The sequence below is a fragment of the Streptomyces sp. NPDC101234 genome (assembly GCF_044767525.1).
GTDB lineage: Bacteria > Actinomycetota > Actinomycetes > Streptomycetales > Streptomycetaceae > Streptomyces > Streptomyces sasae.
This window is the reverse complement of record NZ_JBIWOA010000008.1, coordinates 137656-193708: the sequence shown is the minus strand read 5'-3', so window position 1 is coordinate 193708 and position 56053 is coordinate 137656. Positions and strand designations below refer to the sequence as shown.

The window sequence follows — 56053 nt, the reverse complement described above, 5'->3', positions numbered from 1 at the left end:
CCCGCCCTCGCGGAACCGGGCGGGTTCGATGCCCGTCATGTCCGCTTCCGACGTCATCGGTGGCTGCCCAGGAAACGCAGCAGCATGTCGGTCGTCTCTTTCGGGTGCTCCTCGTAGATCCAGTGACCGGAGTCGGGGATGACGGCCGGGGTGACGTGGGTGGCGTAGTGGCGCGCCTGCTTCGCGACCGACGAACCGAGGCTGCCGTCGGCGCCGATCGCGAGGACCGGCATGGTCAGGGGCTTCTTCTGGAACCGCGCGTTGTCGGCGATGTCCTGCGGGAACGCCCGGAACCAGGCGAAGCTCGCTTCCAGGTGTGCTTGATCGCGCAGGTAGGAGGCGAAGACCTGGAGGTCCTCGGTGGTCAGGGCGTCCTTGTGCACCGCGATGCCCCGCATGAAGCCGGTCGTCCAGGTCAGCTCGGGGCCCCGGATCAGGCTCTCCGGGAGGCCGGTCTGCAGGGCGAAGAAGCCGAAGTGCCACGCCCCCGGGCCCTGGGCCGTCAGCGACGGGAACTTGTAGATGCCCGGGTCGGGGATCGGGGCTTCGCTGAGCACGAGCCTCCTGACGCTGTGCGGGTACTGGGCGGCGTAGGAGTAGGCCACCATCGTGCCGATGTCATGGCCGACGACGTTCACGTCGTGGTCCTTGCCGAGCGACACCAGGAGCGCGTGCAGCGTGCCGGCCATGGTCTTCTTGTCGTATCCGGACGCCGGGGCGTCACTCCGGCCCGCGCCGGGCAGGTCCGGCGCGATGACGGTGTAGTGCCGGGCGAGCGCGGGCATGATGCCGTGCCACTCGTACCAGGTCTGGGGGTAGCCGTGGATCAGGACAAGGGTCGGGCCGTGACCGCCGATCACGTAGTCGATGCCGGTCCCGGCGACCCGGGTCTTGTGTTCGCTGAAGCCGGCAGGTATTCGCTCGCCGGCCGGCGCTGTCGGCTTGGCGGAGGCCGAGGCCGTGAGGGTGGTCGAGCCGAGGCCGACGGCCAGGGCGAAGGCCGCGGCCACCAGACGGCGGGATCCGGGCAGGCGGAATCTCACTGATCTCTCCGGAGGATGCGAGGGGATACGAGGGCATGCGAGGGGGAAGCGCGTCGATGACGGGCGAGGGAGGGTCAGATCTGGCGCAGAGCGCCGCCGTCGACGGCCCACTCGGCGCCGGTGATCTGGCGTGCGAGGGGGGAGAGCAGATAGGCGATGACCCGTGCGACGTCGTCGGGGCTGCCGAGCCGGGCGGTGGGCAGGCGTCGTACGTCGCGTACGAAGTGGTCGATCGCCGCCTCCGGTTCCAGGTGGAACTGAGCGGCGAGCTGCTCGGCGAAGCCGCCGGGGGCATCCCACAGCCGGGTCCGGGTCGGTCCCGGTGCGACGATGTTGGAACGCACCCCGCGCGGGCCGAACTCGGCCGCCAGTGTCTTGGACAGCGACAGCAGCGCGGTTTTGGCGGCCGCGTAGTCCACCATCGACACGTCCGGCATCCTGGCCGCCTCGCTGGTGAGATGGACCAGGGAGCCGCCACGCACGAGCAGGGCGGGCAGCGCGGCCCGGGTCATCCGTACTGCGCAGTGGAAGTTGAGCTCGAACGTGGCCTGCCACTGCTCGTCACTCACGTCCAGGAATCCGGTGCGGGAGTCCAGTCCGCCGACGTTGTTGACGAGCCCGTCCAGACGCCCGTGCCGGGCGAGCACCTCCGTCACCACACGCCGGGCCGCGCCGGGCTCGGTGAGGTCCGCCGCCAGGCCGCTGACCCGTCGGCCGAGGGCTTCGACGCCCTTGGGACGGCGGGCCACGGCGACGACGGTGGCCCCCTCGGCCGCCAGCACGTCTACCGTGGCCTCGCCGATCCCGGCGGACGCTCCGGTCACCACCACGACTGCGTCATCGAGTCGAAGATCCACCAGTTGGTCTCCTTTCGGGCGAGCCGGCCGCCGCCGTCGACGTGCGGCACGGGCCCGGTGACGTACGGGTTGTCGATGGCTGCCGGGCCCGCGTCGGCACCGGGCGCTCCGGCGGTCCAGAACGCACGGCAGGTCGACGCCGGGTCCCGGCCACGGGAAGCGGGACGGTCATGGCCCCAGTGGTTCGGGGGCGTCAGGGGTGGACGCCGAACGGCCCGAGGACGCCCGTGTCGATCCGCAGGGACTCCAGCAGCGTCCATGCGTTGTCCCGCGTGAAGACGTCGGCGGCGGCGAGGACTCCGGTGTACTTCGCGGCCACGGGAGCGGCCGCGGTGTCCGCGACCGCGTCGAGGAAGGTCTTGAAGATCGCCCACGAGTTCCCCTGCGCCCCGTACTTGTCGAAGAACGGGGTCGGGTCGACGGAGGCGATCGCGGACCGGGTACTGGAGTCCAGATCGTCCATGTACTGGATCTGCAGGGCGCCGTCCGCGCGGACTCCGAGCCGCCCGAGATGGCCGCCGACGAACGTCTGCCACGGGTAGTCCATCGCGATGCTCTGGGCCTTGATCCAGTCGGGGATGTCCTGGGAGACCGCGAGGTTCTTGAACGGCACCCAGCCCGGGTACAGGACGTCGACCAGCATCAGGGTGGCGTATTCGGGCGCGTAGACGAAGATGTTGTCGGGGGAGTGGTTGGGACCGTGGTACGCCAGGCGAAGGGTTTCTCCGCCGACCTTGAGCTGGTACTTGTCGTGGAACGTGACCGTCGGCAGCGGACGGTTGGGGTCCGCCGCGCGGGCCAGCAGGCCGGCCGTCGCGGCGTGCGAGATCCGCACCACGTCGGTTCCGAACAGGCCGGCGGCGCCGATGTGGTCGGCGTGCGAGTGCGAGTAGACCAGGTGCGTGACCTTGCCCGGCCGGCCGTTGGCCCGGGTGACGTCGTCGATCGCGCGGAGCAGGTTGTGCCCGATGGTCGGCGGGGCGTCGACGAGGACGACGCCCCGCGGGGTCGTCAGGAACATGGCCTGGTAGTAGGAGTCCGTGACCCAGTAGAGGTTTCCGGCGATCCGGCCGACGTAGTAGCCGTCCGCGTTCGGTCTGGGGCCGACCGAGGCGGCCGGGATCGGCGCGAAGTCGGGCAGGCCGGTGTCGTCGGCGAGGGCGGGCCCGGCCGGCACGCCGACGAGGGCGGCGGCGGCCGGGACGGTGAGCGCGGTGGCAGCGCCCTTGAGGAATCCACGGCGGCCGGTCGGAGGCCGGAGTTCGGAAGGCCGGAGTTCGGAAGGCATGGGAACTGATCGCCTTTCGGGTCGGGGACGGAATCGGGGGCGGAAGCGGTCAGCTGAAACAGGGGTCGAAGGTGTCGAGCGGCCGGTGACCGTCGGTGGCCCGGCCGGTCCGCTGCCGCCACCGGAGGTGTTCGGCGGATTCGGCGGCGGCGTCCCGGACGCCCTCGGCCTGGCGCAGCCCGGAACGATCGCCACCGCGCCCCTGATAGCCGCCGAAGTGCGCGATCGGACTCCAGTCCGGCTGGACGGGGGGCGCGGCCGGCGCCAGGCCTTCGAGGAAGCCGGCGGCGTGGACGACCCGGCCGCCCACGACCGTCAGCAGCGCCTCGATCTCGGGGATCCGCTCTTCGGGGATCTCGAAGAAATCGTCGCTCAGTACCGCGAAGTCCGCGTAGCAGCCAGGGCTGAGGACGCCCTTGACGTCCTGCTCGCCCGTGAGCCGGGCACCGGCGACGGTGTACGAGGCGAGGGCTTCGGCCCGGTCCATGCGGTGCTGCCCCGAACGCAGCGGCACACCGGCGACGTTGCACCCCGACACCAGCCAGTACAGGGCGACCCAGGGGTTGTACGTCGAGACCCGGGTGGCGTCCGTTCCCGCCGCGACGTTCAGACCACGGCTGCGCATCGCGCCCAGCGGCGGCGCGACCGCCGCGGCCTCGAAGCCGTAGCGATCACGGAAGGTGGTGCCCTGGTACGCCAGGCGGTGCTGGACGCCGATCGCCCCGCCGAGCGCCGCGATCCGGTCCAGGCTCTCCTCCGACACCAGCTCGACATGGTCGAACAGCCAGCGGTTCCCGCCGGGGAAGAGCCCTTCGGCAGCCAGCTTCTCGAAGACGGCGAGGTCGCGACGGACGGTCTCGTCGTATGTGGCGTGCAGCCGGAATCCCCAGCCGCTCTCCATCAGGAGCCGGACGGCGTTCTCGAACTCCGCCTCGTACGGCCCCAGTTCCGGACGAGGCTGGGCGAAGTTCTCGAAGTCCGCCGCGGCCCACGTCAGGTTCTCCCCCGCGCCGTTGAGGCGCAGCCACTCGTCGCCTTCGTCGGGCCTGACCATGCCGATCCAGCGGCGCAGGTCGTCGACTTCCTGGCCGAGGGTCTGCGGGAACAGGTGGTAGGCGATCCTGACGGTCAGCTCGCCGGCCGCGTGGAGGTCGGTGACCGCGCGGTACCCCGACGGGAAGTCCTGGAATCCGCCGGCCGCGTCGATCAGCGACGTCAACCCGAACCGGTTCAGCTCCAGGAGGAACTGCCGCGTGGAGCCCTTCTGGCCTTCGGGGTCCAGGACCGGGGCCTTGGCCAGGGTCGAGTACAGCAGCAGGGCGCCCGGCGCGGCGATGAGCATTCCGGTGGGTTCGCCGTCATGGCCGCGGACGATCTGGCCGCCCGCGGGGTCGGGGGTGTCACGGGTGATCCCGGCGGCGTGCAGCGCGGCGCGATTCAGGATCGCGGCCTGATAGAGGTGGGTGACGACGACCGGGGTGTCGGGCGCGGCGGCGTTGAGTTCCGCAGGCGTCGGCATCCGGTGCTCCGCCACCGATTCGACGCTCCAGCCGCCCGCGATCCTGAGCCATTGGCCGGGCGGAGTCCGCGCGGCCTGCTCCCGCACCATCGCCAGCCCCTGCCGCAGGGTCCGCACGCCGTCCCACCTGAGTTCGAGGACGAAGTGCAGGCCGCCTCGGACGACGTGGTTGTGCGAGTCGTTCAGGCCCGGTACGACGCGGTGCCCCAGGGCGTCGATCACCCGAGTCCGCGGACCTGCCGGCGGAGCGACCTCCCGGTCCCCGCCGACGACGGTCACCGAGCCGTCGCGCACGGCGAGCGCGGTGGCGGCCGGCCGCTTCGGGTCGCCGGTGAAGATCTTCGCATTGCGCAGGACAAGATCCGCGGGCCGCGCCGGGTCACCTGCGCGTAAGCCGGCCACCGGCATGGATGTCATGGTCCCTCCCTGGGGATGGCTGCCGGCGGCCCCAGCGCCTTCTGGCCGCGCAAGCGTGATCGCCGACCACGTCAGGACAGCACCGCAGGAGCGGCGTTCGCACTGGGGCCGCACCCCAGAAGGAAAGGCCGGCCGAGGTGCGGCGTGGCGGCGGTCGTGGGCTCGCGGTGATCCGTGGCCGCGCGGTCGACGCATCGGCGATGTGGCGCACGGGCTCGCCTTGTTGGGGTGGCGTAAAGATCCGTTCATGGTTCTCGGGCGACCAGAGACAGTAACCGTCGTGATCTGATAAGAAATGCGCACACTTCGGTTAAGAGGGATAGCTCCTGCACGCCTAGTGACGTGGATGCACCTGTCGGCCCGAGTGACGCTTCGACCGCCGTCACGGCCACAGATGTGACGGCGTGTCAGTTCCTAGGAGATTTCTGCATGGCCAAGAAGGCCCACGCCGCGTCGGGACGTCCCGGGCGCGCGGCAGCCAAGACCGGCAGACGGGCCAGGGCGATCGCCGCGGCCTCCACCGTCGCCGTCGCCCTCGTCGCCGCCACCGGGACCGCCATCGGAGCGGTCGAGGGGGGAGCGGCCGGATCGGGCGCACCCGAGCGAATAGGGGCCGCCCCGCATGTCCCGGCGGGCGCCAAGATGACCGGCGCGACCGCGTCGGGGACCGAGCTGCACCTCAGCGTGAACCTGGCTCCGCGCGACCCGCAGTCGCTGGCGGACTTCGTCGCCGCGGTGTCCACACCGGGGAACGCCCAGTACCACCATTACCTGGCCAAGGGGCAGTTCGCCTCGGTCTTCGGTCCTACGCGGGCCACCATCGCCGGAGTCTCACGGGCGTTGAAGGCAGCCGGTCTCTCTCCCGGCAAGGTCAGCCCGGACGGCCTGTCCATCCCGGTCACCGCCACCGCCGCGCAGGCGTCGCACGCCTTCGGCACCGGTTTCCGCAACGTCCGGCTCAAGGACGGCACGACCGACTACCTCAACACCTCGGCCCCGTCGTTGCCCGCGAACGTGGCGTCCTCGGTGACCGGGATCGTCGGCCTTAGCAGTGTGAACACCGTCAGCGGTCACCACTCTGCGGTGCGTCGCGCAAGCAGGCACGGCTCTGGCACCGCCGCCGTCTCCGGACGCGGTTCGCGTACGGTGACCGCCCACACGTACACCCCGGCACTCTGCGCCGACTTCACCGGCTCGGGTCTGACCGACGGCACCGACTACTACAGCCCCGGCAAGCTGGCCGGCGTCTACGGGATGAGCAGCTCCGCCACCGCCGGTGCGGGGCAGACCGTGGCCGTGTTCGAGTTGGAGAACGTCGACGCCGGCAGCATCGCCGCGTACCAGTCCTGCGTCGGCACCAGCACCTCGGTGTCCAACGTGTACGTCGACACGACGGCAGGGGCCGGCGCGCCGGCCACCGACGGATCGGTCGGCGTGGAGTCGGCGCTCGACATCGAGGACCTGATAGGTCTGGTGCCCGGCGCCGCCATCATCGACTACCAGGGGCCGGACGCCGCGTCCGCGACCGACCAGAACGTGCTCGACGTCTACCAGCGGATGGTCACCGACGACCAGGCGCAGGTCATCTCCACCAGCTGGGGTGAATGCGAGGCGGTCGAGAGCAGCGCGACCGCGAGTGCCGAGAACACCGTCTTCGCGGAGGCCGCCGCCCAGGGCCAGAGCGTCGTCGCCGCCTCGGGCGACGACGGCTCCAGCGACTGCTACCGCGCGACCGGCTCCACGGCCAAGGCCGTCGACGACCCCGCGAGCCAGCCCTACGTCACCGGTGTCGGTGGCACCACCATGACCACCTCGGGCAGCACCACGACCCAGACGACATGGGGCAACGCCGACGGTGGTACCGGTGGCGGTGTCTCCTCACGATGGGCTCCTGTCGTCTACCAGGGCGGTGTCGCCACCACCACCAAGCGTGCCGTTCCGGATGTCTCCGCTCTGGCGGACCCGGCCGACGGTTATCCGGTCTACTTCCAGGACAACAGCCAGTCCGCCACCCCCGTCCCCGGCCTCGTCGGCGGCACCAGCGGTGCGGCTCCGACCTGGGCCGCCGCGATCGTCCAGGCCAACGCCGGCGCGGCCTGCCAGGCCAACGGCCGGGTCGGCTTCCTCAACAACGCCCTCTACAAGGCCGCACGGAGCAGCTACCCGACGAACTTCTGGGACGTCACCAGCGGCAACAACTCCGTATACGCCACCGGCTACACGGCGGCGGCCGGCTACGACGAGGTGACCGGCCTGGGTTCGCCCAAGGAGGCCGGTCTGACCACCGCACTGTGCGCGGCCACGGGCACAGCCGCCACGGGCGCCTCCACCTTCCACCCGCTCAGCAGCCCCAAGCGGCTGTTGGACACCCGCAACGGCACCGGCTGGGGCCTCAGTTCCATCCCGACCAAGAAGCCTCTGGTCGCGGGCGGCACCGCCCCGGTCAAGATCGAGGGAGCCGGGGGGATCCCCAGCAGCGGCGTGACCGCTGTCGTGCTCAACCTCACGGTCACCGGCACCACCGGCGCGGGTTCGTTGATCGCCTGGGCCGACGGCACCGGCAAGCCGTCGACCAGCAACCTGAACTGGACCGGCGCGAGCCAGACCATCGCCGCCTCGGCGACCGTCAAGGTGGCGGGCGACGGCGTGGTGGACCTCTACACGAGCAGCACCACCCACCTGATCGCCGATGTCCAGGGCTACTACACCAGCGCCACCACCGGCTCGAAGTACACGGCGCTGGCCCCGGCCCGCCTGCTGGACACCCGCTCCAAGGTCGGCATCTCCACCACCAGCAAGATCTCCAACGCGGTGATCAGCCTCAAGGTCCGCGGCCATGGGGGCGTGCCCACCGCCGCCACCTCGGTGGTGCTCAACCTGACGGCCACCCAGACCGTCGGCGGGGGCTACCTGGAGGCCTACCCCGAAGGCGCCACCCGCCCGACCGCGTCCAACGTCAACTGGTCGGCCACCGGGACCACCATCCCCAACCTGGTGGTCGTGCCGATCGGCAGCGACGGCAACGTCAGCATCTACGTCCACGGCACCAGCCATGTCATCGCCGACGTCTCCGGCTACTTCTCCACCAGCGGCTCGGCCTTCGACACGGTCACTCCGCTGCGCCTGCTGGACACCCGGCAGACGACGGCGCTGGGCGCCGGCAAGACGCTGGCCGTGCAGATCTCGGGGCGCGACGCCATCCCGTCCACCGGCGTCAAGGCCGTCGTGCTGACCGTCACCGTCACCGGCACCACGGGCAGCGGATACCTCTCCGCCTGGGCCGACGGCGGCAGCCGTCCGACGGCCTCCAACCTGAACTGGGCGCAGGGCAAGACGATCGCCAACCAGGTCATCGTGCCCGTCGGCTCCGACGGCAAGGTGGACTTCTACGCGAGCAGCACCACCCACGTGATCGCGGACGTCGCCGGCTACATCGGCTGACGCCCACCGACGACACGACCACGATGCCCCGCCGACCACGCCGGCCGACGGGGCATCGTCGCGTTCAGGGATGCGTGTGCCGCGCTCTTCGAGCAGTACCGGGACGACGACTGCGGTCGACCACAGCGCCCACGGAGGCGTCGGGCAGGGACGGCGGATCGCGCACGCCGTGCACCTGGTGAGCACATGCGGGTTCACGCCGGCGGTCTCGGTGCGCTGTGCCGCACTCGGCTTCGCACTCGGCGGCCCGTCGGACTCGACCACAAGGAGAGGTGCAGGCGCGGGCTGTCGGCTGTCGCTCCATCCTGGACGGCGCGAATCGCGGGTGGATGGGCCGTGGTTCGGCCGTGGCCAAACGACAGATAGGCCCCTGGTCTGCGTTTCCGCAGACCAGGGGCCTATCTCGTAGGGTGAGTGACGGGACTCGAACCCGCGACATCCTGGACCACAACCAGGTGCTCTACCAGCTGAGCTACACCCACCACGACCGGTGGTGACTTTGTGGTCTTTCCGACCGGCCGAGAAAAAGTGTACAGGGTCCGAAGGGGTGCTCGCGCACAGCTTTCCCGAGCCCCTCCGGAGACCTCCTGAACGCCTACTCCGCAGGCAGGACGTGCTTGGCCGCGATCGTCCTCGCGGTGTCCGAGTCAGGGCCGGGCTGAGGTACGAAGATGGCCTCGCGGTAGTAGCGAAGCTCGGCGATCGACTCGCGGATGTCGGCGAGGGCGCGGTGGTTGCCGTTCTTCTCCGGGCTGTTGAAGTACGCCCGCGGGTACCAGCGCCGGGCGAGCTCCTTGACGCTGGAGACGTCGACGATCCGGTAGTGGAGGTATCCCTCCAGGGCGGCCATGTCCCGGGCCAGGAAGCCGCGGTCGGTGCCGACGGAGTTCCCGCACAGCGGGGCCTTGCCGGGCTCCTTCACGTGTTCCCGTACATAGGCCAGGACCTGCTCCTCGGCTTCGGCGAGCGTCGTGCCGCCGGCGAGTTCGTCGAGCAGGCCGGACGTGGTGTGCATCTGCCGCACCACCTCCGGCATCGTCTCCAGTGCCTTGGCCGGCGGACGGATGACGATGTCCACGCCCTCGCCGAGCACGTTCAGCTCGGAGTCGGTGACCAGTGCGGCCACCTCGATGAGCGCGTCGTCGGACAGCGAGAGGCCGGTCATCTCGCAGTCGATCCACACCATGCGATCGTTCATGCGACCACCCTAAAGCTGACGTCCGCGTTTGGGTGCCCCCGGGGCAGCGCCGACATCTGCGGGGGCTGCCGCCCCCGCACCCCCGCATCATCGGCCTGCGGCCTCGTCCTCAAACGCCGGACGGGCTGGAATGTGGCTGAGCGCCGTCGTCCTCAAGTGCCGGACGGGCTGGAATGCGGCCGAGTCCCGGTGTCCGCGCACGCCGGCTGGGGCGGGTGTGGAGCGGCCTTCGGTCGCGGGCCTCGGGGTGGTCGGGGTGTGTGGCCGGGGGGCGTCGTCGTCGCTTTCTGCCTTGGCTCTCGGCCTGCCGGGTCGGGTGGTGGGTGGGCGAAGGCGTGAGGCCTCGCCCCACCCGAGTCGGTCGGGTGGGGCGAGGCCTCATGTCAGCTGCCCGTGCGGGGCCCCGGCAGGCTTGCCGACAGGCCTACCGCTGCTGACCTGCGGGTCTGCATCGGCAGTACGCCCTCGGGGTACTGGACCGGCAGGGGGCCCGTGGGGGACAGCGACGGCGGCTCCGGGGCCTCGGGGCGCTCGGACTGCGGCCGGCGTGCCCGGTAGGCCGCCCGGTACGCCGCCGGGGACGAACCCAGCTGGCGCCGGAAGTGCCCGCGCAGGGCGACGGGGGAGCGGAAGCCGCAGCGGCCCGCCACCTCGTCCACCGAGTAGTCCGACGTCTCCAGCAGGCGCTGCGCCTGCAGTACCCGCTGGGTGATCAGCCACTGCAGGGGCGCGCTGCCCGTCAGTGAGCGGAAGCGGCGGTCGAACGTGCGGCGGCTCATGTACGCGCGTGCCGCCAGCGTCTCCACGTCGAACTGCTCGTGGAGGTGTTCCAGCGCCCAGGCGACGACCTCGGCGAGCGGGTCGGCGCCGATCTCCTCTGGTAAAGAACGATCGAGGTAGCGCTCCTGACCGCCCGAGCGGCGCGGCGGGACCACCAGGCGGCGGGCGAGCGCACCGGCCGCCTCGTTGCCGTGGTCCGTCCGCACGATGTGGAGGCAGAGGTCGATCCCGGCCGCCGTACCGGCGGACGTGAGGACGTCGCCGTCGTCGACGAACAGTTCTCGCGGATCGACGTGCACCGACGGGTAGCGCTTGGCCAGCGTCGGCGCGTACATCCAGTGGGTGGTGGCCGGGCGGCCGTCCAGCAGCCCGGCGGCGGCCAGCACGAACGCACCCGTGCACAGCCCGACTATGCGGGCCCCTTCCTCATGGGCGCGGCGCAGCGCGTCCAGTGCCTCTTCGGGCGGCGGCGCGGTGATCGAGCGCCAGGCCGGTACGACGACCGTGCCGGCGCGTGAGATCGCCTCCAGGCCATGTGGCGCGGTGAGTTCCAGGCCCCCCGTGGTCCGCAGCGGGCCTTCTTCGCCGCCGCACACCAGCAGTCGGTAGCGCGGCACGCCGGCGTCCTGGCGGTCTATCCCGAACACCGACAGCGGTATGGAACTCTCGAAGATGGGGCCGCCGCTGAACAGCAGCACCGCGACGATCTCCTTGCGGCGTCGCCCGGAAAGTTTCCGGGCCGCGGCTTCCGGCGCGGCAGTGGAGTCGTGGCTCATCCTGCTAAGCCCCCCTCGGTGGTCGCGGCTCCTCGGTTGTGTCGCTCCTGCACGTTTCCCCTCGGTCCTGCACGAGTCCCCCGCCGTAAGACGTCAAGATCGAATCTACTGGTTCCTGCGGTGTCGCGTTGACCAGTTCGACACGCCGTCGATTGTCGACATGACAACTTGGCGTGAAGCATTCGATCACGAAGCGTTGCACTCACGGGCCGTGCAGGGAAGTGCGCCTCGTCGCAGTGGCCAAAGCACGTAGGGTGCGGAGGGTGTCCTGGCCCCTTTTCCCGCAGGTGGAACGGGGGTTGGGGGGTAGTGGGGACCCCTCTTGCACAGGGTCGGGAAGTTGGCTGAAAAGAGTCGTTCGAGGGTGTCGAAACCGGTCAGTCGACCGGTGTAGTGCCCTTGGTGTGACGTCCGCCTCCTCGGGGCGGCCGGCGCTCGGAGCGGCGCAGCAGGAACCGGCATGCGGCGGTGACCGCGGCGAGGCCGAGGGCGGTGCCGGCCGCACCGGCCAGGGAGGTGCCGAACCAGACGAGCACCACGGGGACGAGGACGCAGGAGAACACGGCCCAGCGGACCACGTCGCCCGCGGCGTCCGTGGTGTTCGCGGCGCCCGGGGCGGGGTGCGGTTCGCGGGTGGTGGGGCGAGGTCCGGACATGGTCGTACTCCCTGTCGTACTCCGGCGTACTCCTTTGTGGTGCACTCGTCCCGTGATCAACGCGTGTTCGAGCGGTCGGTCACCGTGCGTGGGGCCTCGTACCTGTCCGAATTCTATGCAAACCGCCTGTACGGGGCAGCAACCATTGCGTTACGGGCGCGGCTCGTGCATGCTCCGGGGAACCCCTAACCGACTCCGGGGAAGGTCCCCTACGGAGAGTGCGCGGGATCTGGGCTGAGGAGGCGTGCCGCCGTACCCTTGGGGGTATGGGGTTGGGAAGATGTTTCCCGGGCACAGCTCCGCCGCACACTGTCGGCCCTCCCATATATAAGGATCACAACGCCGAGACAGCCATGGCCGGTCACGAATTCTTCGATCCAGCGGACCGCAAGCGGCCGGTCGCCGACCCCACGGCGGCCGATGCGCTGGCGGCGGAAGAGGCACGCCCTTCCTGCGATCCCGCCTTCAAGCACGGGGTGGTCGTCGGCTTCGACGGTTCCACCTCCAGTGAGCGAGCCCTCGCCTATGCGATCGGGATGGCCCACCGTTCCCGCGCGGGGCTGATCATCGTCCACGTCGCCAACCGACTGCCGACCACCGTGTGGGCCGGCTGCGAGCCACCCGTCTTCGTCGACGTGCCCGACCACCGCACCGAGGTGCTCGGTCTCGAACTCGCCTGTGCCGAGTACCTGGCGGAAGTGCCCTGGATCCTGGTGGAGCGCGGCGGCGACATCTGCCATGAACTCGAAGAGGTGGGGCGGGAGTACGAGGCCGACGCGATCGTCGTGGGGTCGACCCACGGGATCGTCGGCCGGATCTTCGGCTCCGTCGCCGGGCGGCTCGCCAAGCGGGCCAGGCGGCCCGTCGTTGTCATTCCGTAACTCCACGTTCCCCCAGGTGAGAGTGGAGTGGGAACGGTCCGGCTCTCTTTGTGCCGTGCGTAAATCTACTCGTGCGTAGAGGTGTTTGTGCCCTTGTGAAGGGCATATATCGGTCACCGCGCACAACTGCACAAAGCATGAAGGGAGCCCGCCGTGGACAACGACGTCTCTGCGGGAAGCGGAACCACTACCGTGGCCGGCCGACTCGCCCTGGGGATCACCCTGTTGGCGTTCGGCCTCGGCACCACCGGCGTGATCGACAACGTCACCACGTCCGACGCCGTGTCAGTCGCCCATTACGTGGGCGGAGTCGCCCTCTTCCTCGTCGGCCTGCTGGCCTTCCGTGACCGTGACACCGCGAACGGCACGGGCTATGTGGCCCTCGGAGCCCTCTGGTTCACCTGGGCCGTCTCGGCCGACGGCCACGCCACGGCCAACGGGGCCGGGCTCTTCCTGCTCCTCTTCGCCCTGGTGGCCCTGTCGTTGACCCTCGCGGGCGGCGACCAGCTCGGACAGGCCATGCACGGGCTGCTGTTCCTGGCGATGCTCGTTCTCGCCGTCGCCCAGTTCGCCGACAGCTCGTCACTGACCAAGGTCGGAGGCTGGGTTGCGGTGGCCGCGGGGGCGGTGGCCTGGTACGCGGCGACCGCGGCGCTCGCGCACTGGCCGACGGTGCTGCCCAGGCGGGCTGCCGGCCGTGGGGTGACGGCCCACGGCTGAAACGGCAGCCGACGCCGGGGAGTTGGGCGGCCCCGGCGATCCAATGAGCGGACCCCTCCGTGGCTTTGTGGCACACGTGAGGGGTCCGTTCGGTTGTCCGGCCCGTGCGGGCCGGTGGGGGCCGGTCGCGCAGTTCCCCGCGCCCTTTGGGGCGCGTTGATGCTGACGCCGATTCAGAGCCCCGTCAGGGGCGCGGGGAACTGCGCGAGCAACCCCCACGCACCCGCACAGTCAATGCGACCGGATGCCCCTACTCCACCGTCACCGACTTCGCCAGATTCCGAGGCTTGTCGATGTCGCGCCCGAGGGCCTTCGCCGTGTGGTAGGCGAGGAGCTGGAGGGGGATGCCCATCAGGATGGCGTCGAGTTCGTCCTCGTTCTTCGGGACGACGATCGTGTGGTCCGCCTTCTCCTGGTGCTGGTGGGCCACCGCCAGGATCCTGCCGCTGCGGGCCTTGATCTCCTCCAGGGCCGCGCGGTTCTTCTCCAGGAGGTCGTCGTCGGGGACGATCGCCACCGTGGGCAGGGCGGGCTCGATGAGGGCCAGCGGGCCGTGCTTGAGCTCGGACGCCGGGTAGGCCTCCGCGTGGATGTAGGAGACCTCCTTCAGCTTCAGGGAGGCCTCACGGGCCACCGGGTAGCCCCGGACGCGGCCGATGAACAGCATCGAGCGGGCCTCGGCGAACTCCGCCGCCAGCTTCTCGATCTCCGCCTCCTGCGCGAGGATCTCCGAGATCTGGGCGGGCAGCTTGCGCAGGCCCTCGATGATCCGCTTGCCGTCGCGGACCGAGAGGTCGCGGATCCGGCCCAGGTGCAGCGCGAGGAGCGCGAAGGCGACCGTGGTGTTGGTGAAGCACTTCGTGGAGACCACGCAGACCTCGGGGCCCGCGTGGACGTACGTCCCGCCGTCCGCCTCCCGCGCGATCGCCGAACCCACCACGTTCACCACGCCCAGCACCCGCGCGCCCTTGCGCTTCAGCTCCTGGACGGCGGCGAGGACGTCGTACGTCTCACCGGACTGGGAGACCGCGATGTACAGGGTGTCGGGGTCGACGACCGGGTTGCGGTAGCGGAACTCGGAGGCCGGCTCGGCGTCCGCGGGGATACGGGCCAGCTCCTCGATCAGCTGGGCGCCGATCATGCCCGCGTGGTACGACGTGCCGCAGCCGAGGATCTTCACCCGGCGCACGGCACGCGCGTCACGGGCGTCCAGGTTGAGGCCGCCGAGGTGCACGGTGGAGAAGCGGTCGTCGATCCGGCCGCGCAGCACGCGGTCGACCGCGTCGGGCTGCTCGAAGATCTCCTTGTGCATGTAGGTGTCGTGGCCGCCCATGTCGTACGACTCGGCCTCCCACTCCACGGTGGTCGGCTCGGCCGTCGTCCGGGTGCCCTCGGTGGTGTAGGTCCGGAAGTCGTCGGCCTTGAGGGTGGCCATCTCGCCGTCGTCGAGGGTCACTATCTGGCGGGTGTGGGTGACCAGGGCCGCGATGTCCGAGGCGACGAACATCTCCTTGTCGCCGATGCCGAGGACCACCGGGGAGCCGTTGCGGGCGACCACGATGCGCTCGGGGAAGTCCGCGTGCATGACCGCGATGCCGTACGTGCCCTCGATCAGGCGCAGCGCCTGGCGGACCCGCTCCTCCAGGGTCTCCGCCGAGGCGCGGGCGATGAGGTGGGTGAGGACCTCGGTGTCGGTCTCGGAGAGGAACTCGACGCCGTCCGCCTCCAGCTTGCGGCGCAGCTCCGAGGCGTTGTCGATGATGCCGTTGTGGACGACGGCGACCTTCTGGTCGGCCGACATGTGCGGGTGGGCGTTCACATCGGACGGAGCACCGTGGGTGGCCCAGCGGGTGTGGGCGATACCGGTCGTGCCCTTGAAGCGCGCCGGGACCTTCGCCTCCAGGTCCCGGACCCGGCCCTTGGCCTTCACCATCTTCAGGCCGCCGGCCTTCGGCGTGGTGACGACGATGCCCGCCGAGTCGTAACCGCGGTATTCCAGCCGCTGGAGACCTTCGAGGAGAAGGGGGGCGACATCGCGCTTACCGATGTATCCGACAATTCCGCACATATATAGGTGTTCCGTATTCCTCAGCCGTAGACGATGCGGCGCAACTGCCGGAGGGTGAGCTCCGGCGGTGCGACCGCCCTGTACTGCAGATCCGCCGCGATCCGGTCGAAGATCTCCGCGTTCACCAGGCCTTCCGCCTGCAGCTCGCGGTGGCGGCGCCGGACGTAGTTCCCGGCCGTCTCGTCGAAGTAGGCGAGCACGTCCTGGATCACCCGCAGCGCTTCGCCCCGGCTCAGGGGCGTGGACCGCGTCAGATGGTCAACGAGTTCGTCGTGCACCCGGTAGATCCTGAAGTACCGGCGTCGGTTTCGCAAGAATCCTGCCCGATTCCGGGCAACGGTCTGTTGAATCTCTTATGGGGCTCTGTTCGCAGCCTGTCCATCCTGTGTCTTGCGCCACGTTGCTTGTGGAGACGATTTTCAGACGCCATGGACATTCCTCGTATGGGCGTACCCGACAAGCTCGCCGACCGCATGAGCATGGCCGAGCAGCACGAGTACCTCCGCGCCAAGTTCTCCCGGCGCTCCATGATCAGAGGCGGCGCCGTCACCCTCGGCGCCGTCACGGGCGGCTCCTTCGTCATGGGCGGCACCGCCCAGGCCGCCGTCCCCACGCAGTCCACCGCCCCCGCCACCGAGCAGGTCGACGGCGCCCTCGTCGCCCCGTTCGGCCGCCACCTCGCCTTCGGCAACGACCCGAGCTCGGAGATGACGATCTCCTGGCAGGTCCCCGTCGCCGTCAAGAAGCCCTTCGTGCGCATAGGCGCCCACCCCTGGGACCTCTCGCGCAAGATCGAGGCCGAGGTCCGCAGCCTCTACACGCCGGCCGGTGTCGGTGTCAGCGCCGACCACACGCAGTACTACCTGCACGCGCAGCTGGCCAATCTGCGCCCCGGCAGGACCTACTACTACGGCGTCGGCCACGAGGGCTTCGACCCGGCCGAGTCCCACCTCCTCGGCACCCTGGGCACCTTCACCACCGCGCCCGACTGCAAGACGCCGTTCACCTTCACGGCCTTCGGCGACCAGGGCGTCAGCTACCACGCCCTCGCCAACGACAGCCTGATCCTCGGGCAGAACCCCAGCTTCCACCTGCACGCCGGTGACATCGCCTACGGTGACCCGGCCGGCCAGGGCAAGTCCACCGACACGGGCTTCGACTCGCGCACCTGGGACCAGTTCCTCTACCAGACCGAGTCCGTCGCCAAGTCCGTGCCGTGGATGGTGTCGTACGGCAACCACGACATGGAGGCCTGGTACTCGCCCAACGGCTACGGCGGCGAGGAGGCCCGCTTCACCCTGCCCGACAACGGACCGGACAAGGCGAACCTGCCCGGCGTCTACTCCTTCGTCTACGGCAACACGGCGATCATCTCGCTCGACCCGAACGACGTCTCCTTCGAGATCCCGGCCAACCTCGGCATCTCGGGCGGCACGCAGACCACGTGGTTCGAGGGGCAGCTGAAGAAGTTCCGCGCCTCGAAGGACATCGACTTCATCATCGTGTTCTTCCACCACTGCGCCTACTGCACCTCCACGGCGCACGCCTCGGAGGGGGGCGTGCGACAGGAGTGGGTGCCGCTGTTCGACAAGTACACGGTGGACCTGGTCATCAACGGCCACAACCACCAGTACGAGCGCACCGACGTCATCAAGGGCAACACCGTCGTCAAGAAGCTCCCGATCGGCGAGACGGCCTACTCCGACACCGAGGGCGTCGTCTACGTCACCGCGGGCGCGGCCGGCCGCAGCCTCTACGCGTTCACCGCCCCCGACTCCTACGAGGGCCACCTCAACGAGGTCGACTCCGTCGCCTCCTTCGTCAACACCAAGGACGGCAAGGTCAACGAGACCGTCGCCTGGTCCCGGGTGCGCTACCTCAACTACTCCTTCCTCCGCGTCGACGTGGAGCCCGCCTCGCGCGGCCGCTACGCCAAGCTGAAGGTGTCGGGCATCGCCGAGACCGGCGACCGCATCGACCACTTCACGGTGGCCCGCAAGGCCAAGTAAGCAGTCACCGGCAGGGCGGTACCGGCTGTACCGGCAGGCGGTCCTCACATCCTTTTGAGGACCGCCTGTTTGGCCCTCGTGAACTCCTCGTCCGTGAGCACTCCCTCGCGACGCAGCTCCCCGAGTTGCCGCAGGCGGCGCAGCAGTGCGTCGTGATCGGCCTCGGGTGTCTCCGGCTGCTGCGGTACGTCCGCTACGACGGCCGCCGACGGATGCGGCAGCCGCACCTGCACCGCCGTCGCGACCAGCGCCATCAGCGGATCCCTCTTGAACCCCCACAGCTCCACCGCGTTCGGGTCGTACTTGGCCCGCGTCTTGACCGGGGCGCCGCGCACCAGGAACCGCAGATGGCCGTTCTCCAGCCCGGCCGACGGCTGCCACTCCACGCCCAGGATGTCCGCGAGAGCCAGCGTCCGCGGACCGGCGGCGGCCTTCGCGTCCTCCGTCTTCCAGTTCCACTCCAGCCGCACCTGCTCCCCGTCGAACGACGCGGTGCCGTCCCCGGCGGAGACCGTCAGCGGCAGCGGCGGCCCCGGCAGCAGGTACTCGCTCACGGGTGTGCCCGGCACCTGCGCGAGGAGCAGCGCGTCCCGCACCTCGTCCGTGAAGTACTCGGCCACCCCGTACCGGTCCGCCTCCACGGTCAGCTGATAGGGGTCGTGGGGCTCGGTCAGCCGCCCGCCGGTGGCGTGCAGCAGCGGATCGGCGCCGTCCCGCAGCCGCAGCCTCAGCCGCCCGGACCTCCGGCCCTGCTCGAACGAGACCCCCGCCAACGCGCCCAGCGGGACGACCAGTTCACCCAGTGTCCGGCGCAGCACACCGACGTTCTTGTCCCGCCCGGGGGTCAGCCGCAGGGCGTCTCCGTCGAAAACCCAGATGCCGTCCTTCTGGATGATTTCCGCCATGGAGGGATTGTTCCACCGGATCTGCGGGAGAGTGGTCTCGACCAATCCCGGTCAGTCCTGACCACCACCGACGGGAGCGCATGTGAGACCGCACCACAGAACGACTCCCCGCACCCCCCGTACTCCCCGCATGGCCCGCGTCCTCGGGTCCCTGCTGCTCGTCGCGGCGGCCGGCGCCTTCACGGTCGGCGCGACCCCGGCGGCACCACGGCCGGCCCCGACCCCGCTCGGCCGGGTCGTCCCGGCGCCCGCCTCGGTCGCCCCGGGCGGATCGCCGTACCGCATCACCCGCTCCACCGCCATCGGCGTCGACGGCTCACGGGAGGCCCGTGGAGTCGCCGAGTACCTCGCGGACCTCCTCCGCCCGTCGACCGGCTACCGGCTGCCCGTCACCACCCAGCGCCACGAGGGGATCCGACTCCGCCTCGCCGACGGCCCGTTCGGCGCCGAGGGCTACCGCCTCGACAGCGGCCGCGACGGCGTCACCATCACCGCCGCCGCACCCGCCGGCCTCTTCCACGGCGTCCAGACCCTGCGCCAGCTCCTCCCGGCGGCCGTCGAGAAGGAATCCGTACAGCCCGGCCCCTGGCTGGTCGCCGGCGGCACCATCACCGACCGCCCGCGCTACGCCTACCGCGGCGCGATGCTCGACGTCTCCCGCCACTTCTTCACCGTGGCCCAGGTCAAGCGCTACATCGACCAGCTGGCCCTCTACAAGATCAACGAACTGCACCTCCACCTCAGCGACGACCAGGGCTGGCGCATCGCCGTCGACTCCTGGCCGCGGCTCGCGACCTACGGCGGTTCCACCGAGGTCGGCGGCGGCATGGGCGGCCACTACACCAAGGCCGACTACCGGGAGATCGTCCGTTATGCCGCCTCCCGCTACCTGGAGGTCGTCCCCGAGATCGACATGCCCGGCCACACCAACGCGGCCCTCGCCTCCTACGCCGGCCTCAACTGCGACGGCACCGCACCCCCGCTCTACACCGGGACGGACGTCGGCTTCAGCTCGCTGTGCGTGTCGAAGCAGGTGACGTACGACTTCGTGGACGACGTCATCCGCGAACTGGCCGCCCTCACCCCCGGCCGCTACCTCCACATCGGCGGCGACGAGGCGCACTCCACCAGCCACGCGGACTACGTGACGTTCATGGACCGGGTGCAGCCCCTCGTCGCGAAGTACGGCAAGACGGTGATCGGCTGGCACCAGCTGACCGGCGCCCACCCGGTGAAGGGGGCGCTGGCCCAGTACTGGGGTCTGGACGACACCAGTGCCGACGAGAAGGCCCAGGTGGTCAAGGCCGCCCAGAACGGCACCGGTCTGGTCCTCTCGCCCGCCGACCGGGTCTACCTCGACATGAAGTACACGGAGGACACCCCGCTGGGCCAGGACTGGGCGGGACTGGTGGAGGTGAAGCGGTCGTACGACTGGGACCCGGGCAACTACCTCGCCGGAGCCCCGAGTTCCTCGATCAGGGGCGTGGAGGCGCCGCTGTGGACCGAGACCATCGTGACGAACGCCGACATCGACTACATGGCCTTCCCGCGGCTGCCGGGAGTGGCGGAGCTGGGCTGGTCACCGGCCGCCACCCACGACTGGAACGCCTACAAGCTCCGGCTCGCGGCCCAGGCCCCACGCTGGGACGCCCTCGGGATCGACTACTACCGCTCTCCGCAGGTGCCGTGGCCTGCGAAGTAGGCTGATACCGACCGACGGGCTCCCCCGAGGACCGTACTCGGGGGAGCCCGTCTGCCTTGGTCAGAACCCCGCGACGGGATTTTCCAGGGTTCCGACCAGCTGGAGGGCGCCCGACGGGTCCGCCAGGTCCACCATCTGCCTGTTGTTGCGCAGCTGGAGCCGGTTGAGGCAGGACAGCGCGAACTCGGGCGCGAACATGTCGTACCGTGCGAACTTCTCGGCGAGTTCGGGCGCCGACTCCTGGTACTCACGGGTGACCTCGGCGACCGTCCGCCAGAAGTCGTCCTCCTCCAGGACCCCCTCGGCCGCGAGGTTCGCGGCGAGGAAGCGGAAGAAGCAGTCGAAGACGTCCGTGAAGACGGACAGGAGCTTCATGTCCTCCGGGACCTCCACGGCGATCCGCCGGACCTCCGGCGGCAGCACCGCGTCCGGGTCCATGACGGCGATCTCCTCGGCGATGTCCTTGTAGACCGCCCGCCGTACCACCCCGTCCTCCAGCACCAGGATGACGTTCTCGCCGTGCGGCATGAAGACCAGGTCGTAGGCGTAGAAGCTGTGCAGGAGGGGGGTGAAGTAGGCGCGGAGGTACGACCGCAGCCAGGCCGTGGCCGGCAGCCCGCTCCGCTCGATCAGCGCCGCCGCGAAGGATGCCCCCTCGTGGTCGACGTGGAGGAGGGAGGCCATGGTCGCGAGCGACTCGCCCTCCCGGAGGGACGGCACCGGGCTCTCCCGCCACAGCGCGGCCAGCATCTTCCGGTACGGCGAGTAGCGGTCGGTCGCCTGCTCGTACTCCAGGTGCCGGTAGCCCACGGCCGCCCGCTCCCGGATGATCGACAGACCGGTGGACTTGAGCACCGGGTCGTTGTCGATGAGCTGGGCCAGCCAGTCGTTGATCGCCGGGGTGGCCTCCATGTAGGCGGCCGAAAGCCCGCGCATGAAGCCCATGTTGAGGACCGAGAGAGCCGTTTTGACGTAGTGCTTCTCGGGGTGGGAGCGGTTGAAGAAGGTCCGGATGGACTGCTGGGCCAGGTACTCGTCGTCGCCCTCGCCCAGGCAGACCAGATACCCGCGGGCCACCTCGGCGGCGAAGGTGACGGTGAGCTTGTTCCACCACTGCCAGGGGTGGACCGGGATGAGGAGGTAGTCGGCGGGGTCCAGGCCCCGGTCGGTGAGCTGCCGTGCGAAGCGCTCGACGGTCTCCTCGCCCAACTCGTCCCGCACGAAGGACTCGTACTCGATCCCGACGCCCGCCGTGAACGCGGCGCGCGACCTGTGCGCCGCCAGCCACACCAGCCGGACCGGGCTCGCGGTCTCGGGGGCGTACGACAGGTACTCGTGGATGCCGAAGCCGAGCCGGCCGTTGTTGGCGACGAAGCAGGGGTGGCCCTCGGTCATCCCGGTCTCGATGGCCTGGAAGCCGGAGCGCACCAGCTCGGCCACCGGGATCCGGGGCTTGGTGAGCTTGTAGCAGGTGCCGGAGAGGGTGGAGGAGATCTCCTCCAGGTAGACCGGCAGGATCTCGTCGCTCAGCCCCAGGGACTCCTTGAGTTCGATGAAGAAGTCCAGCGCGGCGAGGGGGAGTTCGGCGCCGTCGCGGGTACGGGTGATGGACTCCGGTGCCACCTGCCAGTGGTCCAGGGCACGGCGGACGGCGGTGAAGCGGTAGCGGGTGAGCCCGTCGTCGCTGCGGACGACATACGACTCCCCCTCCTCCTCCGGGGTGATCAGGCGCTCGTGGGCGAACTCGGCGAGCGCCTTGCGTATGAGCAGCCGGTTGGCCTTCTCCCAGAGCTCGGGGGTCAGATGGGCGACCGCGTCGGCGAGTGTCATACGGCGGCCACCGCCCTCTCGAACCGCTCCCGTGTGCAGAAGCTCAGCAACGCCGTCTTCTCCGGCTTCTCTATCTCCCGTGCGGGCACGAACCCGACGGCCTCGTTCAGCGCGTGCACGGCCTTGTTGCGCACGTCCGGCTCGACGACGATCCGGCGGGCCGCCGGGTCCTCGAAGAGACGGGCGACGACGGCCGTGATGACGGCCCTGGTGAAGCCGTGCACGGGTGTGTCGGTGGCGGGGGTCAGGAAGTGCATCCCGACGTCCCCCGGTTCGGGCTCGTACAGCCCGACCAGCTCCCGGTGGGCGGGGTCGTACCGCTCCATGAGGAAGGCGGGCTCACCGTCCTCGCCGAGCCCCAGCAGCGCGTGGTGGTGCTCGTCGGACGCGATGTCCAGGTACGCCCGCTCGACGTCCTCCAGCCTGGCGTCCTGCATCATCCAGAAGGCCGCCTTGGGGTGCGTGACCCAGGAGTGGAGCAGCTCGGCGTCCTTCAGCGGGTCCAAGGGACGGAAGGTGAAGGTCATACGGCGAACTCCTGGAAAGCGATCGTCTTCTCGACCGGGTAGTACTCGGTGCCCAGCAGCTCGCGGATGATGTACGCGTTCCGGTACGGGCCCATGCCCAGGTCGGGGCTGGTGATGCTGTGGGTGTGGACGCCGGCGTTCTGCAGGAAGACGCCCCGGCCGGTGACGTCGATCGCGTAGTTGCGGGCGACGTCGAAGTTGCCGTGCGAGTCGTAGCGCAGCCGGTCCTTGACCGGGCTCAGGAACTCGGGCTCGGTGTACTTGTAGCCGGTGGCCAGGACCAGGCCCTGGGTCTCCAGCTCGTAGTCCTTCTCCTGCTCCTCCTGGCGGAGGCTGAGGGTGTAGCTGCCGTTGTCGTAACCGGCCGCTACGAGCGCGGAGTTGGTGAGCAGACGGGTGGGGACCGGGCCGCCGAGGTTCTTCTGGTAGAGCAGGTCGAAGATCTCGTTGATCAGGTCGCCGTCGATGCCCTTGAAGAGGCCCTTCTGCCCGGCCGTGAGCCGGTAGCGGGTCGCCTCCGGGAGGGCGTGGTAGTAGTCGATGTACTCCGGGCTCGTCATCTCCAGCGTGAGCTTGGTGTATTCGAGCGGGAAGAAGCGGGGCGAGCGGGTCACCCAGTTCAGGCGGTAGCCGTGGACGTCGATCTCGCTGAGCAGGTCGTAGTAGATCTCGGCGGCGGACTGGCCGCTGCCGACCAGCGTGATCGACTCCTTCGACTGCAGCGCCTCCTTGTGCCGGAGGTACTGGGAGTTGTGGATGACGTCGCCGCCCAGGCCCCGGCAGGCCTCGGGGATGTGGGGCGGGGTGCCGGTGCCGAGGACGAGGTGACGGGCGCGGTACGACTCGCCGGCGGCCGTCGTCACGACGTACCCGTCGTCCTCGTACCGGACGTCCGTGACCGTCGTGTCGAAGCGGAGGCTGGTGAGTTTGCCGGCCGCCCAGCGGCAGTAGTCGTCGTACTCCAGCCGCAGCGGATAGAAGTTCTCCCGGATGTAGAACGAGTACAGCCGGCCCTTCTCCTTCAGGTAGTTGAGGAAGGAGTACGGCGAGGTGGGGTCGGCGAGGGTGACCAGGTCCGACATGAACGGGGTCTGGAGGTGGGCGCCGTCCAGGAACATGCCGGCGTGCCACTCGAAGTCCGGCTTGGAGTCCAGGAAGACGCCGTCCAGTTCGGCGATCGGCTCGGTGAGGCAGGCGAGGCCGAGGTTGAAGGGGCCGAGTCCGATCCCGACGAAGTCGTAGGTCTTGTCAGGGGACTCAGGGGCTTCAGGACGCGCGGTCAAGGGACTCTCCCAGGTACTGCTCGGCGTGGCCGGCGATCAGATCGAGGACGGCGGAGATGTCGGCCGTCGTGGTCTCGGGGTTGAGCAGGGTGAACTTGAGGTAGTGGCGGCCGCCGACCTTGGTGCCCGCCACCACCGCGTCGCCGGAGGCGAACAGGGCCTTGCGGGCGTACAGGTTGGCGCGGTCGATCTCGGCCGGGTCGGTGACGGCGGAGGGGAGGTAGCGGAAGACGAGGGTGGACAGGGACGGCTCCACGACGACGTCGTAGCGCGGGTCGGCGGCGAGGAGCTGCCAGCCCTCCTGCGCCAGCTCGCAGACCTCGTCGAAGAGTTCGCCGATGCCGTCGGCGCCCATGGTGCGCAGGGTCATCCACAGCTTGAGGGCGTCGAAGCGGCGGGTGGTCTGCAGGGACTTGTCGACCTGGTTGGGGATGCGTTCGGTGACCATGCGGCGCGGGTTGAGGTACTCCGCGTGGTAGGTCGCGTGCCGCAGGGTCGAGGCGTCCCGGACCAGTACGGCGGACGAACTCACCGGCTGGAAGAAGGACTTGTGGTAGTCCACGGTGACCGAGTCGGCGCGCTCGATGCCGTCGATGCGGTCCCGGTACTTCAGGGAGGCGAGCAGCCCGCAGCCGTAGGCCGCGTCCACGTGCATCCAGGTGTCGTACTGCTCGCACAGCTCGGCGATCTCCGGCAGCGGGTCGATGGACCCGAAGTCGGTGGTGCCGGCGGTGGCGACGACGGCCATGGGGATCAGGCCGTCGCGACGGCAGCGCTCCAGCTCGTGGGCGAGGGCGACGGTCTGCATCCGCTTGTCGTGGTCGACGGGGATCGCGACCACGGCGTCCTGGCCGAGGCCGAGCAGTTTCGCCGACTTCTTCACGCTGAAGTGGCTGACCTCGGAGGCGAAGATGCGGAGTCCGGCGAGGCTGGCAGCTTCTTCCCACCCGCCCGGCCCTGGCTTGGCCTCCTCCCTCGCCAGCAGCAGTGCCTGGAGGTTGGACTGGGTGCCGCCCGAGGTGAACACGCCGTCGGCGGCCTCGCCGAGGCCGATGCGGGCGGTCGTCCAGTCGATCAGTTTCCGCTCGATGAGGGTGCCGCCGGCCGACTGGTCCCAGGTGTCCAGGGAGGAGTTGACGGCGGAGAGCACCGCCTCGCCGAGCACCGCCGGGATGACCACCGGGCAGTTGAGGTGGGCGAGGTAGCGGGGGTGGTGGAAGTAGATCGCGTCCCGGAGGTAGACGTCCTCCAGTTCGTCCAGGACCGCGGTGGTGTCGTGCAGCGGCTGGTCGAGATCGATGGTGTCGATGCGAGGGGAGAGGGCGTCGACGGTGACACCCGTGAACGGCCGGTCGGTGGTGGCGAGTTTGGCCGCCACCCGCTCTACTCCTTCGGTCACGGAGCGGCGGTAGTGCTCCGCGGTGAGGTCATTGAGCAGGTGCGAGCGCATGTGGGGGTCCTCCGGGGACGATCCGTGCGGGGGAACGAACTTAGGTTAGCCTAACCTAAGTTAATTGAAGGGAAACCTGCTGCTCCCGTGACCGCGGTCACTTCGGCCGGGTCCGGTCAGTCGCCCGCCACCCGCAGCTGCTCCTCCGTCAGCCCCTGTCGCCAGTACCCGACGAAGGTGACCCGGCGCCGGTCGATGCCGCGCTCCCCGACGAAGTGCCGGCGCAGCTCCTTCACCCGCCCAGACTCGCCCGCGATCCACGCGTACGGGCGCTCGGCGGAGGGGAGCCGGGCCCCGCGGACGGCTTCGGTGGCCGTGTCGCCCACCACCCACTCGATCTCCGCGTCGGCGAGGGTCGCCACGTCCTGGATGTCCCCGGCGTGCGGCACCTCCAGCCAGGCGCGGACGCGTGTGGTGGCGGGGAGGGACTCGAGGATGGCGGTGGCGGCGGGTACGGCGGTCTGGTCGCCCCAGATCAGCACCAGATCCGCGTCCTGCGGGGGCCGGAAGCGGATCGCCCGGTTGTCGGCGAGGGCGGGCCCGAGCAGGATCACCCGGTCCCCGGCGCCGGCTCGCGAGGCCCAGCGGGAGGCGGGTCCGGCCGCGCAGGACGCACCCGGCCCGACACCGTGCAGCGCGAAGTCGATGTCGATCTCATCGGGGTTCCGGCGCAGTGCCCGCAGTGTGTACGACCGCATCACGGCCCGTACGTCGTCCGGGAGTTCGCGCCAGGCCTGCCACCAGCTGTCGCCCAGCTCGATGGGCACGGCGGGCTCGGTGCGGCCCTCGGCCGGGATGAACAGGGAGAGGGACTGGTCGCGCCCGTGGGAGTGGAAGTGCGCCAGGTCGTCACCGGCGAAGGTGACCCGGACCAGAGACGGACCGAGCCGCCTCGTCCGTACGACCTGGAGGGAGAAGAAACGGAACGGGGCGGCTACGGCCGTCGTCATATGAGCTCCTGAGATGGGGTCAGGAAGGGTTGTGGACGTCTGCTGGTGGTCAGCTGACCTTCTTGGCCGTCTCCAGCGCCTTGGCGAGGTTCTCGACCATCGCGACGCACTTGTCGTAGGAGAAGATCGGCTCGGGGGAGCGGGCGATGACCTGGCCGGCCTTGACCGCCGGGAGCTTCTTCCAGGTGGCCTGGGTGATGTCGGCGGGCTGGATGGTCGCCGAGCGGTCGTCCATCATGATGATGTCGGCCTTGTACTTGTCGACGTTCTCCCAGCTGAGCGACTCGTACCAGCCGCCGCCCTGCTTCTTGGCGGACTCCGGCGGCTCGACGAAGTTCACGCCGAGGGCCTTGAAGTACTCCAGGTCCACCGAGAGGTTGGTGCCGGAGACGTAGAACAGGTCCTGGGCGGCCGAGCCGGCCATCACCTTGAGGTCGGGGTGCGCCTTGGCGGCGGCGCGCAGCCGGGTGGCCGCCGCCTCGAAGCGCTTCTTGGCGTCCGTGACCTTACTGGCCGTCATGTCGGCGCCGAGCGACTCCGCAAGGGCCCAGACGCGCTGCAGCGGGACGGTGAGCTGGCGGTCGTAGGCCGAGATGCCGACGCTCGGGGCGAGCTTGGCGATCTTGTCCTTGGACTCGTCCGGGACGTACCAGAGGGTGCCGGCGCCGTCGAACATCGTGGTGATGAGGACGTCGGGGGCGAGGGCCGCGTACTTCTCGACGTTGAACTGGCCCCACTCGTTGCCGAGGACGGTCAGCTTGCTGATGTCCATGTCGCCGGCCTGGACGTCGGCCTTGCCGGCCTTGGTCTTCGTCGGGCCGAAGACGCCCTTCACGTCGATGCCGTAGTCGTACAGCGCGGCGGCGACGCCGACGAACGCGACGATGTCCGCCGGGGCCTTGTCCAGCTTCACCGTGGTCCCGCGGTCGTCCTTGAACGTCCAGGGGCCGGACTTCGCGGCCGTCGTCTCCTTGTCGGAGGAGCCACTGTTTTTGTCCTCGTCACCGCACGCGGCGAGCACGGCACCGAGACCGAGCGCGCCACCGGCGGCGAGGATGCCACGGCGGGTGGGGCGGGTGACTCTGACGTTGGACATGAGTGTGGCTGCTTTCGGACGTGCGGAAACACCGCCGGACAAGTCGTTGATTAGGTTAGCCTAACCTCAGCTCTTGTCCAGGGTCCGGGGCCTGTGAATCCCGCCGCGAGCCGCTTCGGAAGCCCCAACACGCCTGTGTCAAGCGGCTGTTGACCCGGGCCGGGTCACCGCCTCGCCAGCTCCCGCAGCCAGGTCTGGCGCGTGGCCGCGAGCACATCGGCGTCCGCCCGTTCCCAGATCCGCCCCGAGCCCACCGCGTCGAACGCGTACTCGGGGAAACGGTCCCGCACTTCGGCGAACCCCGCCTCGGGCACCGCGATCTCCAGGTCGCCGTGGGGCCGCGACCGCCCTCCGCGGAACAGGTCCAGCGCCCAACCCGCCACCACGCACCAGGGCGTGCCGACCCCGTCCAGCCGCTCCGCGACCTGCTCCGGGCGCCAGGCGTCCGCCCACCGGGCGGCCAGTTCGTCCGGGTCGACGACATCGCCACCGGGAGGCATGGGATCGGTCATCCGGCCAACGTACCGCCGCAGACGTTCACCGGCGGCTCGGGACGGTGCGCGGGCCGCCGGTCGCGTGCGGAAATGGTTCGCCGGCCACCGGCCGGTCCGGTGAGAATGTGCGGATGATCGCCGCGTCGCCCCGGGAACCCGTCGACTTCCCACGTGCCGTCACGGAGCTCGCGGCGGGGCGGCCGGCGCGGGCCGTGTGGAAGAACGAGCTCGGCGGACTGACGTTCCAGATCGGCCTCGGCGACGCACGGCAGTTCGTGAAGTGGGCGCCGGCCGGCAGCGGCCTCGACCTCGCGGCCGAGGTGGCCCGCCTGCGCTGGGCGGCGAGGTTCACCGTGGTGCCACGCGTACTTGACGAGGGCGCCGACGACACAGGGGCCTGGATCGTCACACGAGGCCTGCCGGGACGCATGGCGGTGGACGACCACTGGAAGCGCGACCCCGGCACCGCGGTACGCGCGATCGGCGCCGGGCTGCGCGCACTGCATGACTCGTTGCCCGTCGCGGACTGCCCCTTCGACTGGTCCGCCGAAAGGCGTCTGCAGGCAGTGCGGTCACGAGCGGCGGCCGGGCGGATCGATCCGGCCGACTGGCACCGGGATCTTCGGCACTTCGGCACCGTCGAGCGCGCGCTCGACGTGCTCGCCGACATCCCGGCGGCCGACCGGCTCGTCGTCTGCCACGGCGACGCCTGCGCTCCCAACACCCTGGTCGGCGACGACGGCACGTGCACGGGACATGTCGACCTCGGCGCGCTCGGTGTCGCCGACCGCTGGGCCGACCTCGCCGTCGCCACCTGGAGCACCCGGTGGAACTACGGCCCGGGCTGGGAGGAGACCCTGCTCGAAGCCTACGAAGTCGACCCGGACCGGGAGCGGATCACGTACTACCGGCTGCTGTGGGGACTCTCGGACTGACCGCCGCCCGGCACGCGTACGTCGGCGTGATCGCCTCAGCTCACCAGACCCAGCTCCCGGGCGATCAGCATCCGCTGCACCTCGCTCGTGCCCTCGCCGATCTCCAGGATCTTGGAGTCGCGCCACATCCGGGCCACCGGGTACTCGTTCATGAAGCCGTAGCCGCCGTGGATCTGGGTGGCGTCGCGGGCGTTGTCGACGGCGACGGTGGAGGAGTAGAGCTTGGCGAGGGCGGCTTCCTTCTTGAAGGGTTCGCCGGAGACGAGGCGGGAGGCCGCGTCGCGCCAGGCGAGGCGGGCCGTGTGGGCCTTCATCTCCATGTCGGCGACCTTGAACTGGATGGCCTGGTTGGCGCCGATGGGCCTGCCGAAGGCGTGCCGCTCCTTCGCGTACTTCACCGACTCGTCGACGCAGCCCTGGGCCAGGCCGGTGGCCAGCGCCGCGATCGCGATCCGGCCCTCGTCCAGGATGCGCAGGAACTGGGCGTAGCCGCGTCCCTCCTCGCCGAGGAGGTTGGCGGCGGGGACCCGGACGTCCGCGAAGGACAGCTCACGGGTGTCGGAGGCGTTCCAGCCGACCTTGGAGTAGGGGGCGGCGACCGTGAAGCCGGGGGTGCCGGACGGCACGATGATCGCGGAGATCAGCGGCTTGCCGTCGGGCTTGCGGCCGGTGACCGCGGTGACCGTCACCAACCCCGTGATGTCCGTGCCCGAGTTGGTGATGAAGCACTTGCTTCCGTTGATCACCCATTCGTCGGTGGCCGGGTCCAGACGGGCCGTGGTGCGGGTGGCGCCCGCGTCACTGCCGCCGTCGGGCTCGGTGAGGCCGAAGGCGCCCAGGATCTCCCCGGCGCAGAGCCTCGGCAGCCACTCCCGCTTCTGCTCCTCGGTGCCGAAGAGGTGGATCGGCATCGCGCCCAGCGACACCCCTGCCTCCAGGGTGATCGCCACCGACGAGTCGACGCGGGCCAGTTCCTCCAGGGCGATGCCGAGCGCCAGGTAGTCGCCGCCCATTCCGCCGTACTCCTCGGGGAACGGCAGTCCGAACAGGCCCATGCGGCCCATCTCGCGGACGATCTCGTAAGGGAACTCGTGGCGCTCGTAGAAGTCGCCGATCTTCGGCGCCACGACGTCGTGCGCGAACTCCTCCACCGTACGGCGGAGTTCTTCCAGTTCGGGGGAGAGGCGGTGGTCCATGGTCGTCACTCCTGGTGGGAGAGGGCGCGGACGGTGCGGGACGGGCTGGGTCGGCCCAGTTGTTCGGCCATCCACACGCTGGTGGCGGTGAGACGGCCGAGGTCGACTCCGGTCTCGATGCCGAGGCCCTGGAGCATCCAGACCAGGTCCTCGGTGGCGAGGTTGCCGGTGGCGGACTTGGCGTACGGGCAGCCGCCGAGCCCGCCGGCGGACGCGTCGACCGTCGTCACGCCGTGTTCCAGGGCCGCATAGGTGTTGGCGAGCGCCTGGCCGTAGGTGTCGTGGAAGTGCACGCCGATGACGTTCGTCGGCACGCCTTCCTCGTTGAGCAGGGAGAGCAGTTCGAGGACGTGGCCGGGGGTCGCGACGCCGATCGTGTCGCCGAGGCTCAGCTCGTCGCAGCCCATGTCGCGCAGCGCCCTGCAGACCCTGACCACCTGGTGGAGGGGGACGGCGCCCTCCCAGGGGTCGCCGAAGCACATCGAGACATAACCGCGGACGTGGGCGCCGGCGTCCTTCGCCTGCCGGACGACCGGGTCGAAGACGGCCAGCGACTCGTCCAGCGTGCGGTTGAGGTTGGCCTTGGCGAAGGACTCCGTGGCGCTGGCGAAGACGGCGATCCGGCGGGCGCCGAGGGCCAGTGCCCGGTCCAGGCCGCGCTGATTGGGGACCAGGACGGGGAGGGCCACCCCGGGGAGGTCGCCGACCCGAGGGAACAGGTCCTCCGCGTCGGCCAGTTGGGGCACCCACTTGGGGTGGACGAAGCTGGTCGCCTCGATCGTCGTCAGGCCCGCGTCGGCCAGCCGCCGGATGAACTCGGCCTTGACGTCGGTCGGCACGGTGGACTTCTCGTTCTGCAGTCCGTCGCGGGCGCCGACCTCGTGGATGCGGACCCGGGCGGGGAGGTCGGTCGCCGGTACGACCATGGGGAGTGTCACTGGTCCTCCTCTGCCGGGGCTGCCCCGGCTGCCGGGGCGATCACGGCCAGCACCTGGTCCATGGCGACCGTGCTGCCGGGTGTCACGTCGAGTTCGGCGACCGTGCCGGCGTGCGGGGCGGAGACGACATGCTCCATCTTCATCGCCTCCACCACCAACAGGCTCTGACCGGCCGCGACTTCGTCCCCTACGGCGACCTTCACGACGGTCACCGTGCCGGGCATCGGCGCGGTGAGGGAGTCGGCGCCGGAGTGCGCGGTGCGGCTCAGCGAGGCGGCGACCGGGTCGTGGTCGCGGACCTGCCAGGCGTCGCCGTCGCGGCCGATCCAGTCGGCGGCGCGGTGGAAGGTGTGTGTGACGCCGTCCAGCCGGAGAGCGAACCGGTGCCCGGTGTCCCGCCGTGGGGGCACGCCCCCGGACCCCCGAAGGGGTTCCTCGGTTCCGGGGAGGAGCAGTTCCGCCGCCCCGTCCGGCGTGCGGCGCACGCGGACGGTCACCGGTTCGTGGCCGGGCACCTGGAGGTGGTGCGAGGTCCAGGCCCGTCGGCCGCCGAGCCGCCAGCCGTCGGCGGCGGCGAACGGGTCCGTCCAGCCGGAGCCGCCGGCGGGCGCGATCGCGTCCTGCCGCAGCAGCGCCGCCGCCGCGTACACCTCCGCCGGCACCGTTTCCGACACCAGTCCGTCCGCCTCGCGTTCCACCAGCCCGGTGTCCAGCTCCCCTGCCACCACCGCCGGATGGGCGAGGAGCCGGCGCAGGAAGCCGGCGTTGGTCAGCACGCCCAGCGTGACCGTCTCCGCGAGGGCCGCGCGGAGCTTCCGGAGGGCGGTCTCCCGGTCCGGGCCGTACGCGATCACCTTGGACAGCATCGGGTCGTACAGGCTGCCGACCTCGGTGCCCTCGCTGAGCCCGGAGTCGGTGCGGATGCCGTCGCCCTGCGGTTCCCCCAGCAGCAGCACCGTGCCGCCGGTGGGCAGGAAGCCGCGCGCCGGGTCCTCGGCGCAGATCCGCGCCTCGACGGCGTGCCCGGTGAGCGTGATGTCGGTCTGGGCGAAGGCCAGTCGCTCACCCGCCGCCACCCGCAGCTGCCACTCCACCAGGTCGAGGCCGGTGACCAGCTCGGTGACCGGGTGCTCCACCTGGAGCCGGGTGTTCATCTCCATGAAGTAGTACGACGAGGGGTCGCCGCCCGGCACGATGAACTCCACCGTGCCCGCGCCGACGTAGCCGCACGACCGTGCCGCCTGCACCGCGGCTTCGCCCATCGACGCCCGCGTGGCCTCGTCCAGGAGCACGCTGGGCGCCTCCTCGACGACCTTCTGGTGCCGTCGCTGCAGGGAGCACTCCCGCTCCCCGAGGTGGACGACGTTCCCGTGGCCGTCGGCCAGCACCTGGATCTCGATGTGCCGGGGCCGGTCGATCCACCGTTCGACGAGGAGCGTGTCGTCGCCGAAGGAGGCGCGGGCCTCGCGGCGGGCGGCCGCGATCTCCTCGTCCAGGAGCGCCAGGTCCCGCACCAGCCGCATGCCCTTGCCGCCCCCGCCGGCGGACGGCTTGAGCAGCACAGGTGCGCCCAACTCGGTGGCCGCGTCCGTGAGTTCGGGATCACGTCCGCCCGGCACCACCGGTACCCCGGCCGCCGCCACGGTCTCCTTCGCCCGGATCTTGTCGCCCATGAGCGCGATCGCGTCGGCCGGCGGGCCGATGAACACCAGCCCCGCCTTCTCGCAGGCCCGCGCGAACCCGGCGTTCTCCGCGAGGAAGCCGTAGCCGGGGTGGACCGCCTGGGCGCCACTCGAAAGAGCCGCATCCAGCAGTCGCTCCACGGACAGATAGCTCTCGCCCGCCGGTGCCGGACCGAGCCGTACCGCCGTGTCGGCCTCCCGGACGTGCCGCGCGTCCGCGTCGGCGTCGGAGTACACGGCCACCGAGCGCACGCCCAGCGACCGCAGCGTACGGATGACCCGGACGGCGATCTCGCCCCGGTTGGCCACGAGTACGGTGTCGAACACGAGTCCCCTCCTCACATCCGGAAGACGCCGAACTGGGGGTCACCCAGGGGCGCGTTGCCACAGGCCGTCAGGGCGAGACCGAGCACCTGCCGGGTGTCGAGGGGGTCGATGACCCCGTCGTCCCAGAGGCGGGCGGTCGCGTAGTAGGCGTTGCCCTGGCGCTCGTACTGGGCGCGGACGGGCGCCTTGAAGGCCTCTTCGTCCTCGGCCGGCCAGTCCTCGCCCCGGGCCTCCAGCTGGTCCCGCTTCACCGTCGCGAGGACCGAAGCCGCCTGCTCGCCGCCCATCACCGAGATCTTGGCGTTGGGCCACATCCACAGGAAGCGGGGCGAGTAGGCCCGGCCGCACATGGAGTAGTTCCCGGCGCCGTACGAACCGCCGACCACCACCGTCAGCTTCGGCACCCGCGTGCAGGCCACGGCCGTGACCATCTTGGCGCCGTGCTTGGCGATGCCGCCGGCCTCGTAGTCCTTGCCGACCATGAAGCCGGAGATGTTCTGCAGGAACACCAGCGGGATCCCGCGCTGGTCGCACAGCTCGATGAAGTGGGCGCCCTTCTGGGCGGACTCGGAGAAGAGGATGCCGTTGTTGGCGACGATGCCGACGGGGTGGCCGTGGATCCGGGCGAAGCCGGTGACCAGGGTCTGCCCGAACTCGCTCTTGAACTCGGCGAACCGGGAGCCGTCGACGACCCGGGCGATGACCTCGCGGACGTCGTAGGGGGTGCGGGAGTCGACGGGGACGGCGCCGTAGAGGCCGTAGGGGTCGGCCTTGGGTTCGACGACCGGGGTGACCTGCCAGGGCAGGGCGCGCCGGGCCGGGAGGGTGGCGACGATGTTCCGGACGATCCTGAGGGCGTGCGCGTCGTCCTCGGCGAGGTGGTCGGTGACCCCGGAGACCCGGGAGTGCACCTCGCCGCCGCCCAGCTCCTCGGCGGTGACGACCTCACCGGTGGCGGCCTTCACCAGCGGGGGCCCGCCGAGGAAGATCGTGCCCTGGTTGCGGACGATGACGGCCTCGTCGCTCATGGCCGGGACGTACGCGCCGCCCGCCGTGCAGGAGCCGAGCACCGCCGCGATCTGCGGGATCCCCGCCCCCGACATCCGGGCCTGGTTGTAGAAGATCCGCCCGAAGTGGTCGCGGTCCGGGAAGACCTCGTCCTGCATGGGCAGGAAGGCGCCGCCGGAGTCCACGAGGTAGAGACAGGGCAGCCGGTTGTCGAGGGCCACCTCCTGCGCCCGCAGGTGCTTCTTCACGGTCATCGGGTAGTACGTGCCGCCCTTGACGGTCGCGTCGTTGGCGACGATCACGCACTCGCGCCCGCTCACCCGCCCGATCCCGGCGATCACACCGGCGGCCGGTGCCGCTCCGTCGTACATCCCCTCGGCGGCCAGGGGGGCCAGTTCCAGGAACGGGGACCCCGGATCGAGCAGGGTGTCCACCCGGTCCCTCGGCAGCAGCTTCCCGCGCGCGGTGTGCCGGGCGCGGGCCTTCTCGCCGCCGCCCAGTGCGGCCGCGGCCAGCTTGGTGCGCAGCTCCTCCACGAGGGCGCGGTGCGCCTCCTCGTTGGCCCGAAAGGCCTCCGACGCGGGGTCTGCCGCGCTCGTCAGCTCCGGTGCCTGGTCCATGCCGCGATCCCCTCACCTTGTTAATGAGCGTTAACGCATTTCCCTCAGGTTAACGACCGCTAACCTCCCTGTCTAGAATTGCCTTCATGGTCACGAGAACCGACGCCCCGAGCCGTCGCGAGCAGATCCTCAAGGAGGCCGCCCGGCTGTTCGCCGAGCGCGGCTTCCACGGTGTCGGCGTCGACGAGATAGGCGCCGCGGTCGGCATCAGCGGGCCCGGTCTCTACCGGCACTTCGCGGGCAAGGACGCGATGCTCGCGGAGCTGCTGGTCGGGATCAGCGGGCAGCTGCTGACGGGGGCGAAGCGGCGCCTGGCGGAGGCCGACGGGGTCCCCGCCGCGGAGGTCCTCGACTCCCTCATCGAGGGCCATATCGACTTCGCCCTCGACGACCGCCCACTGATCACCCTGCACGACCGGGAGCTGGACCGCTTGCGCGACAGCGACCGCAAGCTCGTCCGCCAGCTCCAGCGGCAGTACGTCGAGTTGTGGGTGGAGGTCCTGCGGGGGGTCCACCCGACCCTGTCGGAGCCCGCCGCCCGCTCGGCCGTCCACTCGGTCTTCGGCCTGCTGAACTCGACCCCGCATTTGGGCCGACCGGGTTCCCTGCCGGGCCGCGCGGCGACGGCGACCCTGCTGCACCGGATGGCGAAGGGGGCGTTCGGGGCCGCGGCGGGGGAGTGACGAGCGTTACGCCCGTCCTGGCTCCCGCACCCTGGACCCATCCGCCTACCCGCCGGTACGGTGATGTTCTGAGCAAGCGCTTAGACAGATGGACGTGCCTGGAGGTGGCGGCGTGCGCCGTACGTTGTTCAACGAGGATCACGAGGCGTTCCGGGAGACCATCCGCGCCTTCATCGAGGCCGAGGTCGTACCGGTGTACGACGAGTGGTTCGCGGCGGGCCAGGCGCCCCGCGACTTCTACTACAAGCTCGCCGAGCTCGGCGTCTTCGGCATCCGCGTCGACGAGGAGTACGGCGGCGCCGGCATCGACTCCTACAAGTTCGAGGCCGTCCTGTACGAGGAGACCGCCCGCGCGGGCGTCGCGTTCGGCGGCTCCGGTGTGCACGTGCTGCTCGGCCTGCCGTACCTCAAGCTGCTGGCGACGGACGAGCAGAAGAAGCGGTACCTGCCGAAGTTCGTCTCCGGCGAGGAGATGTGGGCCATCGCGATGACCGAGCCGGGCACCGGCTCCGACCTCGCGGGCATGAAGACCACCGCCAAGCTCAGCGAGGACGGCACGCACTACGTCCTCAACGGCGCCAAGACCTTCATCACCGGCGGTGTGCACGCCGACCGCATGATCGTCTGCGCCCGCACCTCCGCGCCCTCCGCCGAGGACCGCCGGCACGGCATCTCCCTCTTCGTCGTGGACACCAAGGCCGAGGGCTACTCGGTCGGCCGCAAGCTCGACAAGCTGGGCCTGAAGACCTCCGACACCGCCGAGCTCGCGTTCGTCGACGTCAAGGTCCCCGTCGAGGACCTCCTCGGCGAGGAGAACAAGGGCTTCTACTACCTCGGCCACAACCTCGCCTCCGAGCGCTGGGGCATCGCCTTCGGCGCCTACGCCCAGGCCAAGGCCGCCATACGGTTCGCCAAGCAGTACGTCCAGGACCGCGTCGTCTTCGGCCAGCCCGTCGCCGCCTTCCAGAACACCAAGTTCGAGCTGGCCGCCTGCCAGGCCGAGGTGGACGCGGCCGAGGCCGTCGTCGACCGCGCCACGGAGGCTCTCGACGCCGGTGAGCTGACCCCGGCGGAGGCCGCCAGCGCCAAGCTGTTCACCACCGAGGTCGCCCACCGCGTGATCGACCGCTGCCTCCAGCTGCACGGCGGCTACGGCTTCATGAACGAGTACCCGATCGCCCGCCTGTACGCGGACAACCGCGTCAACCGCATCTACGGTGGCACCAGCGAGATCATGAAGACGATCATCGCGAAGGACATGGGCCTGTAAGGCTCCCGCAATTACCGGCCAGTAGAAAAGGTGCCATGAACCAGGCACTGAACGATCTCCTCGATCTGCTCGACCTGGAGCAGATCGAGGAGAACATCTTCCGCGGCCAGTCCCGGTCCGCCGTCGTCCCGCGCGTGTTCGGCGGGCAGGTCGCGGCCCAGGCGCTGGTCGCCGCCGGGCGCACCGTCCCGGCGGACCGGCACGCCCACTCGCTGCACGCGTACTTCCTGCGCCCCGGCGACCCGGGCGCGCCCATCGTCTACACCGTCGAGCGCATCCGCGACGGCCGCTCCTTCACCACGCGGCGCGCGGTCGCCGTCCAGCACGGCCGGCCGATCTTCGCCCTCTCGGCGTCCTTCCAGACGTTCGAGGAGGGCCTCGACCACCAGGCCCCGATGCCGGCCGCGCCCGACCCGGAGACCCTGCCCACCTCGGCGGAGCGCTTCCGCGGTTACGACCACCTGGACCCGGTCGTCGTCGGGAAGTTCCTGGAGGCCCGCGAGGCGATCGACCTGCGGTACGTCGAGGAGCCGCCGTTCGGCAAGTACGGCGAGCCGCGCGAGCCGCACAGCCAGGTCTGGTTCCGCACCAACGGCAAGCTCGACGACGACCCGCTGCTGCATGTCGTCCTCGCCACGTACGTCTCCGACATGACCCTCCTCGACTCCGTCCTGCTCGCGCACGGCCGCGGCGGCTGGGCCGTCGGGGACGTGGTGGGCGCCTCGCTCGACCACGCCATGTGGTTCCACCGGCCGTTCCGTGCCGACGAGTGGCTGCTGTACGACCAGGAGTCCCCGTCGGCCCACGGCGGCCGCGGCCTCGGCCAGGCACGGATCTACACCCAGGACGGTTCACTGGCCATTTCCGTGATCCAGGAGGGTGTCGTCCGCGTCCCCCGGGAAAACTGAGGGGCGTGACGGAAGCAGGGACACAGAACGGCGGCGGCGAGAGCACCCTCACGGTGATCGTCGCCGCCGCGGCCAACCTCGGGATCGCCCTCGCCAAGGCGGTCGCCGGGGTGATCAGCGGCTCCAGCGCGATGCTCTCCGAGGCGGCCCGCGTCGAGGCACCGTTCAAGCGTTACCTCCGGTACAGCCCCGACACCGCCGTGAAGGCCGTGGTGATGGAGGACTCGGCCGCGCTCGTCGGCCTGGTGCTCGCGGCCGGCGGCCTGCTCGGCGGCCAGCTCACCGGCTCCGGCGCCTGGGACGGCCTCGCCTCCCTCCTCATCGGCCTGCTCCTGCTGTACGTCGCCTGGGTGCTGGGCCGGTCCAACGCCGAGCTCCTCATCGGACGGCCGCTGCCGAAGTCCGTACGGGAGCGGATCCGCGCGGAGCTGCTGGAGTCCGAGCACATCGTGGCCGTACTGGAGCTGACCACGCTGGTGCAGGGGCCGCACGAGGCGCTGGTCGCCGCCAAGGTGGACTTCCGGGACGTGTCGACGGCGGCCGAGATCGGGTGGGCGTGCGAGCGGGCCGAGCAGCGGCTGCGGGCCGCGTTCCCCGCGATCGGACGTGTGTATCTGGACCCGACTCCGGGGCCTGTGAGCTCGGGGGATGACGGTCGGTGATCGTCCGGGGTGCCGTCCGGCTTGTCCAAGATTAAGCTCTATGAGTGAAATGCCGCACAGTGCATGTGCCGCATAGCGGACGTGCCGCGTAGCGGACGTAAGTCCGGCAGAAAGGTATTTCCCATGCGAGTACAGCGCGCGAGGCGTCTCGCCGCGATGTCCGCCGCCGGCCTGCTGCTGGCCGGTGGTGCCGCGATCGGCGCCGCGGGTCCCGCTTCGGCGGCCCCCGCCTCTCACCAGACGGTCGTCACCGGCGGCTTCGGCTGCAACTCCCGGTTCGGCGGGTTCAACAACGGCTGCGGTTTCCGCAACTTCGGGTTCGTCGGCGTCGTTCCTGTCGTCCCCGTCGTGGTCGTCCCCACCGTCGTCACCGGCGGATTCGGCGGGTTCGGCGGCTTCGGCGGCTTCGGCGGACTCGGCTTCAACGGGTTCGGCTTCGGCTGAGCGGGCCGAGCGTCAACAGACCAGCAACTGAGGGTCTAGGGCCAGGCCACGATGTGCGGCTCCCGCTTGCGGGGGCCGCACATCGGTACGGCGGGCGGGTACGTCGGACCGGTCCGACGCACCGGCCCGTCAGACCAGTCCCGCCTCGGCCAGCAGATAGGCGGTCAGCGGGTCGTAGTACCGCGGGCTCAGCACATGGTCGTCGAGCGGTACGGCCACCTGGAGGGTGCCCTCCGCCTCGGCGAGGAACAGCGCCGGGTCGTTGCAGTCGGCGTAGCCGACCGAGTCCAGGCCCGCCTGCGCCGCGTACCCCGCCCAGCCGTGGTCGGCGACGACCAGGTCGGGCAGCGGACGGCCCTCGCGCTCCAGTCCGCCGAGGATCGCCTTCATCGGCTCCCCGGAGTGGGTGTGCCACAGCGTCGCCCCGTGCTCCAGCACCGCCACGTCGGCGAACTGCATGACGTAACCCTCGTCCGTCTGCAGCCCGTCCGGGATGACCACGATCTCGCAGCCCGCGGTGCGCAGCGCGGCCGCCGTCGCCCGGTGCACATCCAGCAGCCCGCCCGGGTGACCGGTCGCGAACAGCACCCGCTGCCGCCCCTCGGCCGCCTTGCGTAGCCGGGCCGCCAGCCGCTCCAGACCGTCCACGGTCAGCTCGGGGTCGATGGTGTCCTGGCCGTACCGGTACTCGGCGTCGTCGTTCACCCCGACCCGCTCGGCCATCACGGCCAGTACGTCCTGCTCGTCGCTCCAGCGGTCGCCGAGTTCCAGTCCCAGCCACCAGTTGCGCTCGCCGTTGGCCAGCTTGCGGTAGTGGAGCAGGTTGTTCTCGCGGGGCGTGGCGACATCGCCCGCGATACGGGTCTTCACAAGGTGCTCGACGAGCTCGGCGCGGCTGGGTGTCCCGGGTATCGGCATGGCCCCATTGTGGGGCAGGGCGCTGTGCGATTCCCCTGCGTATCGCGCGCTGGGACGTGGGTCACTCACTCCTGACGGAGTGCGAACCACAGCTCCATCCGCACGTCCGGGTCGTCGAGTTCGGCGCCGAGGAGTGCCGCGCAGCGGGCGATGCGCTGCCGCACGGTGTTGCGGTGCACGGCCAGCGCGACCGCCGTGCGGTCCCAACTGCCGTGCAGGGAGAGCCAGGTGCGCAGGGTCTCGGTGAGGGCGGGATGTTCGGCGAGGGGGGCGAGCAGGGTGCGGGCGTGCGCCTCTGCCTCCCGGCGGGGGACCAGGTCGGTGAGGGCGGGGCGGGTCCCGTGCCGCAGCAGGGGTTCGCGGGTGGCGCGGGCACGGGCCAGGGTGCGGGCCGCGTGGGTGTCGGCGAGCGCCAACTGCTCCGGGGGGACCGCGTCGCTGACGCCGAGGGTCCAGCCGGGCTGGGGTCCGGGTTCGCGGTCTGCGGGGACCAGGACGCGTACGACTTCCCCTGCGGGGTCGATGAGAGTCGAGCCCAGTGCGGCGCCCAGTGCGGTGGCGGCCAGGAGGTCGGGCGGGTGCGGGTGGTTCGTGGCTGGTCGCGCCCCGCGGCGGAGCCGCATATCGACAGGGCCCCGTGCCCCTGGGCTGGCAATGTTCCGCTGCTCGATCGCACAGGCATGTACGACGAACCACTGGTCCACTTTGCCCAGTAGCGGTGCCACCTCCTCCGGTGTGCCGCCCAGCAGGAGTCGTACCAGGGCGCTGGTGCGGGCCGCGCCCGAGCCGCTCTGCTGCTCTCCTGTGAGGAGGGTGAGCAGGACCGCCGCCACCGAGGCGATGGTGTGGTCGCCCGGTTCGCGGGCCGGGGTGGCCACCCCGAGGGCGAAGCCGGTGCCGAGGGCGTAGGCCGCGAGGTGGGTGCTGGCGGTGGCGTGGGTGGCGGAGGTGGGGGTGCCGGGGCCGGAGGGGCGTACGACCTCCGCCAGCTCGGTCAGGGCGACGCGCACCGGCGCTTCCGGCTCGCGGCCCGCCGACGCGATCTCCGTGCCCTCCGGGCCGTACAGCGCCGTCCAGCCGCCGAGGCGGGCGGCAAGCTGGCGCAGGACCGAGGGGACCGGGTCGGGGCGGGCGGCGGCTGCCGCGAGGCTCTGCTGGGCCTCGGTGACCCGGCGCAGCTCGGCCGTGCGGGCCTGGGCCAGCAGCTGCCAGACCGCGCGGGCGACGGCGGAGAACTTGGTCTGCGGCGGGACCTCGATGAGCGGCAGGTCGTAGGTGTCGCAGGCGGCGACCAGGGCGCGCGGGACCGTGTCGTGCACGGGCGCGACGCCGAAGCCGAGGGCGGCGCCGCCCGCCGCGACGATCCGGGAGACATAGTCGTCGAAGTAGGTGCCCGAGCCGGCCGCCTCCGGGATGTGCACCCCGGCCGTCAGCAGCAGCTCGCCGCCCAGCAGATACGGGTACGGGTCGGCCATCTCCGAGGTGTGCGCCGCGTGGATCACCAGGGAGGGGTCACAGGGCCCGGCGATCTGGCGCAGGGCGAGGTCCTCGCGGGCCAGGAGAGCCGCGAGGGGCACGGCGGGCGTGGGGGGCGTGGGGGGAACAGCGGGCTCCGGCATGGTGTGCGTTTCCTTCATCCCGCATGGATCGAATGGATGAAACGTACACTTCGCAGTTGCCTTTCGGCCACCTAGTGTCGGTGTCCGTCACCCGCCGGCGACTCCGATTCATTCGAGTGAGGGAGGTCCTATGGCCGTCGACTACACCGTGATCGTCCTCTATCTCGCCGGCATGCTGGCGATGGGCTGGTTCGGCATGCGCCGCGCCAGGTCGAAGAGCGACTTCCTGGTGGCCGGGCGCAGGCTCGGGCCCGCCATGTACTCCGGCACCATGGCCGCGATCGTCCTCGGCGGCGCGTCCACCATCGGTGGCGTGGGGCTGGGGTACCAGTACGGGCTGTCCGGTGCGTGGATGGTCTTCACCATCGGCCTCGGGCTGCTCGCCCTCTCCGTCTTCTTCTCCGCCCGGATCGCCCGCCTCAAGGTCTACACCGTCTCCGAGATGCTCGACCTGCGCTACGGCGGCCGGGCCGGGGTCATCTCCGGCGTGGTCATGTGGGCGTACACGCTCATGCTCGCCGTCACCTCGACCATCGCGTACGCCACGATCTTCGACGTCCTCTTCGACATGAACCGGACCCTCGCGATCGTCCTCGGCGGTTCGATCGTCGTCGCCTACTCGACGCTCGGCGGCATGTGGTCGATCACCCTGACGGACATGGTCCAGTTCGTGGTGAAGACGATCGGTGTGCTGCTGCTCCTGCTCCCGATCGCGGTGGTGAAGGCGGGCGGCTTCGGCGCGATGAAGGCGAAGCTGCCGACCTCCTACTTCGACCCGCTGGGCATCGGCGGCGAGACGATCTTCACCTACGTCCTCATCTACACCTTCGGCATGCTCATCGGGCAGGACATCTGGCAGCGCGTCTTCACCGCGCGCGGCGACCGGACGGCGAAGTGGGGCGGCACGGTCGCGGGCACCTACTGCCTGGTCTACGCCCTCGCCGGCGCGGTGATCGGTACGGCGGCCAAGGTGCTGTACCCGAAGCTGGGCAGCCCGGACGACGCCTTCGCGACCATCGTCAAGGACGAACTCCCGGTCGGTGTGCGGGGGCTGGTGCTGGCTGCCGCCCTGGCCGCCGTGATGTCCACGTCCTCGGGCGCGCTGATCGCCTGCGCGACCGTCGCCAACAACGACATCTGGTCGCGACTGCGCGGGAAGGTCACGTCCGAGGACGCTTCCGGCGACCACGACGAGGTCCGGGGCAACCGCGCCTTCATCCTGATCATGGGGATCGGTGTGATCGGTACGGCCATCGCCCTCAACGACGTCGTCGAGGCGCTGACCGTCGCGTACAACCTGCTCGTCGGCGGTCTCCTCGTCCCGATCCTCGGCGGACTGCTCTGGAAGCGCGGCACGGTCCAGGGCGCCCTGGCCTCCGTGACCGTCGGCGGCCTCGCGGTGATCGGCCTGATGGCGGGGTACGGCATCCTCGCCAACGAGCCCGTCTACTACGGCCTCCTCTCCTCCCTCGTCGCCTATGTCGCCGTCTCCCTGGCGACGAAGCCGACCGACGCGGCCGTGCTGGCGAACTGGCGCGAGCGGCTCGCCGGCCGGGGCACTCCCGAACTCGTGTCCGAGCCGGTCCCGGCCCACCAGTAAAGTCGTAGCCAGAAGCAGTACATACGCGATGAAGCGTAGGAAAGAAGGCATTCCCTCATGAGCAGCAACGAGACACCCCGCGGCCCCGTCGACTCCTCCCGCATCCCCCGGTACGCGGGTCCCGCGACCTTCGCCCGGCTGCCCCGCCTCGACGAGGTCGGCACCGCCGATGTCGCCGTCGTCGGCGTGCCGTTCGACTCCGGTGTCTCGTACCGGCCGGGCGCCCGCTTCGGCGGCAACGCCATCCGCGAGGCGTCCCGGCTGCTGCGCCCCTACAACCCCGCGCAGGACGCGTCCCCCTTCGCCCTGGCCCAGGTGGCGGACGGCGGTGACATCGCGGTCAACCCCTTCAACATCAACGAGGCCGTCGAGACCATCGAGGCGGCCGCGGACGATCTCCTCGGCACCGGCGCCCGGCTGATGACCCTGGGCGGCGACCACACCATCGCGCTCCCGCTGCTGCGCAGTGTCGCGAGGAAGCACGGCCCGGTCGCGCTCCTCCACTTCGACGCGCACCTCGACACCTGGGACACCTACTTCGGCGCCGAGTACACCCACGGCACCCCGTTCCGGCGGGCGGTCGAGGAGGGCATCCTCGACACCTCCGCCCTCTCCCACGTCGGCACCCGCGGGCCGCTGTACGGCAAGCAGGACCTCACCGACGACGAGAAGATGGGCTTCGGCATCGTCACCTCGGCGGACATCTACCGCCGTGGCGCCGACGAGGTGGCCGACCAGCTGCGCCAGCGCATCGGCGACCGCCCCCTCTACATCTCCATCGACATCGACTGCCTGGACCCGGCGCACGCCCCCGGCACCGGGACGCCGGAGGCCGGTGGTATGACGTCCAGGGAGCTCCTGGAGATCCTGCGCGGCCTGGCGTCCTGCAACCTGGTCTCGGCGGACGTCGTCGAGGTGGCCCCCGCGTACGACCACGCCGAGATCACGTCGGTGGCGGCCTCGCACACGGCGTACGAACTGACCACGATCATGACCCGACAGATTGCCGAGGCGCGCTCGAAGTGACCCACGACCACGACCTGGTGCTCCGCCCGACCGAGGCGCAGACGGCCGCAGCCCTCCACCCGCCCGCCGGGCGCAACGGCGGAGACCTGGTCGTGGAGACCCTGACCGGGCTCGGCGCGACGACGGTCTTCGGCCTCCCCGGCCAGCACGCCCTCGGCATGTTCGACGCCCTGCGCCGTTCGGACCTGCGGTACATCGGGCTGCGGGTGGAGAACAACGCGGGCTTCGCGGCGGACGCCTACGGCAGGATCACCGGCGAGGCGGCCCCGCTGCTGCTGTCGACGGGCCCGGGCGCGCTGACGTCCCTGGCCGCGCTGCAGGAGGCGGCCGCCGCCTCCGCCCCGGTGCTGGCGATCAGCAGCCAGATCCCGACGGCCGGCCTGGGCGGCGGCCGCCACGGCTATCTCCACGAACTCCCGGACCAGTCGGCCTCGTTCCGGGGCGTGGTGAAGTCGGTCCACACCGTCCGCACCCAGTCGCAGATCCCGTCGGCGATCGCGGCGGCCTGGAAGTCGGCGCTGACGGTTCCGCACGGCCCGGTGTGGGTGGAGATCCCGCAGGACGTGCTCCTCGCGGAGACGGCGCTCCCGGTGGTGACCGCGGTGGACGCCACCCCGGACGAGCTGCCGCCGCGCCCCGAACTCACCGCCGTGGCGGCCGACCTGCTGTCGCGCGCGGCCCGCCCGGCGATCATCGCGGGCGGCGGAGTGGTACGGGCGGACGCGTCGAAGAAGCTGCGCCGGCTGGCGGAGACGCTCCAGGCGCCGGTCGTCACGACCCCCGGCGGCAAGGGCGCGTTCCCCTGGACGCACCCCCTGTCCCTCCAGTCCTGGCTGGAGGACCGCCACACCACGGACCTCCTGGAGGACGCGGACGTCCTGCTGGTGGTCGGCTCGGGCCTCGGCGAACTCTCCTCGAACTACCACACGTTCAAGCCGCGCGGCCGGGTCGTCCAGATCGAGGCGGACCTCGGCAAGCTGGAGTCCAACCACCCGGCGCTGGGCATCCACGCGGACGCCCGCCTCGCCCTCCAGGCCCTGCTGGAGACGGTGACGCCCCGGGAGGACCCCGAGGCCCCGGCCCGCGTACGGACCCTGCTGTCGAAGGTCGCCGACCGCATCGCCGCCCAGGAACTCACCCTGGAACAGGACCTGTTGGCGTCGATCCGCAGGGCCCTCCCGGCGGACTCCCCGTCCTTCTGGGACATGACGATCCTCGCCTACTGGGCCTGGTCGGCCTTCGACGCCAAGGGCCCCAACCACCTGCACTCGGCCCAGGGCGCCGGCGGCCTCGGCTACGGCTTCCCGGCGGCGCTGGGCGGGGCGGCCGCCGACCCGACCCGCCCGGTCCTTGCGGTGTCGGGAGACGGCGGAGCCCTCTACTCCATCGCGGAACTGGCGACGGCGAAGCAGTACGGACTGAACGTCACCTGGCTGATCGTCGACGACGGCGGCTACGGCATCCTGCGCGAGTACATGACCGACGCCTTCGGCCAGGCCACGGCGACGGAACTGACCCGCCCGGACTACGTGGCCCTCGCCGAGTCCTTCGGGGTCCCCGGGGTTCGTACGACCCCGGAGAACCTGGAGCCCGACCTGGCGAAGGCCCTCGCCGCACCGGGCCCCTCCGTGGTCGTACTCCCGGCCCTGCTACGGATGTTCGCGCCGACGCATCTGGGCTGACCGGCTCAGTCGGAGTTCTCCCACACGAGCACGCCAGGCCCGTCGGGCGTCACGACCGGGACCCACGCCTCGTCGACATCGGCGAGGCGGGTCTCGTCGAGGGCGAGGCGCGCGGGGTAGAGATCGTCCTGGTTCGCGGAGCCGTAGAGGTGGAAGGCGGCGACCACGACGAACATCCAGCCTCGGCCCGAGCCCGTGCCGTCCGGGTCCAGGGAGATGTATCGCCGGTTGTCGTCCGCCTCAGCCATGACAGGAAGCGTGGCATACGAGGCGATCAGCAGCCCCCCGGGCTCACCCCGTCCATGCGGCCGCCGAAGTCGCCGCCGTACTGGGAGCGCCAGTCGCCGTTGTAGACGTCGCGCTTCTCCTGGGGGTCCCAGTTGACGAAGCAGGCGCGGGTGGCGGCGACGAAGGAACCGACGTTGTCGTGGAGGTTCGGCGGCAGGTCGCGGTAGCCGCTGCGGGCCGTCCACTCCCAGTAGTCCCCGCCGAAGCCCTCACCGCTCCAGAAGCACACCGAGCCGTCGGGACAGGAGGGCGCGGCGGCCGCGTGTGCGGAGGCGCTCTGCACGGGGACGACGAGTGCGGTCAGCGCGAGGACGGCGCCGAGGGACCAGGTGCGAAGCTTCACGGGGCTCTCCGGAAAAGGGAGTTGGGGACACCCCGGCGGAACCGCCGGGGTGTCCCCATGCTCCTGGGCGATCACTCGGACACGCCCGAGACCAAGATCGACTTCACCTGTGTGAGGGAAGTAGTACGACCGGCCCGCCTACCAGATCGCGTCGACCCACTCCGGGTGGTCGATGAACGGGTTCCGGTTGTGCTGGTAGGTGTCGTAGATGACCTGGTTGCGGTTCTCCTCGAAGGAGTCCGGCGGGTCCTCGTCGTTCCACTGCTTGAGGACCGAGAGCTTGCCGATGTACGGGTTGGAGCCGTTGTTGACCTTGTCGTCGGGCTCCAGGTTCGCGAAGCCGTCGTCGCCCTCGTAGCGCACGGCCATGTAGAGGATCATGCGGGCCACATCGCCCTTGACCGCGTCGCGGGGCTCGAAGGAGTCCGAGTCGACCTTGCTGCCACCGCTGTTGGTGAAGGTGGAGCCGCCCTCGTCGAAGTCGAGGTTGCCGCGCTTGCCGTTGACCGCCACGTCCTCGGGACGGATGTGGTGCAGGTCCGTGCCCGGGCCGGTGGACGTGGTGAGGTCGCCGTGCGAGATCGCCCACACGTGCTCACGGTTCCAGTCGCCGCTGTCACCGCCGTTGAGGGACTTGCTGCGCGAGATGCCCGAGTACAGCAGGATCACGTTGCTGCTGTTGTTCGGGTCCTGGTCGGTCTTCTTCAGGGCGTCCCAGAGAGCCGAGTACGACAGCTTCGTGACGTTCGAGCTGATGATCGTGTGCAGGGACGACTTGAGGCTCGTACCCGTCTTGCCGATCGCGTTCTTGTAGTACGTCGAGTCGTACGCGGTCGTCGTGGCGGCGGCCGGAGTCGCCGTCAGCGCCGGGGCGGTCAGGCCGACCATGACGGCGGTGGTCGTCAGGGCCACCGACTTCCAGCGCCGGATGCGTGTCGCCAGCATAAAGAGTTTCCCATCTACGCGGGTTGATGAGGCGGCAAGAAGGAGGGTGACATGAACATGAGGACATTCAGGTAAACGGGACGTAAAATGAGGCCCCCGACCGAGTGGTCGGGGGCCTCTGCGAGGGTGGGACTACGTCAGCTCACGTCCGACGGGTCCAGCCGGTAGAGCGACGAAGTGCTGCTCTGCGAGGAGGAGTCCGAGGACTTCGAGGACGTCGAGTTCGACTTGGACTTCGAGGTCGAGTTCGAAGTCGAGCCGCTCGTCGTGCTCTTGCTGTACGCGCTCTCCTTGACCGCCGTGCCGTGCTTCTCCACCCACGCGGTCACCGCGGAGCTGACGGAGTTGTTGCCGCCCATGCCGCCGCCCATCCCGCCGCCGACCTGGATGTAGTGCAGCTTGCCCGCCTTCACCAGTTCCTTCAGCTTGGCGACGGTCATCGCGTCGTCGGATCCGGTGAAGCCCCACATGGAGATCACGGGCTCCTGCGTGCTCAGCTCGATCTGCGCCGCGGACTGGGAGTTGGAGACGGCCAGCAGCCAGGTGGCGCCGTCCATGTGCTTCTTGAGGTAGGCGATCAGGTCGCTGGAGACACCGCCGCCCATGCCGCCGCCGCCCATGCCGCCGCCGAAGCCGCCGCGCGTGCTGCCGGAGCCGGTGCCGCCGGGCATCTCGCCGGTGCCGCCGGGCAGTTCACCGCTTCCGGTGCCGCCGCTCGGGAGTTCGCCGGTGCCGCCGCCGGGCGTCATCTGGCCGCCGCCGGTGCCGGTGCCCGTGCCGCCGGGAGCCTGGCCGGTCATGCCGCCGCCCGGGGCCTCGCCGTTGGTACCGCCCGGGAAGCCGCCGCCCATCTCGCCGCCGGCCTGGCTGTTCTGGCCGCCGCCCTGCTGGGTGCCGCCCGGCATCTCGCCGCCGCCCGGGAAGCCGCCGCTCCGGTTGCCGCCGCCCCCGCCGGGGCCGCCGCCCATGCCGTTGCCCGTGGAGGGGCCGGCCGTCGGGTTGGTGCCGCCCATCATGCCGCTGGAGGAACCGAAGGCGGGCGAGGCGGCGTACGCCGTCGGACCCGCCAGGGCCGCGACCACGGCCGCCGCCAGCGAGGCCGTCAGCAGCCGGGCCCGGTTACCCGAGCGGAACAGGATCATGCCCACGATGCCGGCCACGGTCAGCACGCCGATCGTCGGCCACAGCCAGGTGTTCCAGCTCGACGCGCGACGGAGCAGGACGATCGCCCAGATACCGGTGACGCCGAAGGCGGCCGGGAGGACCCAGATCCACCGCTTGTCGTTGCGGAACGCGTCCAGCAGCATCACACCACCGCCGGCGCACAGCACCGCGATGCCGGGGGCGAGCGCGGTCGTGTAGTACGGGTGCATGGTGCCCTGCGCGGTCGCGAAGATCACGTAGTGGAGCAGGGTCCAGCCGCCCCAGAGGACCAGCGCCATGCGCCTCAGGTCGGTGCGCGGGGCGCGCCCGCACAGCACCAGGCCGCCGATGAGCGCGATGGCCGAGAAGGGGAGCAGCCAGGAGATCTGGCCGCCGAGGATGTCGTTGAACATCCGGCCGAGGCCCGAGGAGCCGGAGAAGCCGCCGCCTCCGCCACCGCCGCCTCCGCCGTTGCCCTCGCCGCCGAAGACGCGGCCGAGACCGTCGTAACCCATGATCAGGTCCCAGGCGGAGCCGTCCGTCGAGCCGCCGATGTACGGGCGGTCGGAGGCCGGGACCAGGGAGACGGCGATCGCCCACCAGAAGCTGGAGACGGCCAGGACGACCGCGGCGAGAGCGAGGTTGACGGCCCGCTTCGCCCACGACGCCTTCGACGCGTAGAGGTAGAGCGCGAAGACGGCCGGGAGCGCGATCCAGCCCGCGAGCAGCTTGGTGTTGAAGGCGAGACCGAAGCACGCGGCCGAGCCGAGCAACGACAGCAGCTTCTCGTCACGGGTCGCCCGGAACGCGAGCGCCGCGCCCGACACCATGAGGAAGACCAGCAGGGTGTCGGGGTTGTTGTCGCGGTTGATGGCGACGGTGATCGGGGTCAGCGCCAGCACCAGCGCGGCGACGGTCGCCGCGCCGTGGCCCCACACCCGCTTCACGGTGGAGTGCAGGATCCAGATCGTGGCGAGGGCGGCCACGACCTGCGGTGCCATCATCTGCCACGTGCCGAAGCCGAAGATCCGGCTCGACAGGCTCATGACCATGGTCGCGAACGGCGGCTTGTCGACGGTCAGGAAGTTCCCCGGGTCGAGCGATCCGAAGAACCAGGCCTTCCAGCTCTTCGTGCCGGCCCAGATGGCTCCGCTGTAGAAGGTGTTCATGCTGGAACCGGTGAGGTTCCAGGAGTAGAGCACCGCCGCCAGGATCAGGATCGCGATCAATGCGGGCAGCGACCAGCGCGGTGCCCTGTCCGGCAGGGTGCCCGCGGGGGTCGCCGTGGGCGGGGCCCAGTCGGGGGACACGGTCGTGTGGGGGGTGGGATCGGTGGCAGATGTCACCATCCCAACATGCAGCGGCGCCATGAGGGAGCGCTGTGCTGATCCTGGGAGCAGCCTGTGTGTGGATGAGATGTCGGTAAGAAGGGCCCCGGGGCCGCTTCCGCCGACCGTCACGCCGCTCCCGCCGATAATCACATGGTGATTCCTTGGCCAAAGCTATAGGGTCCCTGTGATCGATCAGACCGCTCGATCAGAGACTTCCGGGGGGAATGTCCATGCGCGCGACCACGCGCCTCGCCCTGCTCGGCACCAGCGCCGCACTCGTCGCCACGGCGACCGGTGCCACCGTCGCCCAGGCGGCCGACGGCGGAGCGGGCAACATCACGATCGACAAGGTCGTCGTCAACGGCGGCAAGCCGGTCGTGGTCGGTACCACCAGGGCGGTGACCGCCAAGGTCTCCGTGACCGCCTCGGACGATTCGGGCATCGCCGAGACCTCGTACATCTACGCCGTCGGCCCGAACCCGAACTTCGCGCAGATCTGGTACGACGACGGCGACATCACCTGTGTCAAGGTGAGCGCCACCACGTCGACCTGCACGGGCACGCTGACGTTCGACCCGCAGGCGGCGGTGGGCTTCGTCGGCAACAGCGCGGCGGCCACCTGGAACCTCCGCACGCTGGTCACCGCCAACGACCACGACTACATCCACCGGGACGCGGCCGCCACGTTCAAGGTGCAGCGCCAGTCGTCGCTGACGGTCGACGCCTCGCCGGAGCCGGTGAAGAAGGGCAAGGCCATCACGGTCACCGGCAAGCTCTCCCGGGCCAGTTGGGACGACAACAAGAACCACGGCTATGCCGGCCAGCCGGTGAAGCTGCAGTTCCGCAAGAAGGGCAGCAGCACCTACACCACGGTGAAGACCGTCAGGACCAACTCGACAGGCAACCTGAGGACGACGGTCACCGCCTCCCGCGACGGCTGGTTCCGCTACGTCTTCGCGGGCACGGCGTCGACCGCGCCGTCCACCGCGACCGGCGACTACGTGGACGTCCGCTAGCCGTGTGGCGAGCATGGCCCCGGGGGCCGCTTCCGCCCATGGCGGGAGCGGCCCCCGGCGGTGTGCCGGCCGGTCAGCGCACGCGGACCGACAGCCGGTAGAAGCGGGTCGTCTGGGCGGCGTTCTGGTTGTCGTCGCTGACCAGGAGGACCTTGTAACGGCCCTTCTCGCGGCCCGTGACCACCATGCCCTCGATGTTGTCGAGGAGCGGGTTGGGCTGCGGCTGCCTGGCCGTGGCGCCCAGGGACGGGCAGGTCGCGATGTCCGTGAGCAGCGTCTTCCTGATCAGGTGGACGCCCGACTGGCCCGTCAGGTTCTCGATGCCGCTGGTGTCCGTGGCGTGCTGCGGGTCGGCCAGGAAGAGCCGGACGGTGTTGCCGACGCCGGAGGTGAAGCCGCGCTCCAGGACGAGCAGCCGGCCGTCGGGCAGCGCCTGCACCTCGGGGACGCCGAGGGCCGGGTCGTCGGTGCGGTAGGCGTACTGGGCCGACAGCCTGAAGTGGTCGCCCTTGCCGCGCTGCCAGGTCTGGAAGCGGACGATTCCGGGGGTGTCGCCGGAGATCGCGTCCTCCATGGAGGCCAGCAGGGTGCGGCCGCCGTTCAGGAGGGTCAGGCCCTCGAAGGTCTGGTTGCCCGTCGCCCGTCCGGCGGGGGACACCAGCAGCGAGGCCGGCACCGGGAGCCGGTCCAGGATCCTGCCGTCCACCGAGTAGCGGCGGACGGACGGTTCGGTCTCGGAGGTGACGAGCCGGGTGCCGTCCCGGTCCACGGCCAGGCCCTCGGAGTCGAGCGCCGCGCCCTTCTCGTCGGCGAGTCCCACGACCGACTTCGGCGCGAGCGTCTTCGCGTCCAGGTCGAAGAGGTAGGACCGGTCGGCGAGGGCGGCGAGGGAGCCGTCCTTGTCCACGGCGAGCGCGGAGAGGTTGCCGACGAAGTATCCGCCGAAGGTCGTCTTGTCGAGGGCGTCGGAGAAGCCGTCGATGGAGACCGAGGACGAACAGGCGTTGGCCGTGGCCGTGTCGGCGGTGACCGCGTCGGCGGCCCCGGCGGCGGACAGACAGGTGGCCGCCGCCAGGCCGGCGGTGACGGTGGCGAGTACGGTTCGCAGGCGCATGCAGGTCACCGTAGGACGCGACGGTGACGGGCGGGCGGCCCGTTCATGAAGGCTCAGCTCGCGGCGAGGTCCTTGTGGACGACCTTCGCGACGGCCTGGATCGTGTTGATGCCGTACTGCATCGTGCTGTTGTCCTGGGTCAGCACGGTCATCTGGTAGTCGTGCCCGCCGCCGCTGAAGGTGCCGAGGCTGTGCACCCGCCAGCCGTGCGTGGAGCGCTGCAGCCAGCCGTTCTTGACGTGCACCGAGACGCCGGACGGGACGCCGTACGGAGTGCCCCACCGCTGGGACGAGATGACCTGCCCCATCAGCTTGAGGATGTAGGCCCGTGAATTGTCGCTCAGCACGGTGTTCTTGGCGGTGACGAGCGCGAGCAGCTTCTGCTCGTCGTGCACGTCGATCTGGGTCAGCCCCCAGTAGTTGTTCGCGCCCGGGGTCGTCTGGGTCATCCCGGCGGCGGCCAGGAAGCCCTTGATCTTCGTCAGGCCGAGCTGCTTCCACAGTTTCGAGGTCGCGTCGTTGTCGGACTTGGTGATCATGGCCTTGGCGAGCGACTGCTCGGTGGTCGTGAGGTAGCGGTTGTGCTTCTTCGCGTCCCACAGCAGCGTGGCGAGGACGGTCACCTTGACCGTGCTGGCCGAGTCGTAGTGCGTGGTGGAGCGGAGCGTGCAGGTCGTCTTCGTCGACCGGTCGTACAGTCCGACGGCGACGGTTCCCTTGCGGTTCGCCAGGGCCGCCGTGATGTCCGTCTTCAACTTCGCGGCGAGGGCTGCCTTCGCGGACGTACAGCTGACGGTCGGCGTGGCGGCGGAGGCGGGCGCGGCGGCCACGCCCGCGGCGAGCGCGGCCCCGCCGACGACCGCTGCCAGCGCTCTGGCGCGTCTGGGTATCCGGTGAGTCATGCCCGGAATGACTCACCAGTTCGCCTGAAAGGTTGTACGAGTGTTGGTGATTTTGACGAGTCATTTGCCAGCCGTCACCGGGAACACCCGCGGCCCCGCCCCTCGTTACCGCGAGTATGACGACGAACCTGCCACGGCCCGAGGTGCTGCGCTACACCGCTTTCTCCGGTGTCCCCGAAGGCGGCAACCCCGCCGGTGTCGTACTGGACGCAGCCGGTCTGGACGACGACGACATGCTGGCCATCGCCGCCGACCTCGGATACTCGGAGTCCGCGTTCCTCACCGCGCCGCCGGAGGGCCTCGGCGGCGCGGACGGACGGGCGTACACCATCCGTTACTTCAGCCCGAAGGCCGAGGTGCCGTTCTGCGGGCACGCCACCGTGGCGACCGCCGTCGCGCTCGCCGAGCGGATCGGCCCCGGGGAGCTGGTGTTCGCGACGCGCGCGGGCACCGTTCCGGTGGTGGTGGCCGAGGAGGGCGGGACGGTCACGGCCACGCTCACCAGTGTCGAGCCGCACGTCGAGGAGATCGCCGAGGCGGACCTCGCGGAGGCGCTGGCCGCGCTCGACTGGCCGGCCGCCGACCTCGACCCGGCCTTCCCGCCCCGGATCGCGTTCGCCGGTGCCCGCCACCTCGTGCTCGCGGCGGCGACCCGCGCCCGACTCGCCGACCTCGCCTACGACTTCGCGGGCCTCGAAGCCCTCATGCACCGACTGGACCTCACCACGGTCCAGTTGGTGTGGCGGGAGTCAGCCACCGTCTTCCACGTCCGTGACCCGTTCCCCGTCGGCGGGGTCGTCGAGGACCCGGCGACCGGCGCGGCGGCCGCGGCGTTCGGCGCGTACGTCCGCGAGCTGGGCCTGGTCCCCGAGGCCGCCGTCCTCACCCTCCACCAGGGCGAGGACCTGGGCCGCCCCGGCGAACTCACGGTGACCCTGCACCAGGGCGACCCGCGCGTCCGGGTGGCCGGCACGGGGGCCCGTATCGGCTGAGCGCTCCGCTCCGCGGAACGTGCCGTGCCGCGCCGCGCCGTCGGTCGTCTGCGGCGCCGTCGTGGCTGGTCGCGCAGTACGTCCCCCAGCCTTCGGCCGGGGGTCCCCCGGCGCTCCTTCGGGGTGCGGGGGACTTCCGCGCTCACTGTCGGTCCAGGAAGTCCAACAGCCGGTCGTTCAGCTGCTCCGGTGCGGTGAGGGGCAGGGAGTGGTGGGTGGCCCGGGGGAGCAGTGCCACCTCGGCCTGCGGGAGTGTCCGGCGGGCCCTGTCGGCGACCTTGACGGCGTGGTGGGCGCGACTGTGCTCCGCGAGCAGGACCAGGACCGGCATACGGAGGTCGGCGGTCCGGGGGCGGCCGCCGGCGACGATCTTGCGGCCGGGAGTGGCGGTGGCCAGCGCGTAGAGGCGCTGCCAGGTCTCGTCCGGGTTGGTGCCCGCCGTCTCCCAGGCCAGGAAGGCGCTGGCGCGGGCCTCGCTCGGGCGGATCAGGGTGGGCAGCGCGCGTATCAGGTAGCCGGGGCGGAACCCGGCGAAGACCTGGGTGGGGTCGACGAGCGCGAGGCGGTCGATCCGCTGGGGAGCGTGCAGTGCGTACCGGACGGCCAGCCAGGCGCCGTACGAGTGGCCGCACAGCTGGGTGCGGGCGAGCCCGAGCCCGTCCAGCAGCGCATCCAGCCAGGCCATGAGATCGTCGGCGCTCCTCAACGGGGTGCCCCTGCGTTCGGTACGGCCGGCGTCGCCCAGCAGATCGACCGCATGGACGCGGTGTCGCTCGCCGAGGGCGGGTGCGTTGGCGAACCAGACCAGGCCGGTGGAGGAGCCGCCGGGCAGCAGTACCAGCGGGCTGCCGCCCGCCGGGCCGTACACATGGACCCGGGTGGGTCCGTAGGGCGTGGCGACGTCTCGCTCCTCGGTGGACTCGGGCCAGCGGGCGCGAAGCTCGTCGTAGGCGCGGTCGAAGGCGGGCAAGGACACGGGCATTCCTCTCGCCGAGCGATAATCTCGATGAGCGAGATATTACTGCGCGGATCCGAAGCATCCGCGGGGCCCGAGGAGGGTGCATGGACGAGCAGAGCCCGGCGATGCGGCTGGTTCACCTGCTGCGCGCGGTCACCGTGGAGTTCGACCTGCTCGGCGCCGAGTTCGCCGCGCGTCGCGGGCTGCATCCCACGGATGTGCGGGCGCTGATCCACCTGCTGGACGCGGCGCGGGCCGGTACCCGTGCCACGCCCGGGTGGCTCGGCGGGCAACTGCGCCTGAACTCCGCCGGGACCACCGCCCTCGTGGACCGGCTGGAGCGGCTCGGACTGGTCCGGCGCAGCAGGGACACGGCCGACCGGCGCCGCGTGTTCCTGGAGGTGGAGGAGAAGGCCATGGAACTCGGCTGGGCCTTCTTCGGACCGGTGATCGGCGAGGTGGTGGTGGCCGCGGAGGGGTTCGAGGCGGACGAGCTGGAGACGGTACGCCGCTTTCTGACCGCGGTACTGGAGTCCACCGGGAAGGCGCGTTCGGCCTGACCCGGTACCTCGTCGAACTGGCGGCCAGGGCCTGATCCGCGGCCGCCCCGGGCCCTAGGTCCCGGGACCGACCCCTCCGACCTCCGGCCGAGTTTTGTTGCGGAGGGATGAAATCCGGTTCCGTTCGTGTTGTGACCATGCGGAAGACCAGGGCGAACGGAGGGCTACCGCGTGGCAGCGCAACAGGGGGAGCAGCAGGGCTGGGCGCGCAGGCTGGCGGGGTATGCCTGGCGGCACCCCAGGGACGTCGTGCTGGCGCTCGGCTCCTCGCTGGCCGGCATGGCCGTACTGGCCGTCGTGCCCCTCGTCACCAAGGTGATCATCGACGATGTGATCGGCGACCACAGCCGGTCCATGGGGCCGTGGGCCGGCGCCCTGATCGCGGCCGCCGTCCTCGTCTACGCCGCCACCTACGTCCGCCGCTACTACGGCGGCCGGCTCGCCCTCGACGTCCAGCAGGACCTGCGGACGGAGATGTACGACACCATCGTCCGGCTCGACGGACGGCGCCAGGACGAGCTGTCCACGGGCCAGGTGGTCGGCCGGGCCACCAGCGACCTCCAGCTCATCCAGGGGCTCCTCTTCATGCTGCCGATGACCATCGGCAACGTCCTCCTCTTCCTGCTCTCCCTCGCGATCATGGCCTGGCTGTCGCCGCCGCTCACCCTGGTCGCCCTCGCCGTCGCCCCGGCCCTGTACTGGATCGCCAAGCGCAGCCGCAGCAAGCTCCACCCGGCCACCTGGTACGCCCAGGCCCAGGCCGCCGCGGTCGCCGGCGTGGTCGACGGCGCCGTGAGCGGTGTGCGGGTGGTCAAGGGGTTCGGGCAGGAGGAGCAGGAGACCGGGAAGCTGCGGGAGGTCGGGCGGAAGCTGTTCGCCGGGCGGCTGCGGACGATACGGCTGAACAGCAGGTTCACCCCGGCACTGCAGGCCGTCCCGGCCCTCGGACAGGTCGCCATGCTGGCGCTGGGCGGCTGGCTGGCCGTCCGCGGCCACATCACCCTCGGCACCTTCGTCGCCTTCTCCTCCTACCTCGCCCAGCTGGTCGGCCCG

At 70.6% G+C, this 56053-nt stretch carries 48 protein-coding genes and 1 tRNA gene (1 of these 49 cut by a window edge); 18 read left to right on the top strand and 31 right to left on the bottom strand.

Annotated features, from left to right (window positions below):
• Positions 1 to 53: 53 nt before the first annotated feature.
• The 4 genes from ACIRR9_RS17165 to ACIRR9_RS17150 form a co-directional block, all read right to left on the bottom strand.
• Positions 54 to 1043, bottom strand: coding sequence for an alpha/beta fold hydrolase (locus ACIRR9_RS17165; RefSeq protein ID WP_403751968.1), 990 nt, complete (start codon positions 1041 to 1043; stop codon positions 54 to 56).
• A 74-nt stretch (positions 1044 to 1117) separates the two neighbouring features.
• Complete coding sequence (locus ACIRR9_RS17160; protein WP_403751966.1) at positions 1118 to 1900, bottom strand: SDR family NAD(P)-dependent oxidoreductase; 783 nt, start codon at positions 1898 to 1900, stop codon at positions 1118 to 1120.
• 193 nt (positions 1901 to 2093) lie between these two features.
• The gene (locus ACIRR9_RS17155) at positions 2094 to 3188 is read right to left on the bottom strand and encodes an MBL fold metallo-hydrolase (RefSeq protein ID WP_365344187.1); all 1095 of its coding nucleotides are present in this window, start codon (positions 3186 to 3188) and stop codon (positions 2094 to 2096) included.
• Positions 3189 to 3237: 49 nt separating this feature from the next.
• The gene (locus ACIRR9_RS17150; protein WP_403751964.1) at positions 3238 to 5124 is read right to left on the bottom strand and encodes an amidohydrolase; all 1887 of its coding nucleotides are present in this window, start codon (positions 5122 to 5124) and stop codon (positions 3238 to 3240) included.
• Positions 5125 to 5553: 429 nt separating this feature from the next.
• On the opposite strand from ACIRR9_RS17150, the gene ACIRR9_RS17145 reads away from it, so the two are divergent.
• Positions 5554 to 8565: a protease pro-enzyme activation domain-containing protein gene (locus ACIRR9_RS17145; protein ID WP_403751962.1), complete on the top strand. Its 3012-nt coding sequence runs from the start codon at positions 5554 to 5556 to the stop codon at positions 8563 to 8565.
• 409 nt (positions 8566 to 8974) lie between these two features.
• Here the strand turns inward: ACIRR9_RS17145 and ACIRR9_RS17140 are convergent.
• From ACIRR9_RS17140 to ACIRR9_RS17125, 4 genes are all read right to left on the bottom strand, one after another.
• A tRNA-His gene (locus tag ACIRR9_RS17140) sits at positions 8975 to 9047 on the bottom strand.
• 113 nt (positions 9048 to 9160) lie between these two features.
• Positions 9161 to 9763 carry an oligoribonuclease gene (gene orn / locus ACIRR9_RS17135; protein ID WP_351497616.1) on the bottom strand — a complete coding sequence of 201 codons (603 nt, stop codon included), beginning with the start codon at positions 9761 to 9763 and terminating at the stop codon, positions 9161 to 9163.
• A gap of 383 nt (positions 9764 to 10146) precedes the next feature.
• Entirely contained in the window at positions 10147 to 11319 is a 1173-nt protein-coding gene (locus tag ACIRR9_RS17130; RefSeq protein WP_123976765.1) for a helix-turn-helix domain-containing protein, read from the bottom strand.
• Positions 11320 to 11696: 377 nt separating this feature from the next.
• The gene (locus ACIRR9_RS17125) at positions 11697 to 11975 is read right to left on the bottom strand and encodes a hypothetical protein (protein ID WP_365344179.1); all 279 of its coding nucleotides are present in this window, start codon (positions 11973 to 11975) and stop codon (positions 11697 to 11699) included.
• 353 nt (positions 11976 to 12328) lie between these two features.
• Here ACIRR9_RS17125 and ACIRR9_RS17120 point away from each other — a divergent pair, with 353 nt between their 5' ends.
• Positions 12329 to 12856, top strand: a complete 528-nt coding sequence (locus ACIRR9_RS17120) for a universal stress protein (protein WP_403751959.1) — start codon at positions 12329 to 12331, stop codon at positions 12854 to 12856.
• Positions 12857 to 13009: 153 nt separating this feature from the next.
• The gene (locus ACIRR9_RS17115; protein ID WP_123976767.1) at positions 13010 to 13576 is read left to right on the top strand and encodes a GPR1/FUN34/YaaH family transporter; all 567 of its coding nucleotides are present in this window, start codon (positions 13010 to 13012) and stop codon (positions 13574 to 13576) included.
• A 250-nt stretch (positions 13577 to 13826) separates the two neighbouring features.
• Here ACIRR9_RS17115 and glmS read toward each other — a convergent pair whose 3' ends face one another.
• Both glmS and ACIRR9_RS17105 read right to left on the bottom strand, forming a co-directional pair.
• Positions 13827 to 15644: a glutamine--fructose-6-phosphate transaminase (isomerizing) gene (gene glmS / locus ACIRR9_RS17110; RefSeq protein ID WP_365344175.1), complete on the bottom strand. Its 1818-nt coding sequence runs from the start codon at positions 15642 to 15644 to the stop codon at positions 13827 to 13829.
• Between the two features lie 20 nt (positions 15645 to 15664).
• Positions 15665 to 15922: a hypothetical protein gene (locus ACIRR9_RS17105; protein WP_403752324.1), complete on the bottom strand. Its 258-nt coding sequence runs from the start codon at positions 15920 to 15922 to the stop codon at positions 15665 to 15667.
• Positions 15923 to 16087: 165 nt separating this feature from the next.
• Here ACIRR9_RS17105 and ACIRR9_RS17100 point away from each other — a divergent pair, with 165 nt between their 5' ends.
• A complete protein-coding gene (locus tag ACIRR9_RS17100) occupies positions 16088 to 17653 on the top strand; it encodes a metallophosphoesterase family protein (protein WP_365344173.1) in 1566 nt (521 codons plus the stop codon).
• Between the two features lie 44 nt (positions 17654 to 17697).
• Here the strand turns inward: ACIRR9_RS17100 and ACIRR9_RS17095 are convergent, their stop codons facing one another.
• Positions 17698 to 18558: a DUF4429 domain-containing protein gene (locus ACIRR9_RS17095; RefSeq protein ID WP_403751956.1), complete on the bottom strand. Its 861-nt coding sequence runs from the start codon at positions 18556 to 18558 to the stop codon at positions 17698 to 17700.
• Positions 18559 to 18688: 130 nt separating this feature from the next.
• Here ACIRR9_RS17095 and ACIRR9_RS17090 point away from each other — a divergent pair, with 130 nt between their 5' ends.
• Positions 18689 to 20260, top strand: a complete 1572-nt coding sequence (locus tag ACIRR9_RS17090) for a beta-N-acetylhexosaminidase (RefSeq protein ID WP_403751954.1) — start codon at positions 18689 to 18691, stop codon at positions 20258 to 20260.
• 60 nt (positions 20261 to 20320) lie between these two features.
• On the opposite strand, the gene ACIRR9_RS17085 is transcribed toward ACIRR9_RS17090, so the two are convergent.
• The 7 genes from ACIRR9_RS17085 to ACIRR9_RS17055 all read right to left on the bottom strand — a co-directional run bounded on the left by ACIRR9_RS17085 (position 20321) and on the right by ACIRR9_RS17055 (position 27908).
• Complete coding sequence (locus tag ACIRR9_RS17085; protein ID WP_403751952.1) at positions 20321 to 22090, bottom strand: IucA/IucC family protein; 1770 nt, start codon at positions 22088 to 22090, stop codon at positions 20321 to 20323.
• A complete protein-coding gene (locus tag ACIRR9_RS17080; protein WP_403751950.1) occupies positions 22087 to 22617 on the bottom strand; it encodes a GNAT family N-acetyltransferase in 531 nt (176 codons plus the stop codon). Before ACIRR9_RS17080 ends, ACIRR9_RS17085 begins: the two co-directional genes overlap by 4 nt.
• The gene (locus tag ACIRR9_RS17075; RefSeq protein ID WP_403751948.1) at positions 22614 to 23900 is read right to left on the bottom strand and encodes a lysine N(6)-hydroxylase/L-ornithine N(5)-oxygenase family protein; all 1287 of its coding nucleotides are present in this window, start codon (positions 23898 to 23900) and stop codon (positions 22614 to 22616) included. The genes ACIRR9_RS17080 and ACIRR9_RS17075 overlap by 4 nt, the downstream gene beginning before the upstream one ends.
• Complete coding sequence (gene desA, locus ACIRR9_RS17070; RefSeq protein WP_403751946.1) at positions 23884 to 25350, bottom strand: lysine decarboxylase DesA; 1467 nt, start codon at positions 25348 to 25350, stop codon at positions 23884 to 23886. Before desA ends, ACIRR9_RS17075 begins: the two co-directional genes overlap by 17 nt.
• 116 nt (positions 25351 to 25466) lie before the next feature.
• A complete protein-coding gene (locus ACIRR9_RS17065; protein WP_403751944.1) occupies positions 25467 to 26300 on the bottom strand; it encodes a siderophore-interacting protein in 834 nt (277 codons plus the stop codon).
• Positions 26301 to 26349: 49 nt separating this feature from the next.
• Entirely contained in the window at positions 26350 to 27396 is a 1047-nt protein-coding gene (locus ACIRR9_RS17060) for an ABC transporter substrate-binding protein (RefSeq protein WP_403751942.1), read from the bottom strand.
• A 164-nt stretch (positions 27397 to 27560) separates the two neighbouring features.
• Positions 27561 to 27908, bottom strand: coding sequence for a nucleotidyltransferase domain-containing protein (locus ACIRR9_RS17055; RefSeq protein ID WP_403751940.1), 348 nt, complete (start codon positions 27906 to 27908; stop codon positions 27561 to 27563).
• 113 nt (positions 27909 to 28021) lie between these two features.
• Between ACIRR9_RS17055 and ACIRR9_RS17050 the strand changes: the two genes are divergently transcribed.
• The gene (locus ACIRR9_RS17050) at positions 28022 to 28825 is read left to right on the top strand and encodes an aminoglycoside 3'-phosphotransferase (RefSeq protein ID WP_403751938.1); all 804 of its coding nucleotides are present in this window, start codon (positions 28022 to 28024) and stop codon (positions 28823 to 28825) included.
• Positions 28826 to 28860: 35 nt separating this feature from the next.
• Here ACIRR9_RS17050 and ACIRR9_RS17045 read toward each other — a convergent pair whose 3' ends face one another.
• The 4 genes from ACIRR9_RS17045 to ACIRR9_RS17030 are packed head-to-tail and all read right to left on the bottom strand — an operon-like array spanning position 28861 to position 34596.
• On the bottom strand, positions 28861 to 30021 hold the full coding sequence (locus ACIRR9_RS17045) for an acyl-CoA dehydrogenase family protein (protein ID WP_365344151.1): 1161 nt from the start codon (positions 30019 to 30021) through the stop codon (positions 28861 to 28863).
• Positions 30022 to 30026: 5 nt separating this feature from the next.
• Entirely contained in the window at positions 30027 to 30947 is a 921-nt protein-coding gene (locus ACIRR9_RS17040; RefSeq protein ID WP_403752321.1) for a hydroxymethylglutaryl-CoA lyase, read from the bottom strand.
• Between the two features lie 8 nt (positions 30948 to 30955).
• On the bottom strand, positions 30956 to 32968 hold the full coding sequence (locus ACIRR9_RS17035; RefSeq protein ID WP_403751936.1) for an acetyl/propionyl/methylcrotonyl-CoA carboxylase subunit alpha: 2013 nt from the start codon (positions 32966 to 32968) through the stop codon (positions 30956 to 30958).
• 11 nt (positions 32969 to 32979) lie between these two features.
• The gene (locus ACIRR9_RS17030; protein WP_365344146.1) at positions 32980 to 34596 is read right to left on the bottom strand and encodes a carboxyl transferase domain-containing protein; all 1617 of its coding nucleotides are present in this window, start codon (positions 34594 to 34596) and stop codon (positions 32980 to 32982) included.
• Positions 34597 to 34682: 86 nt separating this feature from the next.
• Between ACIRR9_RS17030 and ACIRR9_RS17025 the strand changes: the two genes are divergently transcribed.
• The 5 genes from ACIRR9_RS17025 to ACIRR9_RS17005 all read left to right on the top strand — a co-directional run bounded on the left by ACIRR9_RS17025 (position 34683) and on the right by ACIRR9_RS17005 (position 38563).
• Positions 34683 to 35279, top strand: coding sequence for a TetR/AcrR family transcriptional regulator (locus ACIRR9_RS17025; protein ID WP_403751933.1), 597 nt, complete (start codon positions 34683 to 34685; stop codon positions 35277 to 35279).
• A 112-nt stretch (positions 35280 to 35391) separates the two neighbouring features.
• The gene (locus ACIRR9_RS17020; RefSeq protein ID WP_365344142.1) at positions 35392 to 36549 is read left to right on the top strand and encodes an acyl-CoA dehydrogenase family protein; all 1158 of its coding nucleotides are present in this window, start codon (positions 35392 to 35394) and stop codon (positions 36547 to 36549) included.
• Positions 36550 to 36584: 35 nt separating this feature from the next.
• The gene (locus ACIRR9_RS17015) at positions 36585 to 37457 is read left to right on the top strand and encodes an acyl-CoA thioesterase (RefSeq protein ID WP_403751931.1); all 873 of its coding nucleotides are present in this window, start codon (positions 36585 to 36587) and stop codon (positions 37455 to 37457) included.
• Between the two features lie 5 nt (positions 37458 to 37462).
• A complete protein-coding gene (locus ACIRR9_RS17010; protein WP_403751929.1) occupies positions 37463 to 38119 on the top strand; it encodes a hypothetical protein in 657 nt (218 codons plus the stop codon).
• 123 nt (positions 38120 to 38242) lie between these two features.
• Positions 38243 to 38563, top strand: coding sequence for a hypothetical protein (locus ACIRR9_RS17005; protein WP_403751928.1), 321 nt, complete (start codon positions 38243 to 38245; stop codon positions 38561 to 38563).
• Between the two features lie 129 nt (positions 38564 to 38692).
• On the opposite strand, the gene ACIRR9_RS17000 is transcribed toward ACIRR9_RS17005, so the two are convergent.
• Both ACIRR9_RS17000 and ACIRR9_RS16995 read right to left on the bottom strand, forming a co-directional pair.
• Positions 38693 to 39481 carry a phosphatase gene (locus ACIRR9_RS17000; protein WP_403751926.1) on the bottom strand — a complete coding sequence of 263 codons (789 nt, stop codon included), beginning with the start codon at positions 39479 to 39481 and terminating at the stop codon, positions 38693 to 38695.
• 65 nt (positions 39482 to 39546) lie between these two features.
• Entirely contained in the window at positions 39547 to 41100 is a 1554-nt protein-coding gene (locus ACIRR9_RS16995; RefSeq protein ID WP_403751924.1) for a helix-turn-helix domain-containing protein, read from the bottom strand.
• A gap of 130 nt (positions 41101 to 41230) precedes the next feature.
• On the opposite strand from ACIRR9_RS16995, the gene ACIRR9_RS16990 reads away from it, so the two are divergent.
• Genes ACIRR9_RS16990 through ACIRR9_RS16980 form a run of 3 tightly spaced genes read left to right on the top strand, consistent with a single transcriptional unit; the run spans position 41231 to position 45408 of the window.
• Entirely contained in the window at positions 41231 to 42700 is a 1470-nt protein-coding gene (locus tag ACIRR9_RS16990; protein ID WP_403751922.1) for a sodium:solute symporter, read from the top strand.
• A 57-nt stretch (positions 42701 to 42757) separates the two neighbouring features.
• Positions 42758 to 43726: an agmatinase gene (gene speB, locus ACIRR9_RS16985; protein WP_365344127.1), complete on the top strand. Its 969-nt coding sequence runs from the start codon at positions 42758 to 42760 to the stop codon at positions 43724 to 43726.
• Positions 43723 to 45408: a thiamine pyrophosphate-binding protein gene (locus ACIRR9_RS16980; protein ID WP_403751920.1), complete on the top strand. Its 1686-nt coding sequence runs from the start codon at positions 43723 to 43725 to the stop codon at positions 45406 to 45408. Before speB ends, ACIRR9_RS16980 begins: the two co-directional genes overlap by 4 nt.
• Positions 45409 to 45413: 5 nt before the next feature.
• Here the strand turns inward: ACIRR9_RS16980 and ACIRR9_RS16975 are convergent, their stop codons facing one another.
• The 4 genes from ACIRR9_RS16975 to ACIRR9_RS16960 all read right to left on the bottom strand — a co-directional run bounded on the left by ACIRR9_RS16975 (position 45414) and on the right by ACIRR9_RS16960 (position 49473).
• Positions 45414 to 45656, bottom strand: a complete 243-nt coding sequence (locus tag ACIRR9_RS16975; RefSeq protein ID WP_403751918.1) for a DUF6210 family protein — start codon at positions 45654 to 45656, stop codon at positions 45414 to 45416.
• A gap of 26 nt (positions 45657 to 45682) precedes the next feature.
• Positions 45683 to 46039, bottom strand: coding sequence for a peptidase inhibitor family I36 protein (locus ACIRR9_RS16970; RefSeq protein ID WP_403751916.1), 357 nt, complete (start codon positions 46037 to 46039; stop codon positions 45683 to 45685).
• 138 nt (positions 46040 to 46177) lie between these two features.
• Positions 46178 to 46984 carry an endonuclease I family protein gene (locus ACIRR9_RS16965; protein ID WP_403751914.1) on the bottom strand — a complete coding sequence of 269 codons (807 nt, stop codon included), beginning with the start codon at positions 46982 to 46984 and terminating at the stop codon, positions 46178 to 46180.
• A 137-nt stretch (positions 46985 to 47121) separates the two neighbouring features.
• Complete coding sequence (locus ACIRR9_RS16960) at positions 47122 to 49473, bottom strand: ArnT family glycosyltransferase (protein ID WP_403752318.1); 2352 nt, start codon at positions 49471 to 49473, stop codon at positions 47122 to 47124.
• Between the two features lie 215 nt (positions 49474 to 49688).
• On the opposite strand from ACIRR9_RS16960, the gene ACIRR9_RS16955 reads away from it, so the two are divergent.
• On the top strand, positions 49689 to 50474 hold the full coding sequence (locus ACIRR9_RS16955; RefSeq protein ID WP_403751912.1) for a calcium-binding protein: 786 nt from the start codon (positions 49689 to 49691) through the stop codon (positions 50472 to 50474).
• Between the two features lie 73 nt (positions 50475 to 50547).
• Here ACIRR9_RS16955 and ACIRR9_RS16950 read toward each other — a convergent pair whose 3' ends face one another.
• Positions 50548 to 51588, bottom strand: coding sequence for an esterase-like activity of phytase family protein (locus ACIRR9_RS16950; protein ID WP_403751910.1), 1041 nt, complete (start codon positions 51586 to 51588; stop codon positions 50548 to 50550).
• A 53-nt stretch (positions 51589 to 51641) separates the two neighbouring features.
• Entirely contained in the window at positions 51642 to 52490 is an 849-nt protein-coding gene (locus ACIRR9_RS16945) for a serine hydrolase (RefSeq protein ID WP_403751908.1), read from the bottom strand.
• A gap of 116 nt (positions 52491 to 52606) precedes the next feature.
• Between ACIRR9_RS16945 and ACIRR9_RS16940 the strand changes: the two genes are divergently transcribed.
• A complete protein-coding gene (locus tag ACIRR9_RS16940) occupies positions 52607 to 53482 on the top strand; it encodes a PhzF family phenazine biosynthesis isomerase (RefSeq protein WP_403751906.1) in 876 nt (291 codons plus the stop codon).
• A gap of 142 nt (positions 53483 to 53624) precedes the next feature.
• On the opposite strand, the gene ACIRR9_RS16935 is transcribed toward ACIRR9_RS16940, so the two are convergent.
• Positions 53625 to 54464, bottom strand: a complete 840-nt coding sequence (locus ACIRR9_RS16935; protein WP_403751904.1) for an alpha/beta fold hydrolase — start codon at positions 54462 to 54464, stop codon at positions 53625 to 53627.
• 80 nt (positions 54465 to 54544) lie between these two features.
• Between ACIRR9_RS16935 and ACIRR9_RS16930 the strand changes: the two genes are divergently transcribed.
• Together ACIRR9_RS16930 and ACIRR9_RS16925 are read left to right on the top strand one after the other, a co-directional pair.
• The gene (locus ACIRR9_RS16930; RefSeq protein ID WP_403751902.1) at positions 54545 to 55000 is read left to right on the top strand and encodes a MarR family winged helix-turn-helix transcriptional regulator; all 456 of its coding nucleotides are present in this window, start codon (positions 54545 to 54547) and stop codon (positions 54998 to 55000) included.
• A gap of 171 nt (positions 55001 to 55171) precedes the next feature.
• Positions 55172 to 56053 carry the 5' portion of an ABC transporter ATP-binding protein gene (locus tag ACIRR9_RS16925; RefSeq protein ID WP_403751900.1) on the top strand. It continues 2865 nt past the right edge of the window, so 882 of the gene's 3747 nt are visible here — the first part of the coding sequence; it begins with the start codon at positions 55172 to 55174; its stop codon lies beyond the right edge, outside the window.

What these genes read in the sequence shown, in the direction of transcription:
- ACIRR9_RS17155 (WP_365344187.1), bottom strand. Translation starts at nt 3,188, where the DNA reads ATGCCTTCCGAACTCCGGCCTTCCGAACTCCGGCCTCCGACCGGCCGC.
- ACIRR9_RS17150 (WP_403751964.1), bottom strand. Translation starts at nt 5,124, where the DNA reads ATGACATCCATGCCGGTGGCCGGCTTACGCGCAGGTGACCCGGCGCGG.
- ACIRR9_RS17145 (WP_403751962.1), top strand. Translation starts at nt 5,554, where the DNA reads ATGGCCAAGAAGGCCCACGCCGCGTCGGGACGTCCCGGGCGCGCGGCA.
- orn (WP_351497616.1), bottom strand. Translation starts at nt 9,763, where the DNA reads ATGAACGATCGCATGGTGTGGATCGACTGCGAGATGACCGGCCTCTCG.
- ACIRR9_RS17130 (WP_123976765.1), bottom strand. Translation starts at nt 11,319, where the DNA reads ATGAGCCACGACTCCACTGCCGCGCCGGAAGCCGCGGCCCGGAAACTT.
- ACIRR9_RS17125 (WP_365344179.1), bottom strand. Translation starts at nt 11,975, where the DNA reads ATGTCCGGACCTCGCCCCACCACCCGCGAACCGCACCCCGCCCCGGGC.
- ACIRR9_RS17120 (WP_403751959.1), top strand. Translation starts at nt 12,329, where the DNA reads ATGGCCGGTCACGAATTCTTCGATCCAGCGGACCGCAAGCGGCCGGTC.
- glmS (WP_365344175.1), bottom strand. Translation starts at nt 15,644, where the DNA reads ATGTGCGGAATTGTCGGATACATCGGTAAGCGCGATGTCGCCCCCCTT.
- ACIRR9_RS17100 (WP_365344173.1), top strand. Translation starts at nt 16,088, where the DNA reads ATGGGCGTACCCGACAAGCTCGCCGACCGCATGAGCATGGCCGAGCAG.
- ACIRR9_RS17095 (WP_403751956.1), bottom strand. Translation starts at nt 18,558, where the DNA reads ATGGCGGAAATCATCCAGAAGGACGGCATCTGGGTTTTCGACGGAGAC.
- ACIRR9_RS17090 (WP_403751954.1), top strand. Translation starts at nt 18,689, where the DNA reads ATGGCCCGCGTCCTCGGGTCCCTGCTGCTCGTCGCGGCGGCCGGCGCC.
- ACIRR9_RS17085 (WP_403751952.1), bottom strand. Translation starts at nt 22,090, where the DNA reads ATGACACTCGCCGACGCGGTCGCCCATCTGACCCCCGAGCTCTGGGAG.
- ACIRR9_RS17080 (WP_403751950.1), bottom strand. Translation starts at nt 22,617, where the DNA reads ATGACCTTCACCTTCCGTCCCTTGGACCCGCTGAAGGACGCCGAGCTG.
- desA (WP_403751946.1), bottom strand. Translation starts at nt 25,350, where the DNA reads ATGCGCTCGCACCTGCTCAATGACCTCACCGCGGAGCACTACCGCCGC.
- ACIRR9_RS17065 (WP_403751944.1), bottom strand. Translation starts at nt 26,300, where the DNA reads ATGACGACGGCCGTAGCCGCCCCGTTCCGTTTCTTCTCCCTCCAGGTC.
- ACIRR9_RS17060 (WP_403751942.1), bottom strand. Translation starts at nt 27,396, where the DNA reads ATGTCCAACGTCAGAGTCACCCGCCCCACCCGCCGTGGCATCCTCGCC.
- ACIRR9_RS17055 (WP_403751940.1), bottom strand. Translation starts at nt 27,908, where the DNA reads ATGACCGATCCCATGCCTCCCGGTGGCGATGTCGTCGACCCGGACGAA.
- ACIRR9_RS17050 (WP_403751938.1), top strand. Translation starts at nt 28,022, where the DNA reads ATGATCGCCGCGTCGCCCCGGGAACCCGTCGACTTCCCACGTGCCGTC.
- ACIRR9_RS17045 (WP_365344151.1), bottom strand. Translation starts at nt 30,021, where the DNA reads ATGGACCACCGCCTCTCCCCCGAACTGGAAGAACTCCGCCGTACGGTG.
- ACIRR9_RS17040 (WP_403752321.1), bottom strand. Translation starts at nt 30,947, where the DNA reads ATGGTCGTACCGGCGACCGACCTCCCCGCCCGGGTCCGCATCCACGAG.
- ACIRR9_RS17030 (WP_365344146.1), bottom strand. Translation starts at nt 34,596, where the DNA reads ATGGACCAGGCACCGGAGCTGACGAGCGCGGCAGACCCCGCGTCGGAG.
- ACIRR9_RS17025 (WP_403751933.1), top strand. Translation starts at nt 34,683, where the DNA reads ATGGTCACGAGAACCGACGCCCCGAGCCGTCGCGAGCAGATCCTCAAG.
- ACIRR9_RS17015 (WP_403751931.1), top strand. Translation starts at nt 36,585, where the DNA reads ATGAACCAGGCACTGAACGATCTCCTCGATCTGCTCGACCTGGAGCAG.
- ACIRR9_RS17005 (WP_403751928.1), top strand. Translation starts at nt 38,243, where the DNA reads ATGCGAGTACAGCGCGCGAGGCGTCTCGCCGCGATGTCCGCCGCCGGC.
- ACIRR9_RS17000 (WP_403751926.1), bottom strand. Translation starts at nt 39,481, where the DNA reads ATGCCGATACCCGGGACACCCAGCCGCGCCGAGCTCGTCGAGCACCTT.
- ACIRR9_RS16995 (WP_403751924.1), bottom strand. Translation starts at nt 41,100, where the DNA reads ATGCCGGAGCCCGCTGTTCCCCCCACGCCCCCCACGCCCGCCGTGCCC.
- ACIRR9_RS16990 (WP_403751922.1), top strand. Translation starts at nt 41,231, where the DNA reads ATGGCCGTCGACTACACCGTGATCGTCCTCTATCTCGCCGGCATGCTG.
- speB (WP_365344127.1), top strand. Translation starts at nt 42,758, where the DNA reads ATGAGCAGCAACGAGACACCCCGCGGCCCCGTCGACTCCTCCCGCATC.
- ACIRR9_RS16975 (WP_403751918.1), bottom strand. Translation starts at nt 45,656, where the DNA reads ATGGCTGAGGCGGACGACAACCGGCGATACATCTCCCTGGACCCGGAC.
- ACIRR9_RS16965 (WP_403751914.1), bottom strand. Translation starts at nt 46,984, where the DNA reads ATGCTGGCGACACGCATCCGGCGCTGGAAGTCGGTGGCCCTGACGACC.
- ACIRR9_RS16955 (WP_403751912.1), top strand. Translation starts at nt 49,689, where the DNA reads ATGCGCGCGACCACGCGCCTCGCCCTGCTCGGCACCAGCGCCGCACTC.
- ACIRR9_RS16950 (WP_403751910.1), bottom strand. Translation starts at nt 51,588, where the DNA reads ATGCGCCTGCGAACCGTACTCGCCACCGTCACCGCCGGCCTGGCGGCG.
- ACIRR9_RS16945 (WP_403751908.1), bottom strand. Translation starts at nt 52,490, where the DNA reads ATGACTCACCGGATACCCAGACGCGCCAGAGCGCTGGCAGCGGTCGTC.
- ACIRR9_RS16940 (WP_403751906.1), top strand. Translation starts at nt 52,607, where the DNA reads ATGACGACGAACCTGCCACGGCCCGAGGTGCTGCGCTACACCGCTTTC.
- ACIRR9_RS16935 (WP_403751904.1), bottom strand. Translation starts at nt 54,464, where the DNA reads ATGCCCGTGTCCTTGCCCGCCTTCGACCGCGCCTACGACGAGCTTCGC.
- ACIRR9_RS16930 (WP_403751902.1), top strand. Translation starts at nt 54,545, where the DNA reads ATGGACGAGCAGAGCCCGGCGATGCGGCTGGTTCACCTGCTGCGCGCG.